This window comes from Candidatus Omnitrophota bacterium (assembly GCA_041653595.1).
Lineage (GTDB): Bacteria > Omnitrophota > Gorgyraeia > Pluralincolimonadales > Pluralincolimonadaceae > Pluralincolimonas.
In genome coordinates, this window is sequence record JBAZFB010000004.1 from 1 (window position 1) to 57,671 (window position 57,671).

At 54.0% G+C, this 57,671-nt stretch carries 39 protein-coding genes (1 of these 39 running past the window's edge); all 39 read left to right on the top strand.

Going from position 1 to position 57,671, the window contains the following annotated elements:
* The first annotated feature begins 778 nt into the window (after positions 1 to 778).
* Positions 779 to 2,809, top strand: coding sequence for a beta-galactosidase (locus WC317_02540; protein ID MFA5339010.1), 2,031 nt, complete (start codon positions 779 to 781; stop codon positions 2,807 to 2,809).
* Positions 2,810 to 2,947: 138 nt separating this feature from the next.
* Positions 2,948 to 4,051: a GntR family transcriptional regulator gene (locus WC317_02545; protein MFA5339011.1), complete on the top strand. Its 1,104-nt coding sequence runs from the start codon at positions 2,948 to 2,950 to the stop codon at positions 4,049 to 4,051.
* Positions 4,052 to 4,068: 17 nt separating this feature from the next.
* Positions 4,069 to 4,647 carry a hypothetical protein gene (locus WC317_02550; protein MFA5339012.1) on the top strand — a complete coding sequence of 193 codons (579 nt, stop codon included), beginning with the start codon at positions 4,069 to 4,071 and terminating at the stop codon, positions 4,645 to 4,647.
* A gap of 22 nt (positions 4,648 to 4,669) precedes the next feature.
* Positions 4,670 to 5,245 (top strand): hypothetical protein, encoded by a 576-nt coding sequence (locus WC317_02555; GenBank protein ID MFA5339013.1) that lies wholly within the window; start codon positions 4,670 to 4,672, stop codon positions 5,243 to 5,245.
* Positions 5,246 to 5,280: 35 nt separating this feature from the next.
* Positions 5,281 to 8,304, top strand: a complete 3,024-nt coding sequence (locus tag WC317_02560) for a sugar-binding protein (GenBank protein ID MFA5339014.1) — start codon at positions 5,281 to 5,283, stop codon at positions 8,302 to 8,304.
* A 15-nt stretch (positions 8,305 to 8,319) separates the two neighbouring features.
* Positions 8,320 to 9,870 carry a discoidin domain-containing protein gene (locus WC317_02565; GenBank protein MFA5339015.1) on the top strand — a complete coding sequence of 517 codons (1,551 nt, stop codon included), beginning with the start codon at positions 8,320 to 8,322 and terminating at the stop codon, positions 9,868 to 9,870.
* A gap of 24 nt (positions 9,871 to 9,894) precedes the next feature.
* On the top strand, positions 9,895 to 10,476 hold the full coding sequence (locus WC317_02570) for a glycan-binding surface protein (protein ID MFA5339016.1): 582 nt from the start codon (positions 9,895 to 9,897) through the stop codon (positions 10,474 to 10,476).
* A 72-nt stretch (positions 10,477 to 10,548) separates the two neighbouring features.
* A complete protein-coding gene (locus tag WC317_02575) occupies positions 10,549 to 11,229 on the top strand; it encodes a hypothetical protein (GenBank protein MFA5339017.1) in 681 nt (226 codons plus the stop codon).
* On the top strand, positions 11,230 to 11,727 hold the full coding sequence (locus WC317_02580; GenBank protein ID MFA5339018.1) for a hypothetical protein: 498 nt from the start codon (positions 11,230 to 11,232) through the stop codon (positions 11,725 to 11,727). It begins immediately after the preceding gene.
* 13 nt (positions 11,728 to 11,740) lie between these two features.
* Complete coding sequence (locus WC317_02585; protein MFA5339019.1) at positions 11,741 to 12,670, top strand: glycoside hydrolase family 130 protein; 930 nt, start codon at positions 11,741 to 11,743, stop codon at positions 12,668 to 12,670.
* A 14-nt stretch (positions 12,671 to 12,684) separates the two neighbouring features.
* The gene (locus tag WC317_02590) at positions 12,685 to 13,560 is read left to right on the top strand and encodes an ROK family protein (protein ID MFA5339020.1); all 876 of its coding nucleotides are present in this window, start codon (positions 12,685 to 12,687) and stop codon (positions 13,558 to 13,560) included.
* The gene (locus WC317_02595) at positions 13,557 to 16,397 is read left to right on the top strand and encodes a DUF5060 domain-containing protein (GenBank protein MFA5339021.1); all 2,841 of its coding nucleotides are present in this window, start codon (positions 13,557 to 13,559) and stop codon (positions 16,395 to 16,397) included. Before WC317_02590 ends, WC317_02595 begins: the two co-directional genes overlap by 4 nt.
* A 476-nt stretch (positions 16,398 to 16,873) precedes the next feature.
* The gene (locus WC317_02600; GenBank protein ID MFA5339022.1) at positions 16,874 to 17,359 is read left to right on the top strand and encodes a PEP-CTERM sorting domain-containing protein; all 486 of its coding nucleotides are present in this window, start codon (positions 16,874 to 16,876) and stop codon (positions 17,357 to 17,359) included.
* A gap of 56 nt (positions 17,360 to 17,415) precedes the next feature.
* Positions 17,416 to 19,845 carry a LamG-like jellyroll fold domain-containing protein gene (locus WC317_02605; GenBank protein ID MFA5339023.1) on the top strand — a complete coding sequence of 810 codons (2,430 nt, stop codon included), beginning with the start codon at positions 17,416 to 17,418 and terminating at the stop codon, positions 19,843 to 19,845.
* On the top strand, positions 19,846 to 20,925 hold the full coding sequence (locus WC317_02610) for a hypothetical protein (protein ID MFA5339024.1): 1,080 nt from the start codon (positions 19,846 to 19,848) through the stop codon (positions 20,923 to 20,925). It begins immediately after the preceding gene.
* Positions 20,926 to 20,966: 41 nt separating this feature from the next.
* On the top strand, positions 20,967 to 22,211 hold the full coding sequence (locus WC317_02615; GenBank protein ID MFA5339025.1) for an extracellular solute-binding protein: 1,245 nt from the start codon (positions 20,967 to 20,969) through the stop codon (positions 22,209 to 22,211).
* Positions 22,208 to 23,110 (top strand): sugar ABC transporter permease, encoded by a 903-nt coding sequence (locus WC317_02620; protein MFA5339026.1) that lies wholly within the window; start codon positions 22,208 to 22,210, stop codon positions 23,108 to 23,110. Before WC317_02615 ends, WC317_02620 begins: the two co-directional genes overlap by 4 nt.
* A gap of 1 nt (position 23,111) precedes the next feature.
* Positions 23,112 to 23,996, top strand: a complete 885-nt coding sequence (locus WC317_02625; GenBank protein MFA5339027.1) for a carbohydrate ABC transporter permease — start codon at positions 23,112 to 23,114, stop codon at positions 23,994 to 23,996.
* A gap of 3 nt (positions 23,997 to 23,999) precedes the next feature.
* Positions 24,000 to 26,126: a DUF5060 domain-containing protein gene (locus WC317_02630; GenBank protein MFA5339028.1), complete on the top strand. Its 2,127-nt coding sequence runs from the start codon at positions 24,000 to 24,002 to the stop codon at positions 26,124 to 26,126.
* 68 nt (positions 26,127 to 26,194) lie between these two features.
* On the top strand, positions 26,195 to 27,220 hold the full coding sequence (locus WC317_02635; GenBank protein ID MFA5339029.1) for a LacI family DNA-binding transcriptional regulator: 1,026 nt from the start codon (positions 26,195 to 26,197) through the stop codon (positions 27,218 to 27,220).
* Positions 27,214 to 31,767 (top strand): glycoside hydrolase family 2 TIM barrel-domain containing protein, encoded by a 4,554-nt coding sequence (locus WC317_02640; GenBank protein MFA5339030.1) that lies wholly within the window; start codon positions 27,214 to 27,216, stop codon positions 31,765 to 31,767. The genes WC317_02635 and WC317_02640 overlap by 7 nt, the downstream gene beginning before the upstream one ends.
* Before the next feature lie 49 nt (positions 31,768 to 31,816).
* A complete protein-coding gene (locus WC317_02645) occupies positions 31,817 to 32,722 on the top strand; it encodes a glucodextranase DOMON-like domain-containing protein (GenBank protein MFA5339031.1) in 906 nt (301 codons plus the stop codon).
* A gap of 33 nt (positions 32,723 to 32,755) precedes the next feature.
* The gene (locus WC317_02650; protein ID MFA5339032.1) at positions 32,756 to 33,775 is read left to right on the top strand and encodes a glucodextranase DOMON-like domain-containing protein; all 1,020 of its coding nucleotides are present in this window, start codon (positions 32,756 to 32,758) and stop codon (positions 33,773 to 33,775) included.
* Positions 33,711 to 34,676, top strand: coding sequence for a glucodextranase DOMON-like domain-containing protein (locus WC317_02655; GenBank protein ID MFA5339033.1), 966 nt, complete (start codon positions 33,711 to 33,713; stop codon positions 34,674 to 34,676). Before WC317_02650 ends, WC317_02655 begins: the two co-directional genes overlap by 65 nt.
* A 66-nt stretch (positions 34,677 to 34,742) precedes the next feature.
* Positions 34,743 to 35,768 carry a LacI family DNA-binding transcriptional regulator gene (locus tag WC317_02660; protein ID MFA5339034.1) on the top strand — a complete coding sequence of 342 codons (1,026 nt, stop codon included), beginning with the start codon at positions 34,743 to 34,745 and terminating at the stop codon, positions 35,766 to 35,768.
* Complete coding sequence (locus tag WC317_02665) at positions 35,765 to 39,055, top strand: hypothetical protein (GenBank protein ID MFA5339035.1); 3,291 nt, start codon at positions 35,765 to 35,767, stop codon at positions 39,053 to 39,055. The genes WC317_02660 and WC317_02665 overlap by 4 nt, the downstream gene beginning before the upstream one ends.
* 13 nt (positions 39,056 to 39,068) lie before the next feature.
* Complete coding sequence (locus tag WC317_02670; GenBank protein ID MFA5339036.1) at positions 39,069 to 41,843, top strand: beta-galactosidase; 2,775 nt, start codon at positions 39,069 to 39,071, stop codon at positions 41,841 to 41,843.
* A gap of 121 nt (positions 41,844 to 41,964) precedes the next feature.
* Positions 41,965 to 46,548, top strand: a complete 4,584-nt coding sequence (gene gltB, locus WC317_02675; protein MFA5339037.1) for a glutamate synthase large subunit — start codon at positions 41,965 to 41,967, stop codon at positions 46,546 to 46,548.
* Positions 46,541 to 47,980, top strand: coding sequence for a glutamate synthase subunit beta (locus WC317_02680; GenBank protein ID MFA5339038.1), 1,440 nt, complete (start codon positions 46,541 to 46,543; stop codon positions 47,978 to 47,980). Before gltB ends, WC317_02680 begins: the two co-directional genes overlap by 8 nt.
* A 117-nt stretch (positions 47,981 to 48,097) precedes the next feature.
* Complete coding sequence (locus WC317_02685) at positions 48,098 to 49,924, top strand: proton-conducting transporter membrane subunit (GenBank protein ID MFA5339039.1); 1,827 nt, start codon at positions 48,098 to 48,100, stop codon at positions 49,922 to 49,924.
* Between the two features lies 1 nt (position 49,925).
* Positions 49,926 to 50,801, top strand: a complete 876-nt coding sequence (locus WC317_02690; protein MFA5339040.1) for an NADH-quinone oxidoreductase subunit H — start codon at positions 49,926 to 49,928, stop codon at positions 50,799 to 50,801.
* A 7-nt stretch (positions 50,802 to 50,808) separates the two neighbouring features.
* Entirely contained in the window at positions 50,809 to 51,423 is a 615-nt protein-coding gene (locus WC317_02695; GenBank protein ID MFA5339041.1) for a hydrogenase, read from the top strand.
* A gap of 3 nt (positions 51,424 to 51,426) precedes the next feature.
* Complete coding sequence (locus tag WC317_02700) at positions 51,427 to 52,827, top strand: hydrogenase 4 subunit F (GenBank protein ID MFA5339042.1); 1,401 nt, start codon at positions 51,427 to 51,429, stop codon at positions 52,825 to 52,827.
* Positions 52,824 to 54,353, top strand: a complete 1,530-nt coding sequence (locus tag WC317_02705) for an NADH-quinone oxidoreductase subunit C (GenBank protein ID MFA5339043.1) — start codon at positions 52,824 to 52,826, stop codon at positions 54,351 to 54,353. The genes WC317_02700 and WC317_02705 overlap by 4 nt, the downstream gene beginning before the upstream one ends.
* Positions 54,350 to 54,856, top strand: a complete 507-nt coding sequence (locus WC317_02710; protein ID MFA5339044.1) for an NADH-quinone oxidoreductase subunit B family protein — start codon at positions 54,350 to 54,352, stop codon at positions 54,854 to 54,856. The genes WC317_02705 and WC317_02710 overlap by 4 nt, the downstream gene beginning before the upstream one ends.
* 18 nt (positions 54,857 to 54,874) lie before the next feature.
* Positions 54,875 to 55,489, top strand: a complete 615-nt coding sequence (locus WC317_02715; GenBank protein ID MFA5339045.1) for a nitroreductase family protein — start codon at positions 54,875 to 54,877, stop codon at positions 55,487 to 55,489.
* Positions 55,486 to 55,908: a pyridoxamine 5'-phosphate oxidase family protein gene (locus WC317_02720; GenBank protein MFA5339046.1), complete on the top strand. Its 423-nt coding sequence runs from the start codon at positions 55,486 to 55,488 to the stop codon at positions 55,906 to 55,908. The genes WC317_02715 and WC317_02720 overlap by 4 nt, the downstream gene beginning before the upstream one ends.
* A gap of 5 nt (positions 55,909 to 55,913) precedes the next feature.
* Positions 55,914 to 56,873: a tRNA dihydrouridine synthase DusB gene (gene dusB, locus WC317_02725; protein MFA5339047.1), complete on the top strand. Its 960-nt coding sequence runs from the start codon at positions 55,914 to 55,916 to the stop codon at positions 56,871 to 56,873.
* Positions 56,874 to 56,893: 20 nt separating this feature from the next.
* Positions 56,894 to 57,671: the 5' portion of an ATP-dependent 6-phosphofructokinase gene (locus WC317_02730; GenBank protein ID MFA5339048.1), read on the top strand. 314 nt of this gene lie beyond the right edge of the window; 778 of the gene's 1,092 nt are visible here — the first part of the coding sequence; it begins with the start codon at positions 56,894 to 56,896; its stop codon lies off the right edge, out of view.

The window sequence follows — 57,671 nt, forward strand, 5'->3', positions numbered from 1 at the left end:
CTTATATCGAGGCGAAACAAGAGATCAAGTTTATCGAGATATATTATAAGGAAAAAGACGAAGTAGATTGTAACAAGGAGAGGATTAAGAAGTATTTTACATAAAAAGAAGAGGACGGAATAAAATAAAAGGTTTGAGACCCCCTTATCCCGCCCTCCATACTAGGTATCTGCCCTAGTATTACTGGCAATAGTCTATAATAGGGAGGTGAAGTAGTCAACAACTTTGTCGGTTTCCCTGCAGAAATTCAGTAGAAAGGAGAAAACAAACAAATGGCAAAGTACAACAGAAACTCAGGGAAGCCCTGGACGCAAGGGGAAGTATCCCAGCTTAAAAGCTTGGCGCATCAAAATACCCCTACGCGAGTAATTAGTTTAAAATTAGGGCGTACCCCAGATGCTGTATATAAGCGGGCAAGCGATGAGAGTATATCGCTCGATCCGACTAACCAGTCGCCGTATAATCGTAGATCGAAATAGGGTAACGCATCTCCGGAAAACAAAATGTCCACCTCATAGAGGTGGACATTTTGTATCATCTTACAACTAAAGACGTTAGGCAATTTAGAGCCAAAAATGACCGGACAAAACGGACATAATTTGAGCCATTTTGTCTGTTCGGACACCGGAAATCACCGAGGGATTGTATCTCTGAGTCCAAAATTCCTTGCCATTATACAGTATTGTGGCTATAATACGCCTGTATAAATAAGAGAGGTATTCCCGTACCGATACGGGAAAGGGCTACCAAATTAATCCCTCCAAAGGCGGTTTTTACGATGAAAAAGACAGTTGAAATAAAAGACGGGATCTTGTATATAGACAAGAGGCCCGTTTTTTTTAACTCGGCCGATTATCCGTATTACCGCGACGACCCGGAGAATTGGGACGACAGGCTGAAGAAGATAAAGATGACGGGCATCGACGTCGTTAGCTTCTATGTCCCGTGGCGCCACCATATGACCGGACCAGGCGGGGGATATGCCGTAGATTTTGACGGGAAGACGCGGCCAAACCGCAATGTAAAATTATTTGCGAAGCTGTGCGCGAAAAACAAACTGTGGATGGTCGTCAAGCCCGGCCCTTTCATCCATGCCGAAACAAATTACGGAGGACTTCCGGATTGGGTCTGTCCGGCGGAAGACCCGGAGATCGAGCCGTTCACGGACAGCAAAGGCAACCAGCTCAGGTGGCCGCCGCACAGCGGGAAAATACTGCCGGCCCCGCTTTCGGGTAAATTTAAGGGCATGGTCAGGGAATGGTTCGGTTCGGTGGACAGGAACATCATAAAAGATAATGTTTACCCAAAGGGAAATATTATAGCGGTCCAGGTCTGCAACGAAGGGCTTTATTCCGACTTCCCTGGTTTGATCACGGATTATGACTATTCTCCTTCGGCTTTGTCGCTTTTCCGTAAATTTACGAAGGAGAAAGACCCGCAGGTCCCGAGGGACGTCTCGGCGCTCAAGACCAGGTCTGACCTGAAGGAGTATCTCAGGTGGGGCGAATGGCAATCGGAATATATGGGATCGGTGTACAGGGAATACTCGTCTTTCATTAAAAGCAAGGCGCCTTTTGTGATAAACCTGAGCCCTCCCATAGACGGTAAAAGGCTGGACCATTGGCTTACCCGCGCCATTCCCGAGAAATGGAAAAATATAAATTACGGATTTACAAACTGGCTAAAGCCGGTTTCGGAAGACAGCGTTTCCTTTGAGCGCTATAGCCTGCTGGCGAAGAGGAAGAGGGGGATAAATTTTGAGGAGAATTGGGGCTTCTCCAAGCTTTATGACACGCGTTTCCAATATCCGGTGGTATGCGTCTTCGAGACCCTCCTGGCTGTCGCCAACGGGGCGACGGGTTTTAATGTCTATACCGCCGTCAATACCGGCAGATGGGATGACCTGATCGACCGCGTGCATGAGAGGCCGTATCCGGATTCGTCCCCTATTAAAGAGGACGGCACGCTGACGAAGAAATATGACGTATTGGCCTTGTTGGCGGGCTTCTTTAAGGAGAACGCCGTTGATCTCCTGGAGGCCGGACCCTGCCGCGGTATCGCCTGGGGTTTCTATCCGGCTTATTCGTATCTAGCGGCATGGGATATCCCCGATGACTGCCTGAAAGGGCTGGGGCTTGGCCGGTTTAAATGCGGCTTCGGCGGATTGGACGAATTCCAGAGGCTTCTGCGCGGGAAAAATATAGACTTCCAGATAGCGAATATCAAGTCGGCCGCGCCGAAGGAACTTAATAGCTATAAAAATATCGTATTGTGCGGCGGCTCCTTTATGGACAGGAAGACGCAGCGGAAGTTATTGAAATACGCCTCTTCGGGAGGCAGGCTGATATTTACCGGGGAGGTCCCGTCGCTCGACGAGAATTTCAAGAAATATGACATCCTGAAGGAAAAAGCGGTATTAGCGCGGGCGATGGACGGCGTTTTGGACGCGATAGTAAGCCCGGACAGGAGATTGGAGGCCGAAGGCCCGGACCTCCAGGTTTGGGCTTATGAAAACCGCAAGAAAGCCATCCAATTCTTCTTTATATTAGACTTGTCCGCGGAGCCGGGGATAAAAGAGTTCAGGTATTCGGGGAAAAACTTGAAGGTATCCTTACCCGGGAAGTCCGCGGCGATAGTTAAGGTTAAAGATTCAAGACTCGATGCGGTCTTTGTAAAAGGCGTGAACGAAATGACCGGGAATTCTGTCGTCCCCTGCGTCTCTTTCGGAAAAGATGAATTGAAAGCCGGCGAAGAGTGCGACCTCTCGGCATCGCGCAGGGGGGATAAATGGCAGGTAAAGACCGCCTGACCCTTCAGGCCGCAATTTATTCCCTCAAAATCACATTTTAGCCCCTTGACAACCACGGGTTATGATATATAATATAACCGAGTATACCAAGGTATATCTAAAATCACCTTAACCTCCCGCAAAAAGAGGGCAATAAATATGAAAGATGCCGTAGAGAAAAATTCGCCGGTCCCTTTATATAAGCAGCTTAAGCGGGTCATTGAAAACCAGATAAAGAGCGGCGATAAGAAACCCGGCGAACTCATCTCTTCCGAGAAGGAATTCTGCCAGCAATTCAGCGTGAGCCAGATAACGGTCCGCAAGGCGATGTTCGAGCTGGTGAACGAAGGCGTGCTCTACAGGATCCCGGGAAAGGGAACGTTCGTCTCCGGCCCGGAGCAGGGCTCGAGGGGCGGGTCAAAACTGAAGACCGACAACATCGGATTTGTGATATCGCGCGAACATCACCCTATATTTTCCAACACCTTCTATTCGTATGTCTTCGCCGGAGTGGAAGAAGAGGCGCGCTCCCACGGCTATAACCTTATCTACCAGGTCCTCGACGAAAAATTGATGTTCGACCCCTCCACATTCAAGTTGATAGAGGAAAGAAAGGTCGACGGCCTGATCCTCGTAGGCGAGATGTCCCACAGTTTCATTTCAAACCTTAAAGCGAAAGATATCCCGATAGTCCTGCTCGACCATTATATCGAGAATTCATCGCTAGACTCCATCGTGACGGATAACACGAAAGGCACGGCGGATATGATCAAATATCTTGCGGACCTCGGACACAAGGAGATAGGCTTCCTCGGCGCCACGCTCGAGCACGGCTCTTTTATGGAGAGGTTCGAGGGATACAAGGCCGCGATGAAAAAGCACCGCCTGGAGCTCAACGAGGATTTCGTCCAGACCGGCCTCCTCTGGAACGGATACGGCATCATGGAGAAGATGTTCAGGCTCAAGAAGCTCCCCACCGCTATTTTCGCCTGCAACGACCTGATAGCTATCCGCGCGATGGCTGCGATACAGGACAAGGGGATGAAGATACCCGACGAGATAAGCATTGCCGGTTTCGACGATATAGATATGAGCCAGCAGATACACCCCCCGCTTACCACAGTGCGGGTGGAGAAGGAAGAGATGGGAAAGATCGGCGTCAAAAGGCTTATACAGAGGATGAAGAACAGCAACAAGCGCGCCGAGAAGATCACCGTCCCGACCGAGCTGGTCGTAAGGAAGTCCTGCAAGGCGTTGAAATGAAAAAGGGAGGCGGAAAAGTGAGATACGTCAGCTTGGCCCTGGTATTGTTTTTCACGTTAGTCGCCGCCGCCCCGGTTAAGGCGCACGCGGCAGAGGTCTTATGGGAAAGTTTTGAGGGGGACAATTACTGGGAGCCGGTCGATTGGGAGAACACGGCGCAGGTGAACCTTTCGGTGAGCCCGGATAAACCCTCCGAAGGGAAACAGTCGCTCAAAGTCATAATAAGGGAAGAGGCGACCGACTGGAAGAACAAGGTCAGTTTCTCCAGGGAAGATCCGGTCGACCTCTCGAAAGACAATAGCATAGCCATGGATATATTCAACGAAAAGACCGCTGACCTGGAAGTGGCCGTTGGTTTCATGACAGGCGAAGACTGGGCATATTATGAGTCCGGCAAAAAACCCGTGAAGACCGGCTGGAATAGGGACATAAGCTTCGATCTATCGGCTTCAGATTTTAAGGACAAGGCCAGCGATTGGAAATATGCGGTATCGTTGGCGGACAGGGATAACGTCGGGAAGGTCTTCATACTTCTGTATCGTCCGGCCAGGATGTCCGCCGATACGGTATATATTGATAATATCAGGATAAAATAAAATTTAACAAAAGGAGGACCGGATGAAATACGCATTGCTGTTATCGGTGATCGCAGCGCTGGTATTTACGGGCGTCAGCGCCGGAATTGCCGGCGCCGAAGATAAGCCGTTCGATAATTTTGAGAGCCTGCCGGTGAACTGGGCGTCGCCGGGTTGGGAGAACATCGGGGGCGTGGACCTGGAGTTAAGCACCGAAAAGGCCTCTGAAGGGAAGCAGTCGCTCAAGCTGACGGCCCAGGATGAGCCGCAGGAGTGGAAGAACAGGTTTGTCATCGCCAGGGAAGCGGGCCTCGACCTCTCCGGCTCGAATATGGTCTTGGATATATATACCGACGTGGCTACGGGAATGGGTGTCCAGGTCGGGTTCGATTCGGCCGGGGATTATTACGAGTCGGAGAAGAAGATATTGAGCCAGGGATGGAACAAGGATATCACCTTCGACTTAGGCGCCAAGGATTTCAAGTGCAAGGCGAGCGAGTGGAAGAGCACGGTGCCGTTGGCCGACAGGAGCGACATAACAAAGGTCTTTATCCTCATAACCCATCCGAAGAAGGCGAAGAACGCGACGGTGTATGTGGATAATATAAGGTTCAAATAGAGCTTAATCCTATGTCAAAGACAGGGAGCCCTGTTATGAAAAAAATAATTGCGGCATCGATCTTTGCTCTCTCGGCGGCACTCGCTGCGCTCGCTGTAAATGTCGCTTTCGCGCAGCCGGACCTGCTCTGGGAAAGCTTTGAGAAGGAAAAATTATCCTGGACGCCCATCCCCTGGGATAACGCCCATGAGGTGGGGCTTTCGAGGGTCAGGGACAACGCTACCGAAGGCAGCCGCGCTTTGCGGATGGATATCAAGGAGGACGTAAGCAAGAGCAAGAACAAGGCCGGGATATTCCACGAAGAGAATCTCGATCTCTCCAAGCATAACCTCGTCCTCGATATCTATGTCCAGTCCTCCGAGGCGGCGTCGGCGGCCGTCGGTTTCGAGACCGGCAACGGCTGGACTTATTACGAATCGACGCCGGTCAAATTGAAGAAAGGCTGGAACAAAGATATCGTCTTCGTGTTGGACAAGGCGAATTTCGAGTGCAAGAGGAGCAAATGGAATTACAACGCGAACCTTGCCAACCGCGATGATATAAGGAAGGTCGTCATACTTATCTACGACACCGTCATGTTCGAGGCTGAGACGATATATATAGACAACATAAGGTTCAGGCCGACGCGTAAGCTGGTCATGCCTTTTTCTTTTTGGGCGACAGCCTTTGCGGAAGAGGCGAAAGGGGAAACGAAAGAAGGGACGAAGATAATAGCGGTCAACGCGAGCGCCCCGGAGATACCCAAATACGACAAGTTTGAGCTTACGGTAGACCTGAAAGCCGCTTTTAAGAACCCGTTTGACCCGGAAGAGGCGGACTTAAGCGCCGCTTTCACGAGCCCGGGCGGCGAGACGTTCATAGTCCCGGGATTCCTCTACTCGGCGAAGTTCGGCGCGGATAATAATTACGTTGAGCCGGTCTGGAAGATCAGGTTTACCCCTATGCGGGAGGGGGAGTGGAGATATACCGTTCGCCTGAAGACCCCGGCAGGCGAAGACAAGACAGGGGCGGCATCCTTTAAATGCGCGGCGTCCCCGCTGAAGGGCTTCGTCCGCGTAAGCAAAAAGGATCCCATATATTTCGAATACGATAACGGAGAGTTCTATTACCCGTTGGGCGAGAACGTATGCTGGGCAAGCCTGCCGGGCTACAAAAAATATTTCACCGAGATGAAGAAAGCCGGCGACAACTGGTCCAGGGTATGGATGTGCAACTGGGAGGTAGGCATCGAGTGGGCCAAAGGCAAAGATTACCGCGGGTTGGGTGAGTACAGCCTGAAGAAGGCGGAGAAATTGGACGGGATAATCAATTTGGCCAAAGAGAACGGCATTTTTTTTCAGCTGGTCCTCAACCACCATGGGCAGTTGAGCACAAAGGTCAATCCCCAGTGGAACGAGAATCCTTATAACATAAAGAACGGGGGGCCCTGCGGCAAGCCGCAGGATTTCTTTACGAATGCGTCGGCTAAAAAATATTTCAAGAACAGGATGCGTTATATAGTCGCGCGGTGGGGTTACAGCCCGAATATCATGGCGTGGGAGCTCTGGAACGAGCTCACTTTCATAGACGACCTTAACCTGGATACGGACGCGGCGTGGCATAAAGAGATGGCCTCATATATAAAAGATACAGATCCCAATAAGCACCTGATAACCACAAGCTATGCCGGCACGTTCCACGATTACGGTTTTAACAAGAAACTCTGGGAGTTGCCGGAGATAGACTATACGCAGTTCCATATGTATACGCATGAGATCGTCTCGGCGAACATGGGCGCTTACAGGCTCATGAGCCAGTTCAAAAAGCCGTATTTCATGGCTGAGATAGGGACCGATTCCTCCGACGACGTGGACGCGAAGGACCTCGACGGCGCGTATATCCACGCCGCGATCTGGTCCGAGTATATGCTCGCCTGCGGAGGGAACGCCATGCCGTGGTGGTGGGATAAATATATCCATCCGAAGAAACTGTATTACCACTGGGCCGCGCTTTCGGCGTTCGATAAGGGCGAGGACAGGAGGGGAAAGGATTATAAGACGTCAACGGCGAGGGTCCTGGCCGAGACGGAAGGGCTTAATTCGCCGGTATACGCGATCGGGCTCCTGAATGATATAGAAGGGGCTGTCTGGGTATTCGATCCCAAGTGGACTAAATTCGAGCCGAACCATCCGGAGCCGCCTTTCATAAAGGACGCGCTTGTCAGGATAAACGGCCTGGCCGCGGCAAAATATAAAATAGAATTTTGGGACACATGGAAGGGGCAGATCGTCGAGACAAGGGAAGTGAAGTCCGACGCTGACGGGATAGACGTAAAGCTGCCGCCTTTCAGGAGGGATATTGCGTTTAAGATAAAGCCGGTCGAGCCGGTCATCAGGGGCAACAGAGGCGGGACTAAGGCCGCGCTCGTCTCGACCACCCCGATGCCGATAGGATTTACCCGCAAAGAGGTCGTGGCCAAGAAAGCCGCGGGGCCGATAACCATAGACGGAGACCTCTCCGATTGGAAGCTTCCGAAGTTCGGTAAGGACCAGGTCGCTTATCTCGCGAAGGGTTCAGCCAAATTTTATCTCCTTTATGACGGCGAGAACCTGTATTTCGCCGCGGACGTAAAAGATGACGCGGTTATCGGTAACCAGCGCGGGGTGGATATCTGGCGCGACGATGCCGTGGAATTCTGGCTCGACGCCAAGGGCGATGCCGATATATTCAATAACATGCCGTTCAATCCCGGGTGCTACCAGATAGATTTCGCGCCGCTCACTAAGGACGGCGGGCCGGGCGTTTATGTCTACAGGAACATAAACACGAGGCCGGTCGCCGACGCGATAAAGGCCGCTTCCAGAATATCCAAGGGGACAGAGGATAGCGGATATGTGATCGAGGCGGCCATCCCTATACAAGCGATAACCGGGCTCGAGATGAAAGACGGTAAGGTCCTCGGGGTCAATTTCTCGCTCTCGGACAAGGATTCCGCGAGCGGCGAATGGAAACATATGATATGGTCGGGGCAAAAAGAAGACGACGCCACGCAGTGGGGTAAACTGAAGGTCAGGAACTGACTTACGGGAAATCAAATGATATATAAAAAATTCGCATCAGTCATATTTTTGTCTCTTGCCTCCCTGTTATTTACGGGCGGCCAGGATGCCTTGGCCGGCGAAAAGTGCGAGGATCCGGTCTACCTGAAACCGGCCTCAGCCGTCGCGTCGTCTTTCGACGATTCCGAGTGGGCTCCTGAGCCGAACCCGATGGCCGTAGGCGACGGGGATTTCAATACGCGCTGGTCGCCGGTGCTCGGCAGGGACGGGGAATGGATATTTTACGATTTCGGGAAACCCAAAACTTTTACGAAGACCGTTATCTGCTGGGAGCGCGCTTACTCCCCGGAATACGAACTCCTTGTCTCGGACGACGCGAAGCAATGGAAGCCGGTGATGGTCCTCAAGAACAGGCGCGGCGGCACCGATACTATCGGCATACCGCAGACCACGGCGCGCTATCTTAAACTTGTCGGCCTCAAGAGGTCGAATCCAGAATGGGGAATCTCGATATGGGAATGGGAGGTCTACGGCCCGAAAGAGCTTAACCCGGAGGATAAACCGATAGAACAGGTATTCCCGGACCGCAAGCTGCGCGAAGTGATAAAGCTTTCCATGGAAGCGCCGGCCGCTTCACCTGGCCCGGTCACAGCCGCCGAATTCCAGAAAGGCGTAAACTATGCTTCCTATAATGAGAGTGACCTGGCTGCAAAAGAATCCGACACTATGCTGGAATACCTGAAGACGATAAACGTGACCCATGTCTGTTTTATCGTTACATGGTACCAGGATACGCTAGAGTCGATGAAGATCTATCCGGAGAGTCCTGAAGGCGGCAGGACGCCGGTAGATGAGGCGTTGACCCACGCGATAAACAAGGCGCATTCCCTGGGATTCAAGGTGATGCTCAAGCCGCACATAGATATCCAGACCGGCGAATTCCGCGGAGATATCCCGGGCGAAGAAGAGTGGTTCAGGAATTATGAGGAATTTATCCTCAAGTACGCCAAGATGGCCGAAAAATACAACGTTGAAATTTTTTGTATAGGCACAGAGCTTGCCGGGACGCCGATGAAGTGGGAGCCGCAATGGAGGAAGATAATAAAGTCGGTCAGGGGGAATTATAAAGGCCCCATAACTTACGCGGCCAACTGGAACGAATATAAGGAAGTTCCTTTCTGGAACGACCTGGATTTTATCGGCATAGACGCTTATTTCCCCCTTACCTCGAAAGCCAATCCGGCGAAGGCGGAGTTGGCCGGGGCATGGGAGAAGGAAGCAAGGAGCATGGAGGATTTTTTCAGGAAAAAGGGCATAAATAAACCGGTAATATTTACAGAAGCCGGATATACCAGCGCCGAGGGGACGGGCAAGACCCCGTGGACGGTGCCATCAAAGGTCGAGAGCCAAAAAGAGCAAGCTGACTGTCTGGACGCGATGATGACGGTCATGACAAAACGGGTGTGGTTCAAAGGCCTTTACTGGTGGTGCGTGTTCCCGCAGGATATTGAAAGTCCGCTCGGATACACGATCAAGGGCAAGTCGGCCGAAAAGGTTTTGGCCGGCTGGTATAAGACGGCAAAGTAAAAGCAGGGAAAGGAGGAAGTTGAAATGAAAAGGTTGGCAGTGGTTCTTTTTGCGGTTTTGATGTTGACATCTTCCGGCGTATGCAACGCGGCAGAGACCGTGATCTTCGGTTTTGAGAAGGATACGGACGGCTGGCGCATACCCGATTGGGCGCTTGAAAAAGAGGATAGCGTCGCGAGAGAGATATCGGTATCTTCCGATTGGGCTTCCGAAGGGAAGAAATCACTCGCCGTATCCAGCGAGTTCCTGGACAAGAAATGGTCAGGCGCGTATGTCGAGATCGAGGATTACTACGATTGGTCCCCTTACGGCAAGATATCAGCCGATGTCTATATCCCGAAGGATGCTCCTGCCGGACTTAAGGGCAAGATAATCCTTACTGTCGGCGAGGACTGGAAGTGGGTCGAAATGGGAAAGACGATCCCGCTTACTCCGGGACAGGTCACGACAATAACGGCAGATCTCAAGCCGGGCAGCAAGGACTGGAAGAACACGGTCGTCGATGACAGCTTCAGGAAAGACGTCAGGAAACTCGGCGTCAGGGTCGAAGACAACAGGACCGCCTGGAAAGGCAAGATATACATCGACAACATCAGGGTGGAATAATACGGCATTACCGGGGCGTCGTCAATGCGGCGCCCCGGTAGTACTTAAATCCTAGTCTAAGGAGATAACGACATGTCTTTACGCAATAAGATGTTCATCATCGTACTTATAATTCTCGCTTTTTTGGCGGGATACTTATTCAGCCTGAGGGGCGCTAAAAAACCCGAGGGCCAGGCGAAACCCGAGGCCACGGCCGAGGTGATAACCCCGGGGCAAACGGCTCCTTCGCCTCTTACGGCGGCGCCGATAGTTGCGCCGATTGTCCCCGAAGAGCATAAAAAGATAGAGAGGCCTTCTTTTCCGCAATTCCAAAAAGGCATAACGTATGTGACGTGGGACAGGGTCGCATACGGCAAGGGTTTTTCCGACTTATCGATGTCAAAGCTTTCGTCATTAGGGTGCCGATATATAGCCATAGTAACGACGTGGTACCAGACAGATTATAACAGTACTGAGATAAGGCCCGGGGCCTATACGCCTACCGATGAAGGGCTCGCGCATGCCATTGGACAGGCCCATAATTTAGGCCTCAAGGTGATGCTCAAGCCCCACCTCGACCTGGTCAAGGGAGGATATTGGCGCGGAGAGATACAGTTCAATAATGACGCGGACTGGGAGGCGTGGTTCAAGAGTTACGGGAATTTCATCGCCCATTACGCCGCTTTGGCGGAAAAAGAGAACGTCGAATTATTATGCATAGGCGTGGAGCTGACGACCCCGGCCACATATAAAGGCGAACTTTGGGACAAATAGGTGATAAGCGAGGTCAGGAAAGTCTTTACCGGCCCGATAACATACGCGGCCAACTGGAACGAGGAATACCAGAATATCACGTTCTGGGATAAGCTCGATTATGCCGGCCTCGACGCATACTTTCCGCTTTCCGATAAAGAGAAACCCACGCTTGACGACCTCCGCGAAGGTTGGAAAAAATATATCCCGGAGATCGAGGCGTGGCAGAAGAAGATAAACAAGCCCGTGATCCTTACCGAGGTCGGATATAAGAGTTCGACCGGCGCGGCCAAGACGCCGTGGGAGCACCAGCTCGGCAGGGAGGTCGACCTCCAGCTCCAGAGCGACTGCTATACCTCCATGCTCGAGGCCTTTTGGGACAAACCGTGGTTTTACGGGATGTATTGGTGGTATTGGGGCACGAACGAGAGGATGGGCGGGAGCACGGACCGCGGGTTCAATATCCAGAATAAACCGGCATCTGATATAGTCAAACTGTGGTATTCTAAAACGAAATAAGGAGGGACAATAAATGAGATTCGTATGCAAGAAGTATGAGAAGAACCCGATCTTGACAAAAGAGGATGTCCCTTACCCGTGTGACGCGGCCTACAATGCCGGCGCGGCGAAATACAACGGCAAATACTACCTCCTATTCAGGGCCCTGCGCCTGAACGGTAACTGCGAATTCGGTTTGGCGGTGAGCGACGACGGTTATAACTTCACCGTGCGCCCGAAGCCGGTCATGGTCCCTGCGACGACCGGGCCGTTCGCGTTCTACGAACAGAAAGGCATAGAGGACCCGAGGATCACGAAGATCGGCGACACTTATTATTTCTTCTACAGCTGCTATTCGGGCATTGGCATGAGGATAGGGCTTGCCAAGACAAAGAACTTCGAGAAATTCGAGCGCGTGGCGATGACAACGACTATCGACTACCGCAACTCGGTCCTATTCCCCGAGAAGATAAACGGCAAGTACTGCCGTTTTGAGCGGCCGAACGTCGGGCGCCAGGGCATCTGGATCTCTTATTCACCCGACCTCATACACTGGGGCGAGCAGGAGCTTATAATGCTTCCCTACGGCAACCATATCTGGGAGGACCACAAGATAGGCGCCGGGGCGCCGCCGATCAAGACGAAGAAGGGATGGCTCAGCATCTATCACGGCGTGACCTGGACGATGGACGGGATGACATACAGGCTGGGCGTCGCGATGCATGACCTCAAGAACCCGGCAAAAGTTCTCGGAATCGCGGACCAGTTCATAATCAGCCCTGACGAGATATTCGAAAGGGTCGGTTACGTACATAATGTAGTCTTTACCTGCGGCGCGATCCCTGAGCCTGACGGCACGGTCAAGATCTATTACGGCGGCGCGGATACGGTCATGTGCGTCGCGACGGCTAAGATAGACGACCTGGTCGATATCGCCTTGAAAGGGAAGAGGAAACCGCTATAAGCAATTATCTCGGCATAGACATAGGCGGGACGAATATCCGCTTCGGCATCATAGACGGGCGCGGTAAAGTCATCGCGAGATACCGCATGCCGACGCTCAAAGAGCAGGGAAAGGATGAGGTGATCCGGCGCCTGCTCGATGCCGCGGCCGGTCTTATCGAAAAGTCCGGCGTTAAAGTGAAAGCTATCGGGGCCGGTTGCCCCGGCCCGCTGGACAGTAAGAAAGGCATAATCCTTTCTCCGCCGAACCTGCCGGATTGGCGGAGGGTGCCGTTAAAAAAGATCATTGAAAGAAAATTCCGCCTGCCCGTGTCAGTCGAGAACGACGCGAATTGCGCCGGGCTCGGTGAAGCGGTGCGCGGCGCCGGCCGCAAAGCCTCAAGCATGGTCCTGTTGACGCTCGGCACCGGGATAGGGAGCGCCATCGTCCTCGATGGGAAATTATGGACCGGAAAAGGCGGGTTCGCCTCTGAACTGGGGCATGTATCTATAGATATTAACGGCCCGAAATGCGGCTGCGGCAACCGGGGCTGCTTAGAGATGTATGCCTCGGCCACGGCTGTAGTCCGGCGGATGAAAAAAGCCGATATGACGGCCGAGCAGATCTATGACGCGGCAAGAAAAGGGGATAAGCTTGCGCGCAAGATCGTCGATGAAACAGCCGTATACCTTGGCGCCGCGATAGCCAACATAATAAACGCGCTCGATCCGGAAGTGATAGTTTTGGCCGGAGGGATGGCAAATGCAGGAAAGATATTTTTCAATAAGATAGGTAAAGCCGCGAAGGAAAGGGCTTTAAAGGAAGCAAGCAAAGGGGTCAGGATAGTGCCCGCGGAACTCGGTGATGACGCGGGAATAATCGGCGTAGCCTGGAGGGCGAAAAAGCCATGAAAAAGTCATTGTTCGTAATGTTTATCCTGTCTGTTCTGGCGGTCGTCAATTGCGTCTACGCCGCCGAGACCGAGACCGTCGTGTGGGACGGCCTGGAATCCAAGAACCTCTGGAGCATAGCCCCATGGGGCGATGCCGCGAAACTGACCGTCACCCCGGAGGACAAGACCGAAGGCGAGAAATGCTTCAAGGTAGAGTTCGGGCCGGAGGGGAAGCAGAACCCGCCCAAGGGAGTTGTCCTCGAAAGGGAACAGTCGGCTATCGACCTGGATTCGACGAAGAAGCTCGTGGTCGATATCTACAACGACGGCCCGCCCTTCGAGCTGGCCCTTGTCCTGTATACCGATGAATTCATCGAGAGCGCGACCGAGACGATAAAGAAGGGGCTGAACAAGGACATAACTTTCAAGGTCCACGAGAAAAATTTCAAATCGCCGACCAGCAACTGGCAGTATAATTACGCTCCCAGGGCAGGCACGATCGCGTGGCGGATAATGTTCGTGATCTATTCGGAAGATGTCGAGGCGAAGGCGAACGTCTATTTCGACAATATCCGCGTCGAGAGGACGCCGAGGCTGGCGAGCGAGCAGAAGGTGATCCCTGTCGCCGAATATAAAGCTCCGAAGATCCTTTCTGTAAAAGGCGAGAAGGAGAGCGTCGAGCAGTTCGAGAAATTCGAGATAACCGTCGATTTCGACGGGACATACCAGTATCCGTATAATCCGGAGAACATAGACCTGAGCGCGGTATTCACCTCGCCTGGCGGAAAGAAGATCACCATGCCCGGGTTCCTTTATTCCGGAAAGGTCGACGGCGTAAATATTTCGGACGCGGTCTGGAAGATAAGGTTCACCCCGGACAGGGCCGGTAAATGGGAATACTATGTGAGCGTGACCAACCCGAAAGGGACGGCTAAGTCCGACAGCCTGACTTTTGAATGCGCGGCCCCGGCCACACCGAAAAAAGGATTTGTCCGCATAAGCAAGAAGGACCCGCTCTATTTCGAGTTCGACAACGGCGATTATTATTACCCGATAGGCCAGAACGTGGCGTGGGCGCCGTCGGTGAACGCGTTCGATCGTTATTTCTCCAGGATGAGCGAGAACATGTACAACTGGACGCGCGTCTGGATGTCGAGCTGGCAGTGCGCCATAGAATGGCTCGACGTCGGAGATTTCCACGGCCTTAATAATTACAACCTCAAGAACGCGAAATTACTGGATGATATCACCGACCTGACGAAGAAATACAACCTGTATTTCCAGCTCGTATTGAACCAGCACGGGCAGCTCAGCACAAAGGTCGACCCGGAGTGGCTCAATAACCCCTACAACGTGAAGAACGGCGGGCCATGCAAGGAGCCGAAAGATTTCCTTACGAACCCGGAAGCCAGGAAGCTCTATAAGATGCGCGTGCGTTATATCGTGGCGCGCTGGGGATACTCCACGAACATCCTCGCGTGGGAGCCGTGGAACGAGCTTACGCTCATGGACAATTACGACGCGAAACTCGACATCCCGTGGCAGAGGGAGATGGGCCAGTACATTAATTCGATCGACCCCTACAGGCACATGGTAACCACCAGCTATTTCGGCAACTTCCCGAAGGAGATCTGGAAGCAGCCCGAGATATCCTACGGCCAGATACATATGTATACGCCGGAGATAGTCACGACCCTCGACGGGCTCTATACGATAATGAAGGATTATAAGAAGGCGTATTTCGTCGGCGAGTACGGCGGCAGCAATTTAAGCGGCATCGATATACAAGACCCGAATGCCACGGTCCACCACAACGGCATCTGGGCCGCCTATACCACAGTATCATCCGGCGACGCGATGCCGTGGCAATGGGACGATTATATCGAGCCGAATAACTTTTATTTCCACTGGCTCTCGCTCGCAAAATTCAACGAGGGCGAAGACAGGCGCGGCCAAAGCTACCGGTACAGCCGCGGGACGCTCGAGTTCGATGACGGGACGATACTTAACGCCCAGGGCATAATGAATAACAAGAGGGCGCTTATCTGGGTATATGACCTGCTGAGGACGAAATTCAACCAGGGCGCGTTCAGGCCTCTTGATATCAAAGGCGCCGTATTGACGGTCGCCGGGATGGACAAGGGAGATTATAAAGTCGAGTTCTGGGACACATATAGCGGGAAAGTCACCGGGACGGTCGATGCCGCGTGCAAAGGCTCGAAGATAGAGATACCCTTGCCCGAGATAACCCGGGATATGGCCCTAAAGGTGATATCCCTGGATGCCAAGGCCCGTCCCAGGCCTGCAAAGGTCTACATAGCTTCGAAATTGCTGAAGAAGGATGTGCCGTTGGAGATGCGCGATATCTGGGAAGGTTTTGAGAAACAGGGCGATTGGGTCTGCGCGGACTGGGGCGATAAAGGGAAGGTTTCGCTCGCCAAAGACAGGCTCACCGAAGGCAAGACTTCGATCAAAGTGGTATTCGACAAGGCGGGCAAGAGGACCGATGGGAAAGGCCTGTGCCTCCAGAATACCAAGCTTGACCTCGACCTGTCAAAGGCCAAAAAGATGATATTCGATGTTTATCTCGACGCGCCGAACTCCATAGAGGTAGCGGCCGTCCTTAACAGCAAGGGCTTCTGCGAGAGCGTCAGGAAGCAGCTGGTTCCCGGCTGGAACAGGAACATCACGTTCGATCTTACGGCTAATACTTTCAAGAAACAATCGACCAAGTGGCAACACAAGGGCGCCATCGACAGGGAAGAGCCGATGAAAGAAATGATGTTCATGTTCTACCCGTGGGACGTGGATTCCGGCGCTATCTACGTAGACAATGTGGGATTTTTGAACGACTAGGGATCTCAGACGCAGGATAACAAAATTTTACATCAAAAAAGCAATAATATATTCTTGACAAAGAGTGCTTAAGGTGATATATTTCCTTTGATAGTTATACCAGAGTATACTTGCCTTGTTATTCAATAATCATTTAATCCTTGTAGAAACATCTTTGTTTCCAATTAAATAGTATACTAGGATATACTAATCAAAGGAAAGGGGGTTGGTAAATGGTCAAAAGCTTAATAGCGGTAAAGGAAGAGATCAGCCAAACAATTTCAACATTTCAAAAAGAAGGAGGTGAAACAATAATGATGAAGTACATGGTAGTGATTGCAGCGATGTTATTGGTAAGCGGTTCGGCGTTCGGTACAACTTTGTATGACTTCGAGTCAGGCACGCAGGATTGGTCAGCTCAGACTTATGTAGACAGCCAGGCTATATCCGCCGTTGCGCAATCCAGCGCCCAGGCAAAATCCGGTTCATCTTCATTGATGGGAACGACTCACTTGGTTGCGACGAACCCGGCCGATGCTAATTACAGCAAGGGTGAGGTCAAGATCGAAAGAGGCGCATCTAACGCGCTTAATCTGCAAGGAGTACTGGCTTCTGTGTCGGTCTTCGGACCTACCGGCGCGAAGGGAGGGAATCCTTCGTCCCCCAACGGATGGCAGATGTTCTTTAAAGACACTTCCTGGAAGTCGTGGTACGGTCCGTGGAGTGATTTGACGGAGAATACCTGGCAGACGTTATCGGTAACGCCAGGTTCTACGGTCCCGGCTTTTGTCGATTCGGGTTTTGACCCCACGCAGATCATGGTCATGGGCGTCAAGATCGGTACCGGTGGTTCGGCCACAGGGACCTATGACGGTCCCGTCTATGTCGACGACTACACCGTGGTCCCTGAACCGGCGAGCATGCTTCTTCTCGGCAGCGGTCTGATTGGCATCTTTGGTTTCGCGAGAAAGAAGAAAGCGTAGTAAAAATTCGACAGTAGAGGTACAATAAGAAAAATAATAAAGGGGGTATTAAAGCTATGAGGAAAGTTCAAAAGGACTTGCTCCCTCACCCGAAAATAGCTTTAAGCACCCCCTTTTTTATCTCCGGGAGGAACAATAGGGGCGTCGCCCTTATCCTCACGGTAGGGGTGTTGGCCCTTATCCTGCTCGTCGGCACTTCCTTTGCCATCAACATGATAGCGGACCTCAAGTCGGCGAAAAACTTCAGGAATGCCGCGGAAGCGAAATATCTCGCCGAGGCCGGGATAAACAGGGCGATCTCCGAACTCCTCTACGGCACCGAAGGATTTGTAAGCGACGCGGTCGACTCGTCGGATGAGCTTTGGGCGCAGAGCCCAGCTTATAATACGCCGGTAGGTAACGGCGGTTATAGGGTAGATAAAATATATGATTGCGCGGGCCAGATATGCATAAACGACGCAAATCCTAACCTAAGCGTTATACTGGAGAACCTGGTCGCTTCCCTTGGCGCGCCCCTGTCCGCCGGCGATGGCGCGGCGATAGTCACTAATCGTCCCGCTGCCGGTTATACCACAAAGGAAACAATAATAGAAGCCCTTCCCGGAGCGGCGCTTGCCGACAAAAAGGCAAAATACAATAAGATAAAGGACCATATAACCTTACAGGCATTTATAGATTACGATGTAATAAGCCCCGCGTCGCCTTATCCCGCGGCGCCCAGGGCGCCGGTAAACGTGAATACCGCATCAAGGGAGGTATTGATCGCGGTCCTGACGGGGATAAGCGACGGCACGAATACTATGACTTCCGCGAAGGCCGCTGCCCTCACCGACCATCTTATAAATAACCGCCCTTACGGGACCTACGACCAGTTGTGGGGCATGCTCTTGTCCGCAGAGACGCTCGGTTATATCGCCGCCGGCGACGCTGCTGCCGTCATGGCGAACGCCAACCCGAACACGGACCTGATGCGCGCGAACCCCAATTATTCATGGCGGTATAAGCATGTATCGAGGTATGATCCCGCCAATCCCGACATCCAGGCCTATTACGACGCGAATGGCGTCCCCCTCACGGTAGATAAGACCGCGCTCTCGGTTTATACGACGGAATTCTGCTTCAACTCCGGCGGATATTATGAGATCAACGCGACCGGGTTCATAAATGACGCGTCAGGGAACCAGGTGGCATCTAAAAGCCTGCAGGCGGTCGTAAAACTTTTCGATATCTGGAAACAGACTACCCAGGCCCAGTTCGCGCAGGGCACGATAAGTAATACCGAGCTCTATCCGGAGTACGACCAGGCCTCTTCCGGCGTATCTCCCGCCGCCTATGACGGGCAGGTAATGCTCACGACAAGGAAAGAAGCAGCCCCTTCCGGAACACCGCATTTCAAGATCGATTACGCAGATAAGGCCAATCATCTGAACGCCGACAGCGCGGGGGGAAACGCTGCCAGGCAGACGAGCGGCGTCACAGGCCCTATCCCGAGGGAGGCCGGCATACTTGCTAATCCTGCGGGCAATCTTATGCCTGACGGGGTATTTTATCCCCGCGATGGACAGACTATAGATTGGTTTTATCCAGAAAACAATATAGAGGCGAGCAGGGGCTCTATAGAGATATGGTTTAAGCCGAATTTCTATGAAAGATGGGTGACGTTTCCTACCTATGATTCGGGTAAGATATTTGAAACGCAGACCAGATCTTTTTGGGATGCCGACGGCAATGAATGGAAATGGTCCAATTCTTCCATTGATATGTATATGGCCAGGGGTTCCGGCGAGACCTCGTGTAAAGTCGTCGTCAGGGTCCACGGGAAAGACGGCCTGGAGCATAATTTTTCTTATTGGCTTTGGGGCGTCAGCAGTTCCTGGGGGGCGGGGACGTGGCACCACCTGGCTTTTGTGTGGGACTTTAATACCGCGGAACAGCATATGTATATAGACGGGATCAGCCAATATGATAATTCGCTGGCCATCCAGCCATACGGGTTTACCGGATTTCAGGGCCTGCAGTTCGGCTGCGATACGAACGCGAACGAGCCTCCGAACGGCACTATGGATGAGATACGCGTATTCCCGACGATGTTAAATGCATCCGACATCGGCAACGATTGCGCTGCCGGAAGATACTACGATGTGGGGGACGCCTCTTTTACGTCTTCTTCGCATGCGGCGGGCGCGGTAAGACTTGGGACTATATCATGGACCGAACACGTCTCGGACATGAACGGCAACCCTATTATCCCGGGTGCGGACATAACTTTTGACGTTTTTGACGGCGCGAATTGGCTAGGCAACAGCTCATCCAGGTCTAACCCGGCGGGCAATCCGCTCAATGTCGTTACCGGCGGCACGGGTGATATCAGGTATAACGCCTATTTCCTGGAATCCGGGGACGGCCTCCTTGATTCGCCGGTCCTGGACGATGTGACGATAACTTATCAAAAACGCGCGAAGATATTATACTGGAGAAATATATAAATGAAAAAGGGAATATGTTTCATCTCTCTTATATTTGCTCTGTCATTGGCGTGCCGGGCCTCATTCGCGGACACGGTGACGCTCAATAACGGCCGCTCGCTCGAAGGAGAGATACTCGAAGAGAACGGCGCGACCATGACTTTAAGGACGAAAATAGGAAAGGTAATTTTCAAACGCGCCGATGTCGCCTCGGAGAAACGCACGGAGCTGCCCGAGGGATTCTTCGGCGCGAGGGCGGAGGAGAAGCCCCGGGTCACGGTAAATCCGGTGCCGCTCAAGGCCGAGGGTTACGGCGAGGCGAATTCCGGGAAATTTAATTTGAACGTTTCGGCCGAGATGAAAAGTTCTTACAACGGCGACGCTATTCTCGTTAAGTATAAGACAAACCTTCCGCAGAAGACCGTCCTCTTCCTGCAGGTCAGGGCGCTCAACCAGGTTATCGTCACGCGCAAGCATGCGGTGGAAGGGCAGTCATTTGCGATAAGGTTCGGCCCGTTCAAGGAGAAGAGATTCTCGCCGGGCATCTATGTAGTCGAGGTCTCCTGCATAGCCTCAAGGCAGGAGAGCGAAGAGATAAAGAAGAAACTCGAAGGCGTTGGCGATATCGTCGCGACCGCGGAGATCCGCGTAGGGTCTCCGGACGAGGCAGAGGGGGCTACCGGCAAGCGCAGGAAGGAGTTGGCGGCCGAACTTAAGGAACTGGACAGCCTTTACAATAAGCTGAGCCTGGAATACGAATCCCAAAAGAAGAAATTCAACAAAGAGAGATGGGAATCGTTTACGAACGACTTTGAGGGCACGATAGAGAAGATAAAGGATGCGGACCTGGCGTACCGGAAGGTCGCGATAGTCATGGACTACCCGGCGCAGGAGAACGCCAAGATATCTATCGCGGATATTTTAAGGAAGCTCCGGATCCGTTATGCGGAAAGTCTATACAAGGCGAACAACCTCGAGTTCAAGGTCCCTCCGTCGGATGACGGCAGGGGAGCGGAAGCGCTCGACGTCAACACGAAGAGCCTTCTTGCCTCTGCCCGTAGTTTTGTAGAGAAATCGGAAAAAAAGACGGAGCAAAAGTAACTATTTCTTGACTTTTTATCACAATAGAGAATAATAAGGCTATGCGCGGAATAGAACGCGGAAGTGCTATATGGTGTCTTTTTTTATTTTTTGCGGCCCTCATTTTATCCTGCCTTTCCGGCTGCGCGAAGAAATCTTCCGAGAAAGAGATACTCATGTGGCTCGTCGGTTCCGAGAAGCAGGCCCAGAAGATAACCGAGCTCGGGCGGGATTTTTATAAAGAGACCGGAGTCAAAGTGAGATGCGAGGCGCTCTCGTGGGGAGAGGCCCATTCGAAATACCTGACCTCGGTCGTAGGGGAAGTCACCCCCGACATCGGGACGATGGGGCTTACCTGGGGGACCGAATTCGGCAACCTGGGCGCGATGGTCGACCTCCAGAAGGCTTTTCCTGCGGACCTCAAGGATATAGAGGACAACATCTTTCCCGGCCTCGCGGAATCCATAAGATATAAAAACAGCGTCTATGCCGTCCCGTTCGATATAAGCGAATATGTAATGTATTACAGGATCGACATAGTCGGAAGGCCGCCGCGGGACTGGAAAGAACTGGCTTCCCTTCTGGCCGATCTCAACCGCGACGGCAAGTCGATGATAATCGACTGGGGCGGCCTCGGATGGATAGGATACAGCCCGTTCCTGTGGCAGGCGGGCGGGGATTTTTATAATAAGGAGAAGACGGCCGCCACGCTCGATACCGCGGCCGCGGAAACCGGGATGGAATTCTTTACCGGCCTATATAAGAGATACGGCGTGCCGAAAGAGGAGAAACCCGTAGAGCAAGGATTTAAGATGGGCGACTACCCGATATTCATCTCCGGGAACTGGAAGATGAAGAGCCTTGCGGACGTTGCCCCGGAGATAAACGGTAAATGGGGCATATCGCCGCTCCCGGCCGGGCCCACAGGAAAGAGGACCGGGTTCATCGGCGGCAGGGTTATGGGAGTCTTCTCCCAGTCCAAATTAAAGGATGAGTCGTGGGAGTTCATCAAGTATCTCTCCCGCCCGGCGGTCCAGCTGAAATTATACGAGGCGACCCTCGAGTCGCACGATACCTATCTTCCCCCGAACATAAAGACGTGGGATATCCTCCCGATGGATGCGGCGTTCAAGGAACCGCTTAAGGCGCAGGCGATGGACTCGAAAGGGCCGCCGTCATTATTGGGCTGGGATGACAGCACGAGGTTCATAGATACGGCCATACAACTTATCGTCCTGAAGGGCAAGGACGTGAAGGCCGCTTTAGCCGGCGCGAACGACGAGTTGAACAGGAGGCTCAGGAAGTGAAGTCGGTAGCCAAGGAATTGAACAAGCAGAAATGGGCGTATATCTTCATCGGGCCGTCCTTTATCATCTTCGCCGTATTTCTCATAATACCGGTCTTCGCGTCGCTTTACTGGAGCCTGACCGAATACAATATCCTCCAGCCGCCCAAATTTGTCGGCCTGCAGAATTATATAAATATAATATTCCACGACCCGCGTTTCTGGAAGGCGATGGTAAACACCGCGATCTATGTGGCCGGCACGGTCCCGACGAGCATAGCTATCTCGCTGCTTCTCGCCGTGGCCATCGACCAGAACATCCGTTTCAAGAACTGGTTCAAGACCTTCTTCTTCATCCCGAGTATCACTTCGATTATAGCGATCTCGGTCATCTGGAAGTGGCTTTACGCGAGCGGGAAATACGGCCTCTTTAACCACGCCCTTTCGTCGATCGGGATAGCGCCGGTAAACTGGCTCGGAGTGGATTGGACGCTTCCCTCGATAATAATCATGAGCGTCTGGGGCGGTCTCGGGTATAACATGATACTCTTCATCGCCGGGCTGCAAGGCATCCCCCAGGTCTTCTATGAGGCGGCCGAGGTCGACGGGGCGAGCGAATGGGACAAGTTCCGCAACATCACGCTTCCGCTCCTGGCGCCGACGATGGTCTTTGTCACCATAATGTCGATCATAAGCGCGTTCCAGGTCTTCGACGCGGTATATATCATGACCTACAGTTCGGAGGGGGCGGTGGGCGGGGCGCTCGACTGCGCGCTGACGATAGTCGCGTATCTCTACGATACCGGCTTCCAGAGGTTCGCGATGGGCTACGCCTCGGCGCTGGCGTACCTGATATTCTTCGTCCTCTTCATCGTAACGGTGATAAACATGAGACTGGTCGAGAAAAAGATAGAGTATTGATATGGACATAAACGGGATAAAAGAGCTGGAGAGAAGAGGCACCGTCAGGGTCGCGAGCAAGAAGAAGCAGCAGCGGACCGCCAACCTCCTCATTTATACTTTCCTGATAGCCGGCTCATTCATAATGATCGTGCCGTTCGTGTGGATGATAGTCACGTCATTCAAACCGCTCGACGAGATAAATACCTATCCGCCGAGCTTCTTTATCCGCAAGCCGACGATCGCGGCATACCTTGAACTCTTCAGGATAATACCGATGGGCAGGTATTTCCTCAACAGCCTTTTTGCCACGACGGCGATCACGCTGGCCAACATATTCTTCTGTTCCCTGGCCGGCTACGCCTTCGCCAAGCACAGGTTCTTCGGCAGGGACAAGCTCTTCCTCCTGCTTGTGGGTTCGATGATGATACCCTGGCAGGTGAACCTGATACCGAGTTTCGTCATAGTGAAGAAGTTCGGGTGGCTTAACTCGTTTTACGGGTTGATAATCCCGGCGATGTCCGGCGCGTTCGGGATATTCCTGATGAGGCAGTTCATAATGAACATCCCGGATGACCTGATAGACGCGGCTAAGATAGACGGCTGTTCCGAGTTCACTATATACCGCAGGGTGATCTTGCCGCTCATACAGCCGGCGCTCGCCTCGCTGGCGATATTTACCTTTATGGCCCAATGGAACAATTTCGTCTGGCCGCTCGTGATAATATATTCCTCGAAGATGAGGACGATACCGCTCGCGCTCTCTGTCCTGAACGGGCAGTTCGGGACGAATTTCGCGATGGTCATGGCCGGCGCCGTGGTCGCCACGGCCCCCGTATTGATAGTATTTATAGCCTTCCAGAAATATTTCGTAAAGGGTATAGCGCTTACCGGCCTGAAGGCGTGACGCATGAAAAATCCCCTCCCCGTCGTCCTGGCGTGCGTTTTTGTATTGGCCGCGGCCGAAGCCCACGCCTATAAGCCGGCCGCGATAAATTCGGCCATCGCTTCTTCCGAAAAAGTGGGCATGTACGGCCTGTTCGAACTTACGGTTGACCTGAGCGCCGAATACGAAAACCCGTTTGATCCCTCCCAGGTCGACCTCTCCTGCATCTTCAAATCACCGTCCGCCAAGGAAATAAAAATCCCGGGATTCCTTTACTCATCGTCAGGGAAGAGGCCGGTCTGGAAGATACGTTTCTCCCCGAATGAAGAGGGAGAGTGGGCCTATTGCGCGGCAGTCGCAGACAGGCGGTCTTCTGCCAGGTCGCCGGCCGGAAGGTTCATGTGCGTCCCGTCCGGCGCGAGCGGACCGGTGAGGGTAAGCAAGATCGATCCCTGTTATTTTGAGACCTCCGACGGAAAATTCTTCTTCCCTGTCGGCATGAACGTCGCGTGGCTCGGTGGGGATACGCTGTATAATTACGACGGCTATTATAAGAAGATAAGCGGCAACGGCGGGAACTGGTCGCGGCTGTGGCTGTGTTCCTGGGGCCTCGGGCTTGAATGGAAGAAGGACAAGTCGTACGGCGGCCTCGGGAAATACAATCTCAGGAACGCGGACAGGATAGATAAGATACTGGGGATGGCCGAAAAATACGGCATGCGCGTCCAGCTTACGATAAATATCCACGGCCAGTTTAGCACTTCATCAAATTCTGAGTGGGGCGTAAACCCATATAACGCCAAGAACGGCGGGCCATGCAAGTCCCCGCCGGATTTTTTTACGAACGAGGACGCAACAAAGCTCTTCAAGAACCAGCTCCGTTATATAATCGCCAGGTGGGGATACAGCCCGGCGATATTCTCGTGGGAGCTTTGGAACGAGATTGACCTGACCGACGGTTTCGACGAGGCCCGCGCCGGCGAATGGCACAAGGAGATGGCGGATTATATAAAGGGCGCGGACCCGCTCGGCCATATGATAACCACGAGTTTCTCAAAGCCGCTGGATTACTCGCTCTGGCGCGCGCCATACATCAGCTATACGCAGATCCACCAGTACAGCGACGTTATGATAGACGAGATAGTCTTCCGCGCGAAGGAGTTCCGGGAGAGGTACGGAAAGCCGGTCCTTATCGCTGAAGTAGCCAGCACCGCGAAGGAAGGGACAATAGAGCGCAGGCAGGATCCCCAGGGGATAAGGTTACATAACGCGCTCTGGTCTTCGGCCGCCTCGCCTGCAGCCGGGACCGCGATGTATTGGTGGTGGGACAGCTATATCAAGCCGCGAAACCTTTTCTACGAGCTTAGGGCGGTCTCCGGGTTTACCGCCGGCGATGACAGGCGCGGTAAAAAGTTCACGGATATCGATTACAGGATAATTTACCCCAAGGATACCTATAATACGCTCACTTTCACGCCTTATCTCGACTGGCAGGCCTCGACCGCCTCGGAATTCATCGTGGGGAACGACGGGCGCGTCTCGGATATCGACAAACTTTCGAGGTTTTTCCAGGGCTCGGCGCACACGGACATGAAGGTCACTCCGGTATTCGCCGTAGATTATCCCGAGGACGGCTCGTTCACCCTTAATATCGACATGGTATCCGAGGGCGGGGCCAAAGCTGCCATCTGGCTTGACGACCGGATGGTCCTGGAACATATCTATAAGCCGCTCCCGAGTTATAAGCATCTCGATGACAGTTTCGAGGTCGGCGTGAGCAAGGGGAAGCACCGCATAAAGATAACCAATGACGGGCCCGATTGGTTCAGGGTCAGGAACATCTGCCTGAGCGGCTATTCCAACCCGCTCCAGGTGGTAGGTATCCGGTCCGGCGATTCGGCGTATCTTTGGTTCAAAAACAGGGATGACACGGTCGATAACCGCAGGAAAGGCGTCAGGTATACCTGGATAGAGATACCCAGGGTCGTCATAACCGGTTTGAAGGACGGGGATTACGCAGTCGAATATTTCGATACCATCGCCGGCGGCGTGATCCGGAGCGAGAAAACCGGGTGCCGGAACGGCAGCCTCGAGCTGGTCATACCAACCTTTACCACCGATCTGGGCTGCAAGGTCAAACTCTCCAGATAAGATGTTATCGGTCACATTGACAAAAGGCCGTTCGTATGGTAACCTTTCTTTTAGAGGTATGCTAATCAATGAAACGTTTCGATAAATCCAGTATAACGATAAAAGACGTGGCAAAACGGGCGGGGGTCGCTCACTCAACCGTCTCTCTTGTTATGAACGACCGTGAACACGTGTCGCCGAAGCTGCGCGAACGTATCCTTAAGATCGCCAAAGAGATGGGCTATATGCCCAACCTGGTCGCGCGCAGCCTTATCAGCAAGAAATCGTCCACCGTAGGGGTGGTATTCCCCGAGAACCCGCATTTCTTCACCATAACGTACTTCCTTATGATAATAGAGGGCATACAGAACGCCTGTAAGAAATACGACAGGGCGCTCATGTTCTTCAGCCTCGACCAGACCAAAGGCGAGTCGTATTACCAGATATCCCGCAAATGGCTTATCGACCTCATGGTCATCCTGAACGTCGATTACACAAGAGATATCTCCAAAGACATCCGCGACCTAAAAGACAACGGCATAGCCTTCTCTTTAGTGACAAAATATAACGGCAAAGAAAAGGTCAACTCGGTCTGCGTCGATAATTTCGAGGGCGTGAGATTGGCCCTGGAATATCTGGCCTCGCAAGGCCACAAGCGCGTCGGGTTCATAAGCGGCAACCCGAACTCGGCAGACGGCCCCGAAAGGCTGCAGGCGTTCAAGGTCCTATCCAAAAAGATGGGCTTTGACCAGGACGAGGAGCTTATCGTCTACGGCGATTTCACGTTCGAGAGCGGCGAGAGGGAGGTCCCGAAGCTCCTGGGGCTCAAGAAACGCCCCACCGCGATATTCGCGGCGAGCGATTATATGGCCATCGGCGCGATGCGCGTCATGAAAGCGCAGGGTATCTCTATACCCAAAGACATGGCGTTGATGGGGTTCGATAATACCCTCGAGGTCGCTTATGTCGAACCCCCGCTGACGACGATAAGGCAGCCTCTCCAGGAGATGGGAGAGAAGGCGGTCGACCTCGCAGTCCGCTCCATGAACGACGAGAATTTTGAACCCCAGATGGCAGTGATAAAACCCGAACTCATCAAGAGGCAATCATGCTGAAAAAAACCTTCCCGTATTTTGCGATAGCGGTCTTCCTGACGTGCGCGTTCGCGCCTGCGCAGGTGTATCCCGCCCAGGACGCGGGACCCGGGGTCCAGCCCCCCACATTCGAGGTAAAAGAGATAGACGGCCTGTATCTCCCGTTCCAGAACGGGATACCTTTCCCGTCATGGGAGAGGCAGGACCGCCCTTACATTGAATTGGACGGCTCATGGAGGTCCGAACGGCAGGGCGTCGACCACAAACTTACGCTTTACAAGAGGACGCCGGAGACCTTAAAACTCCTCGAAGAAGAGAGCGCCGGCAGGTATAAGGCCGATTACGACGACAGCGCGTGGAAAGAGAAGCCTGTCCCGGGCGTCGAGGACCCGGCCCCTGACAGGTATATGGACGGGGCATGGTACAGGAGGCATTTCACAGTCCCGGCCGACGCGTCCGGCAAGTACGTTAAGCTCATGTTCGAGGCCGCGAATTATTTTACGGATGTGTGGATCAACGGCAAATGGATAGGCTGCCATGAAGGCGGCTATACGCCGTTCGCGTTCGATATAAGCCAATACCTTAACTATGGGCAGGATAATGTCATAGCCGTCCGCGTAGATAATATCCCGTGGCTCCCCAACGGAGACGCCTCGTCCGAAGCGCTCAGTACCAACGACCATAACATAGTCCCTTACGTTACAGGCGACTGGTGGAATTACGGCGGGATAACAAGGAGCGTATATATAGAGATATCTCCGCCGGTCTCTATTGTCCGCGCCGACATAAAACCGAAACTGGTCAACGAGAAAGATTCCGAACTGACGATAGATGTGACCGTTTATAACCGGAGCGATGCCGAATTCGATTCATCCCTTGCCCTCAAGATCGTCCAGGCCAATGTGAAGGACGACAACTTAGAGGAAGCGTCTGTAAAGAAGATAGCTACAGGCAGGACCGTCTCCCTGGAAGGCGAAACCTCCAAACAGGTAACGTTGAAGGCGGGCGAGGCGAAGGTGTTCAGGTTCTCGCTGAAATCGGGCGGGCTCAAACCCTGGTCGCCGGAGTCGCCTAACCTTTACGTGTTACGGGTAACCCTCGGGGACAGGAAAGCAAGATCGGGCGAGCTCTACACCCAGTTCGGCGTCAGGGAGGTAAGCGTAGATAAAGCCAACGCTAAACTGCTCCTGAACGGCAAAGAGATATTCCTCCGCGGTATCGCGCGCCATGAAGTATTTTACGGAGAGCCCGGCCCGCTGGTTTACGGCCCGGCCGCGGTCACGGCGGATTTCAAGTACATAAAGGACGCCAACGCGAATTTCGTCAGGACGGCCCATTATCCCAACCAGCAGCAGACCTACACTATCGCCGACAGGATGGGGCTTCTCGTATGGGAGGAGATACCCATGTTCTGGTTCACCGGGCCGGAGTTCCTCATCCAGAAAAACGTCCGGGGCATCGGAAGGCAAATGTGGTTCGAGATGATATACCGCGATTATAACAGGCCGTCGGTCATAATCTGGGGCGCGTGCAACGAATGCAGCTGGCAGGGGGAGAGGGCCGCTTTTATAAAAGACCTGCGGGAGAACGCTTATAAGGTCGACGGGACCCGGCTTGTAGCGCAGTCAGCCTCGGGAAGCGATCCTACCGACGCCACCCAGAAGGAATGCGATATCATAGGGTTTACGACTTATTACGGTATATTCTACGGCAACTCGTATTTTGCCGATACGAAAGAAGCGCTCAGGAAGACCCATGAAGCTTTTCCGGACAAACCGGTCATATCCACCGAATACGGCGTCTGGGCCCGTTACGGGGACCTTGCCCAGGAAGCGTCGCAGGTCGAAGTGGCGAAAGATACCTTCAAGGCTTTCAGGGACTTCCCGTTCGTCGCCGGCGCGACATGGTGGACGATCGCGGATTGGCACACGATGATCAACGAGCCGGAGGTTATGGGCACTATGACGATCGACAGGAAATTCCAGAAGCCGGTATATTTCCAGCTGCAGCGGCAATATGCCTCGCTTTTAGGCGACCTGGCGGTCGAGCTTAAAGAACCGAAGGAAGAAGCGGTCTTGCAGGGAAAAGCCGGTATATCGGCCGAGATAAAAGGGGAAGAAAAGCCCGAGGCGGTGGAACTGATGGTAGAAGGGAAACTCTTGGGCCGGCTATACCAGAAGAAAGACCTTTACCGGATGGAATTGGACACGTCAAAACTTCCGGAAGGCAAACATATGCTTATCGTCCGCGCGACCGGCAAGAAGAGTTATTATGTCTCCGGTTTCGTCCGGGTCATCGTAGATAATATAGACGAACTTCCTGCGGTCACTGTCAATCTCAAAGATAACGACGCAGTTATAGGCAAAGTCTCGCTGAAGGCCGTCGCGGCCGACGACAGGGGCATCGCCTCGGTCACTTATTCCGTCGACGGGGGAGAGCCCAAGCAGATGGAAGGCATAGGCGAGGGAAACTACCAGGCGGTATGGGACGCCTCGCAGCTTCCCGACGGCTCTACTCATGATATTAAATTCATAGTGACGGACACGGGCAGCCAGACCTCCGGGGCAACGGCCAAAGTAACTATCGATAATAAGCCGGGCAAGTATGCGGAGTTGCCGTTCGACCACGACTGGATCTCATGGAACACAAGCCGCAATGACGGGACCGGCTATGACTTCCCGGCGGAGGAACTGCCGGACTCGAATTCCGAGTTCATATTCAACGGCGCGGAAAAGGTAAAGTTCAAATTCGGCGACAAGGCCGACGGCCAAAAGAACACCGTCGAATGCGGCAGGCAAAAGATAGCTTTCCCGCCCGGGTATTATACGAAAGTATATATTCTTGGCAGCATGCATGACGGCGGTTCGAAACAGACGTTCGTCCTGAACTACACCGACGGGACATCGGCGAAGATCGTGACAGGTTTTTCAGACTGGTGGGGCGGCAATCCCATCTACGGCGAAGAAGCAGCCGTAGTGACGACGTACCATCATGAATCGGCCGGCGACAGGAAGCCCGGCGTGGCGCTTTATATGCAGACGCTCGAGCCGGACAAGAGCAAGATCCTCTCTTCGATCACCCTGCCCGCGGACAAGAGATTGAATATATTCGCGATCACCCTTGAGGGGGAGGCCTCTAACATTCCCTTGCCCGAGCCCGCTATAAGTAAGCCCGGGCCCAACTCATCGGTGGGCGGCGCCGTAAAGATCGCGGCGGAGGACAAGCAGGAAAATATAGCGAAGATCGATTATTCCGTGGACGGGGGAGAGTGGATGCCGATGTCGCCTTCGGCCGCAGGGACTTATACCGCCGAATGGGACACGTCAAAAGTGCCGGGGATAAATCATACGATAAGCGTAAAGGCGACCGATAAGATCGGGCAGATAAATATAAAAAGCATAGACGTGAGGGTCGTAAATAAGGTCACCATAGTATTCCCGTTCGACGGCGCCAGCATATATAAAATGGCTACTCTTATGGTCGAGCCGAGGGCCAACACGGAAGTCGATAAACTGGAGTATTCAATCGATAACGGCCGGTTTATCGAGATGACGCCGAATATGGGGCTCTACACGGCCGAGTGGAAGATAGACGAGGGGTATAAGCCCGGCTCAAGCCATACGCTGATGGTCAGGGAGAACGAGAAAGGCGGCGGGGTCACGATAGACACGGTCAAGGTAACGGCCGATACCGTCAAGATAATGATAGCGGAGCCGGTCAAGGGCCATACGATAAAGGTCGACAAGAACATAAGGGACTGGGTAGGCACCGCGCCGGCCCAGGAGAATACGGCGACTATCAGCGGAGGCGAATATATCTGGGAAGACGCCAAAGGCGACGATACCGGAAACGGGCATTACACTTATCCGACTAATAAAGCGCTGACTAAAGGCGCCGACCTTAGGGAATTCAGGGCCACATGGGACAACGAGAACCTGTACCTGATGATAAAATGCGACCGGCCCGGGGATTTCTGGACGCCTTACAGGATAATAGGCATAGACCAGGACGGCGCTAAAGGCGGCAAGGGCGGCACGCAGGTCCTTGCCCAGGGCGACGGGGACCAGGATACCGGCTGTTACGGTAATCTTAAGGTCTCGCCGGATTTGGCGTGCGAATATGTGATAGGGATATTCAATTCCTACAAGGGCCGGATCTGGGACGCGAAGGGGAGAACTATCGCCCGCAAAGAAGGAGATAGCAACGATACGCAGGGGTTCATGATCGACGACGCCAACTGGAACTCGGTCGAGGTCGCTATTCCTTTGAAACTCATCGGCGGAAGCCCTGCGGGCCATACGTGGAGGTTCGTTGTGGGGACCGGCCAGCAGGACAACGGAATTTTCAGGAAAGTGGATAAGGACGTGTCCGAGTGGCACGGCGGCGGGGGCGAGGCGAACAGCTCGAACCCGTACACTTACGACCTGGCAAGCCCGGACAGGAAGACGCAGGAATATGAGTTGAACAGCTACAAGAAGGACGGGGACTCTTCGGACCCGTCGACGTTCGCGGTAATAAACAGATCTTATCTTGCGGTCACTTTCAGCGACGAGGCAAAGTCCCCGTAAAGGGGGAGCGAAAAAGTAATTAAACCGGTACAAAAAGGAGGGCGGTAAAATGGGTAAAGTGGCGGTGCTGTTAGCGGTCGGATTGGTCTTTTCGTCTGTCTGTTTCGCCGAGGATGCGGTCACAGGGCATACTATCGCGGTCGACAAAAATATAAAGGACTGGACCGGCGTTGCTCCGGAGCAGGAGAACTCGGCAGCGGTAAGTAACGGCGAGTATATCTGGAAGGATGCCGCCGGCGACGATACGGGAAACGGGAAATACACTTATCCTTTGGATAAAGCGCTCAAGAAGGGCGCGGACCTGAAGGAGTTCAGGGTCACGTTCGACAAGGAGAACCTTTATATCCTGATCAAGACCGACAGGCCCGGAGACTGGTGGACCGGCTACAAGGTAATAGGGATACACAAGGAAGGCGTAGAGGGCGGCACGCAGGTCCTGGCCCAGGGCGATCCCGACGAATTAAATTTTGATTCGGGCACTTTCGCCAACCTGAAGGCCGCGCCGGCGTTATCCTGCCAGTATGTGGTGGCGGTCTCCTCGACTTACAAAGGCCGTATCTATGACGAGAAAGGCAAGATGATAGCGCGCAAAGAAGCGCAACCGGATGATACAGCCGGGTTCAAGGTTGACGATTTCAACTGGAACGCGGTAGAGATAGCGATCCCGTTAAGCCTCATCGGCGGAAGCCCGGCGGGCCAGACATGGAAGTTCATTGTGGCAGTCGGACAGCAGGATAACGATATTGCCCGTAAGGTACTTGTCGAACAGAGCCAGTATAACGGCGGCGGCGGGGCCGAGAACGGCGAAAATCCGAGCGCATATGACCTCGCAGGCGCCGATAAGGCTACGCAGGAGAAAGATCTCGGAAGTTATGATCCTAACGCGTCAGAGGGTGACCTGAAAGGGTTAGCGACGATCGAGAAGTCGTTCTTGACCGTTAATTTCGCGAAATAAGCCCGGCTCATCGTAAACAGGAAGGGCAGACATATGAAAAGAGTCCCCTACTTTCTTTTTTATATGTTCGTAGCGATGAGCGCCATCTTTTTTATGGATCAACGGATGGCAGGCGCTTTTTCCGGCCATCCGGTCCTTGTCGGCGGCGCGACCAACGATTGGATCGGGACGGCGCCGTCCGAACCCAACAGCTGGACGATAAGCGGCGGGGAATATATATGGAAGGACGGCGTGGGCGATGATACCGGTAACGGCAGTTATACCTATCCTCTCCAGAAGGCCCTGAAAGGCGGATGCGACCTAAGGGAGTTCAGGCTTACCTACGACGACAAGAACCTCTACTTATTGATAAAATGCGACCGGCCCGGGGATTTCTGGCCCCCTTTAAGGATAATAGGGATACATAAAGAGGGAATGGTGGGCGGAATGACCGTCCTGGCGCAGGGCGATGCGAATGAACCGAATTTTGATAAAGGAGTTTCCGCCAACCTGAAGGTCGCGCCCGAGTTAGCCTGCCAATACGTGATCGCTATATCATCCTCCGCATATAAGGGCCGGATATGGGATGCCGAAGGAAAACTTGTTGCCCGGAAAGAGGGCGAAAAGAACGATACTCCCGGTTTTAAAGTGGAAGGCGTAAATTGGAATCATGTCGAAGCCGCGATACCGCTGGAGCTGATAGGCGGCAGTCCGGCGGGACAGGTGTGGAAGGTCATTATCGCCATAGGCCAGCAGGATTTTGATGTCGCGCGCAAGATAGACGTGGACGCGAGCGAATGGAACGGCGGCGGCGGCGCGCCGAACAATTCCAATCCGTATATCTATGACCTGGCCGGCGCCGATAAAGAGACGCAGGAGAAAGAATTGGGAAGCTATAACCTTAATGCGCCGTTCGGGGATCCCGACGGATTCGCCGTTATAGCGAAATCATTCCTGAAAATCGATTTCAGCAATGAGGGTCCCGGTAAATTATCAAGGAGGGGTGAAAATGGCACGGAAACCGGTTTTTTATCTGGCGTTGGCGTCTTTTTTCCTGCTCTGCTCTCACGCTGAGGCGGCAGACAGGTACGGGCCTTTTTCCGGCCATTCGATAAAAGTGGACGGTTCGCTGGCCGACTGGGTTGGTGTAGCCCCGTCCAGCCCTAATACCGGCGCGATAAGCGGCGGCGAGTTCATCTGGAAGGACGCTTCAGGCGACGATACCGGAAACGGCAGCTATACCTATCCAAAGAATGCCGCCTTCGCAAGAGCCGCCGACCTGGAGGAATTCAGGGTAACGTGGGACAAGAAGAATGTTTATTTCCTGGTCAAGACGGCCATGCCCGGAGAATGGTGGGCCCCTTACCGCGTCATAGCCATAGATACGGACGGCGCCGGCGGAGGAGGGAAAGGGATGCAGGTCATACAGCAGGGCTATATTAATGCCGAGTCCGCCGATTCCGGCACGTTCGGAGAGTTGAAGGTCGACGATGCGACCGCGGCGAATTATGTAATAGCCATAGCGGGCACATACAAGGGGCGCATCTGGGACGAGAAGGGCAACCTTATCGCAAAGGCCGCCGGTGAAAGCACGGATACCCGCGGTTTCAAGATAAAGGATGCCAATGCTTGCGCAATCGAGATCCAGGTGCCGCAGAAGATAATCGGGGATCCTGCCGGGAAGATATGGAGATTCATCGTGGCCTGCGGCCTCGAAGACAAGGAGCGCGCCAGGGAGGTCTATAAGGTTGCCGACGAATGGCATGGCGGCGGAGGGGAATCCACGACAGCCGAAGACGGCGTAGACCCGGATTTTTATGACCTGGCCGGCCTCGAAAAGACCACGCAGGAGACGGAGCTTTCGAGCTACGGCTCCAACAAGGCGCCGGGAGACCCCTCGGGTTTCGCGGAGATAAAAAGGTCTTATCTGCAGGTAAAGTTCGCGCCGTATCCGAACGCGAAGAACCCGAAATAACCGCCGGTTTTTTTCCCCTTGACGGGGAGAATTTTTTACGGTATTATATGTTATCGGTAACATAAGATGAAGAAAGTCACCTTTAAAGAGATCTCCAGGATAGTCGGCGTGTCCCCGATGCACGTGTCGAGGGCCCTCGCAGGGCACCCTTACGTAAAGGAGGAGCTGCGCCGCGAGATATCCAAGGTAGCCAAGAAGCTCAACTACAGCATCAATCCCTTCGGCCGCGGCCTGTCCAAGAATATCCAGATGAAGGCCCGGATGATATGCGTCCTGACCAAATACGGGAACTTCTTCCGGACCGAGTATTTCGTCAACCTGATAGACGCGATCAGCAGCAATTGCAGGGCGAAGGGATACGACGTGATAATGGCGAGCCTCACGGACGATGAAAGCGGAAACATAAAGAGGCTCAAGAACCTGGTCAGTTATTATAAGGCGGGCATAATAGAGGGGTTCGTCTTCATCGCGCCGGACCTCGACGCCGCGGAAGGCTTTTTCCTGCGCGCGGAAAAGGTCAATTTTGTCTGCGCCGGCAGCAGGATAGAAGCGGCTACGAAATATGTCGACGTCGATAATTTCAGGGCGGGCTCCGAGGTCGGCGGCTATCTTATCCGGCTGGGCCACAGGAGGATAGCTTTTGTGAAAGGCCTCGAGAAGAGGCGCGATAGCCGGGAGAGGCAGCAGGGTTTCTTGAATGCCCTGACGGCAAGCGGGATCGCGCCGGACGAAGGCCTATTCATTTCCGGCGATTACAGTATTCCCGGCGGGAAGAAGGCGACAGCGGAATTGTTTTCGCGCAAGAAGAAGCCGGACGCGATATTTTATGCTAACGACCTTATGGCCTACGGCGGCCTCGAATTTTTCAAGGAAAAAAAGATAAGGGTCCCTCGCGAGATCTCTATCGTGGGTTTTGACGACCTCGCTGCGTCGTCTCGGACCGAGCCCCCGCTTACGACCGTGAGGCAACCTTATAAGGAGATGGGAGAGGCGGTCATGGAGGCCGTATCCCACCCGGAATTCGCTTCAAGGATGATAACGGCGAAATTAATAATAAGGAAGAGCTGCGACAAGCCAAGGAGAATTGGATGAGGACTACCGCGGGATACAGGATCGGTAACGACAACGAATTCATAATTGAAAATTACAACTATTCCAAGGCCTTTTCGAGTTTCCTGCCCGGCATAGCCGGCGTCGACGGCATCCCGATGTGGGTCTTTTACGTGAACAGGAACCAGGCGGTATGCAGCCTCGGCATAGAGAGCAAGGACCGCGCGATGATGGAATTTCTGCCCGCGAATTTCGCCTACCAGCTGGTCGGGACGCAGGGCTTCAGGACCTTTATCAAGATAATTGGCAAAAACGGTTTTACGCTGTATGAGCCGTTCAGGGTATACGAGAAAGAAGAGGGGTATATCCCGTCCCAGGTGATGGCTATTACCCCTTATTCCGTGACGCTAAGGGAGGTCCACGAGAAGCTGGGCATGAGCGTCGAGGTCAGGTATTGCAACGTCGTCCAGGAGCCGTTCCCCGGCCTCATAAGGCAGGTGGAGATAAAGAATATCTCCGGGAGGGCCGTGAAGATCGAGCTCCTCGACGGGATGCCGCAGGTGATACCCTTCGGGATGGACGATTCCAGCCTGAAGAAGATGAAATACCTCGTCAAATCCTTCAGTTACGCGGAAAACCTCGGGGAAAAGATACCTTATTTCCATATCAGGACGACCCATGAGGACGGCCCTGAGGTGGCCATGGTAAAGAGAGGCCATTATTACGCGTGCGTCAGGGTGGAGGGAGGCAAGGCTGAGTTGAAACGGCCCCTTATAGATGCCTCGCAGATCTTCGGAATTAGGAAGGACATGATCCTCCCCTCGCGCTTTAACGTGAGGTCGAAATTCATTTATGATACTAAGGGCGAACTGACCAGCGGGGAGTTCTCTTCGGCCATGTGCCATGAGGATGCGGCACTCAAGCCTTCGGAGACGCTCACTTTATACTGCGTCTGCGGCACCCTGGATTCTGTCGGCGGCACGAAAGAGGTGGCGCGCGCCCTCACCGCGGATTTCGCGGAGACGCAGCTCAAGAAAAACCGGACCGTCATCGAATCGATCATGGGCTCTTCCCTGGTCATAAGCGAAGACGAGAAGTTTGACAGGTATTCCGCCCAAAATTTCCTCGACAACGTGCTGCGCGGAGGCTTCCCCCTGACGGTAACGAAAGACAGGAGCAAAGTCTTCTATGTCTATTCCAGGAAGCACGGCGACCTGGAGAGGGATTATAACCAGTTCTACACTTCCCCGACCCTTTATTCCCAGGGCGATTCCAATTACAGGGACGTCAACCAGAACAGGCGAAACGACACGTTCTTCAATCCCGACGTCGGGATGTCCAACATTATCAACTTCATAAACTTCATACAGATGGACGGGTTCAATCCGCAAGGCGTGGACGGAGTGACATTCATATATAAGGGAGACAAAAAACTTCTCATAAGCCTTTTCGGATCCGGCGCGGAAAAGATGGAGGAGTTTTTCAGGAAGCCTTTCGCCCCGGGCGACATCTTCAAGTTCGCCGGATCCAATTCTATCAAGGCCGCCGTATCGAACGGGGAGATGCTCTCGAAGATACTCGAGCGCTCGGACGCCGGGCAGAATTCGCGGCATATCGACGGTTTCTGGAGCGACCACTGGTCCTATAATATGGACCTCATCGACAGTTTCCTGGCCGTCTATCCGGACAGGAGGAAGGAGCTATTCTCCGGGCGCAGGGATTTCACGTTCCACGACAGCCCTTACGTCGTCCTGCCGAGGCAGGATAAATACGTCTTGTGGGACGGAAAACCGGTCCAGTTGGGCGCGGTAAAGGTCGACGAGGAGAAGAGGAAGATGATCGCCGGCAGGAGATCGGAGAAGACGCTCGTCCGCAAAGTAAACGGCAAAGGAGATGTTTACAGGACCGACCTCATCACGAAACTCCTTATAATCGCGGTCAATAAGATAAATTCCATCGGGCCGGACGGCTGCGGCATCGAGATGGAGACGGATAAGCCGAACTGGTGCGACGCGCTTAACGGACTTCCGGGGCTCTTCGGGTCGTCCTCGAACGAGACATTTGAACTGAAGAGGCTGATAACCATGATCTCGAAGAACCTTGGCGGCAAGGCCCTCGAGCTTCCCGAGGAAGCCGTCGAGGCGATCAGGGATTCTAAAGACGCGCTAAACGGTTATCTCGGCGGGAGACTGGACGATCTCGGCATATGGGACAAACTGACCGCGATAAAAGAAAATTTCAGGAGAAAGACGAGATGCGGGATAATCGGCAGGCTCATCCCGGTCCCGGCAGACGAAATATCCGGCTACCTTGCGCTCGCGGCAAAGAGGGTCCAGGCGGCCATAAACAAAAGTTTTGACGAGAAGACCGGACTTTATTCCGGGTATTTTATCAATGTCCCGGCCGAATACGAACAGATCACGGTCACGGACAGCGCCGGCAGGGAGGTCCCGAAGGCCAACCACAAGGGCCTGCCGTGCATCAGGGTGATGAAATTCAACTCCCGGACGCTGCCGTTATTCCTGGAGGCGCAGGTCCACGCGCTGAAGGCGGAAGAGGACAGATCTGTCGCCGCGAGGCTGCACTACAACCTCATGAAGAGCGGCCTGGTCGACAAAAAATTGAAGATGTTCTCGGTCAATGCCTCGCTTGAAAAGGAGCCGTATGAGATAGGCAGGACCAAGACGTTCAATCCGGGCTGGCTCGAGAACCAGTCGATCTGGCTTCACATGGAATATAAATACTTGCTCGAGTTATTGAAGGCCGGGCTTTACAAAGATTATTACGCGAATTTCAAGGACGTCCTCGTGCCGTTCCTGAGGCCAGAGGTCTACGGAAGGAGCATCTTCGAGAACTCGTCTTTCATCGCGGGCAGCGTCCATCCGGACAAGAAAGTCCACGGACAGGGGTTTTACGCGAGGCTCTCCGGCTCGACCGCAGAATTCGTCCATATGTGGCTTATAATGATGACCGGAGGAAGGCCGTTTTCGCTCGACGCAAACGGCAAACTGGTCTTCAGCCTCTCCCCGGTCCTTAAGGGCGGGATGTTCCTGAAAAAAGACCGCAAGGCGGAGCACTATTCTCCCGAAGGAAAATTGCAGAAAGAGACCGTCAAGAAAGGCACATTGAAATTCATGCTGCTTGGCAGCATACCCGTGACTTATATCAATCCCCGGCGGAAGGATATATTCGGGGGCGGCAAAGGGGCTAAGTACGCGCTGACGCTCGAGGACGGCGCGGTGAAGGAATTCACCGGCAGCGTCCCGGAACCGTATTCGGCCCTTGTCAGGGAAAGAAAAATAAAAGAGATAAAGATGTATCTTGATTAAACAGGAGGTTTCGGTGGAGGAGAAGGTGATCTCTTTCGACAGGAAGAGCATGATCATTAACGGGAAACGCATCATGCTCTACGGAGGGGAATTCCATTACTTCCGCGTGCCGCACGAACTTTGGGAGGACAGGCTCCGTAAGATGAAGGCGGCGGGGCTTAACCTCGTCGCGACATATATACCCTGGAATTTCCATGAGATGAAGGAGGGTGAGTTCGTCTGGGAAGGCGACCGCGACCTCGAGAAGTTCGTGACGCTGACGGAAAAATACGGGTTTTACCTCGCGATAAAGCCGGGGCCGTATATCTGCGCGGAATGGGATTTCGGCGGGTTCCCTGACTGGCTCCTCGGAAAGGACGTGAAACTGCGCGAAGACGACCCGGAGTACCTCAGGCTTATCGGCAGGTATTATAAGGAGATCGCCGGGATCCTGCGGCCGCACCTGGTCACAAAAGGCGGCAATATAATCCTATTCCAGATAGAGAACGAATATGACCACCTGATCGCATTTACCGGCATAAAGAGATACAAGGACGGCGCCCTGCGATACCACCTCAAGCTTTTGAAGATGGCTCGCGAGGCGGGCATAGACGTGCCGGCGTTCACGGTGGAAGGGAGTTTCCTGAGGAAGAGCGAAATAATCGACGCGAGGACCTATTACCCGAATATCCCGTGGATATGGCTCTGGGAGTTCGACGATTTCGATAAGGCGATCGAGGCGTCGGTCGCCCAACAGCCGAAGAAGCCGCTGATGATAATGGAACTCGAGACCGGCTGGTTCGCGCAGTTCGGGAAGCCGCTGTACCAGATAGAGCCGGAGGTCACGAGGGCCATATTAAGGACGGTCATCGCCGAGGGCGCATCCGTCATGAACCATTTCCTGTTCGTCGGCGGCACGACGTTCCCTTACTGGAACTGCAAGGGCGACTACGGCGGGATAGGCACCTGCACGACATATGACTTCGGCCATTCGCCGCTCAGGGAATGGGGCGAGGTCTCGCCGACGAAATACCATATGGCCCGCAACACCGCGCAGTTCCTCGATTCATTCGAGGACGTGCTCTTCGGTTCCGAAAAGATAGGTGGAGCGGCGAAGTTTATCGACAGCGGGAATACCGTGGCGCTCGTGGACCTGAGAAAGGGCACGGTCAAACCCGACTTCTCCGGGACTTTCGAGAACGTCAAGGTCACCGAGAGGGCGGGGAAGAGAGGCGGATTCCTGATGGTCCGCAACCTTACCGACGATACGCTCAGGACGCAGATCGAATATCTATCTCCGGCCGGGAAGAAAACCGAAAAGCTGCCCTTTTCCGGAGACCTTAAGCTCGCTCCCAGGTCCTCATTCCTTTTCCCCATAGATGTCCCTATCGGCGATAAAGGAGTGGTCATCAAGCACTCTACCTGCGAACTTCTTTTGAAGAAAGAGATAGGGAGGAACGCGTTTGTCTTCCTCACCGGAAGACCCGAATTTAGGGGAGAGACCTATATCAAGTGCGGTCCCGTAAAGCCTGCCGTCATCGAAGGCGATTTCGATGTAAAAGGGGTAAAGGACGGCTATATCATCGGGAACGAGAACTCAGGGCTCCGGATAATAAAAATTGAAGGGGTATTCTTCGTTTTTCTCGACGACAAGACGGCCGCTAAAGTATGGGACGGCGAAGAGACGGTCGCGATAAGCGATTACTACTACATCGAGGACCTTATTGCCGACGGGCGGTCGATCGAGATAAACGCGCAGGTCAAGAACGGATGCAACCAGCTTACAAGGATATTTACCGCGGTCAGGCCCGGATACGTAACGATCAACAAGGAAAAGGCGCCTTTTAAATATGACAAAAAGACCGGGTCGGTGATCTTCAAATACGATTGCGCGGTGGAGGAGCTTCCGAGGATAACATGGCTCGACTCTCCGCGGTTCATCTCCGACGTCGACGAGAAAGAGCCCGGTTTCGACGACTCGTCTTGGAAGACGATAACCATGCCCAAAGCGCTTGAGCAGGCCGGCCTGCTCAAGCACGGTTTCATCTGGTACAGGCAGGAGTTCGGGCTTAAGGGGAGGCCGGCGGAATGCCGGGCAAGGATAATAACCAATGACATGGACAGGTTCTATGTCTATATCAACGGGGAATTCATCTGGCGCGGGATAGGCAGTCCCGACCTTGATATCTCCGGGGCGGCCAGGAAAGGGAAGAACCTCCTCGCGGTCAGGTATGAGAACGCCTACCATACCAAGGCGCATCCCCACGAAGGGCCGATAAAAAAACTCAGCGGCATAATGCGGCCGGTAAAGATCAGCGGCAGGGCGCAGGGAAAGTCCTTCAATATTGTCCTTAATAAATTGCTGGTCCGCGAGAATGCGGGCGGCCTCTTGAAGGGCTATCATGAACCTGAGATCGATGAAAACGGCTGGAAGGTCTCGCCTCCCGCTAAGAAATACGTATTCGCGAAAGAGATGGGAGAGCTTGTCTGGTACAGGCGGAGGTTCAAGTTCCTGCCGCGCAAGGGCGGCACCTGCGCGCTCAAGCTCACGATAGACCACGCCTTCGAGAGGTGCGTCATATACCTGAACGGAAGGGCGCTCGGCAAATACGAGTCGGTCGGTCCGCAGAATGATTTTTATATCCCCGAGCCGTTCCTGCGCGCGGAGAATACTCTGGCTATCCTCGTCGAGGGGCCGGGTTTCCATCCCGTCAAGGGATCGGGGTTCGTCCCGCCGGTCCTTAAAGACCCCAGGATAGGTTTCTACTATGCGGCCAAAAAGGTGAGCGCGAGGGTATCGGCCTATTGACAAGGGTCAGGATTGTGCTATAATTAAATAGAGCCTAAAATGAATTAGGAAGAGACGAAGGCGTCTTTCATATAAATGAAAGGCGCCTTTTTCGTCTTCTGTAGTACAACTGATTACGCAAATGAATAAAAAAGCAGGGAATAAAATGGCATTTGAGCGCCTGCCCGAGAAACAGGGGCTTTACGACCCGCGGTTCGAGCACGACAGCTGCGGCGTGGGATTCGTTTGCGATATCAAAGGCCGCAAGTCGCATGATATCGTGGCCAAAGGGATCCTCGCTTTGGAGCATTTGATGCACCGCGGCGCCACCGGCTCCGACCCGAAGACAGGCGACGGCGCGGGCATCCTGATACAGGTGCCGCACGAGTTCCTGCTGAAGGAATGTTCGAAGGCGGGTATCCGCCTGCCCAATGCCGGCGATTACGGCATCGGCCTTGTCTTTTTGCCGGCCGACGGCAAAGAGAGGAAATTCTGCGAAGATAATTTCAAGAAGATCTCCGAGGAGGAAGGGCTTATATTCCTCGGCTGGCGCGAAGTCCCGGTCGATAATTCGGCCATCGGAAAGACCGCAAAGGAATCCCAACCTATCATAAAGCAGGTATTTGTCGGGCGTTCCGCTGACATCGCCGGCGAACTTGCTTTTGAAAGGAAGCTGTATATCGCCAGGAAAAGGGTCGAAAACCTTGTCCGCGGCTCGACCATAAGGCAAAAAGCTTTCTTTTATATTTCCGGCCTGTCGTCGCGCACGTTGAGCTATAAGGGGCTCCTGATGTCGACGCAGCTAAAAGATTTTTTCCCTGACCTGAAAGACCGTGCGCTGGAGAGCTCATTTACGCTTTTCCACGCGCGCTACAGCACGAACACATTCCCGGCCTGGGACCTCTCGCAGCCGTTCCGTTTCCTCGCGCATAACGGCGAGATAAATACCCTGCGCGGCAATATCAACTGGATGAAGGCGCGGCAGGGCTTGCTCGAGAGCGGCGTATTAGGCAAGGATATAACGAAACTCTTCCCGGTCATAGTCCCGGGCGGCAGCGACTCGGCTTCGCTGGATAATATGCTGGAACTGCTGGTCCTGGGCGGCCGCTCGCTTCCTCACGCGATGATGATGCTCATCCCCGAGGCATGGCAGGGTAACGACCAGATCGGCGAGGAGAGAAAGCGCTTTTATGAATATCACGCCTGCCTTATGGAGCCGTGGGACGGCCCGGCGGCCATAGCTTTCACCGACGGAAAATTTATCGGCGCAACGCTCGACCGAAACGGCCTCAGGCCCGCGCGTTACGTTATCACGAAGAACGGCCTCGTCGTGATGGCCTCCGAAGCCGGCGTCCTCGATATCCCGCCCGCAGAGGTCGCGGTCAACGGCAGGCTCCAGCCCGGCAGGATGTTCCTGATCGATACCCATGCCGGGCGCATAATCGGCGACGAGGAGCTTAAATCGTCGATATCAAACCTAAAGCCGTACGGCAGGTGGCTCGATGAGAATATGGAGAAACTCGAGGACGTGCCTTTCCCGCGTTCCTTTAAGGTCTGGCACGAGAAGGACCTGGCCCCGGCCCTCAAGGCGTTCGGTTATTCCAAGGAAGACCTCCGCAGGATAATCAAGCCCATGGCAGGGGACGGCAACGAGCCTACCGGCTCGATGGGCGACGATACCCCGCTTGCGGTCCTTTCGACCAGGCCCAGGATGCTCTACGATTATTTCAAACAGTTATTCGCGCAGGTCACCAACCCGCCCATCGACCCGATACGCGAAGAGCTCGTCATGACCCTTAACACGTATCTTGGCAGCGAGAAGAACCTGCTCGACGAGACCCCGGGCCATTGTCACAGGCTCAAAGTCAATAATCCCATCCTGTCGAATATGGACATCGAGAGGATCCGCCATATCCGCAACGGGACATTTAAGGCTAAGACTATTTCGACGCTCTTCGAGGCGAAAAAAGGAAAAGCAGCGTTCAAAAAGTCGCTGGATAGGATATGCGCCGAAGCCGACAAGGCCGTCAAGAGCGGCTGCACCTTTATCATATTAAGCGACAGGGGAGTCGACGGTAAGTTTGCGGCGCTCCCGGCGCTCCTTGCGTGCGGCGCCGTCCACCATCACCTTGTCCGCAAAGAGACGCGTACACAGGCGAGCATAATAATCGAGAGCGGCGAACCGCGGGAGGTCGCGCATTTCGCGCTTCTCTTCGGGTACGGCGCGGGCTGTATTAATCCCTATCTGGCCTACGAGACGATAGAGAAGATGATCAGGGAGAAGGACCTTGTCATCGCTTTCCCTGACCCGGAACTCGCGGCCAGCTCCGCGCGCAAGAACTATACCGACGCGGTAAACCACGGGCTCCTGAAGATCCTGTCGAAGATGGGCATATCGACGCTGCAGAGCTACCGCGGCGCGCAGATATTCGAGGCCGTCGGGTTGAGCGGCGGCCTTATCGAAAAATGTTTTACCGGCACGGCCTCGCGCATCGAGGGCATAGGACTCGACGAGATAGCGCAGGAGGTCATAAAGAGGCACGGCGAGGCGTTCCCGGAGACGGAATCCGGCCCGGCTCACCTTCCCAACGGCGGCCTTTACCAGTGGAGGCGCGACGGCGAGTTCCATCTCTGGAATCCCGAGTCCATCGCCGCGCTCCAGGATGCCACCCGTTTTGAGGACCCGGAGCTGTATAAAAAATTTGCCGCGCTTATAAACGACCAGGAGAAGAACCTCTGCACTTTGCGCGGCCTTATGAAATTCAAGCCCGGCGCGAAACCAATCCCGCTTGACGAGGTCGAGCCGGTATCTGAGATAGTAAAACGTTTCGTGACAGGCGCGATGAGTTTCGGTTCGATAAGCAGGGGCGCGCACGAGACGATGGCCATAGCCATGAACCGCCTCGGCGGAAAATCAAATTCCGGCGAAGGCGGCGAGGACCCGGCGCGTTACGCGCCGCTGCCTAACGGCGACAGCCTCCGTTCCGCGACGAAGCAGGTCGCATCCGGCAGGTTCGGCGTCACGATAAACTACCTGACCAACGCCGATGAATTGCAGATAAAGATCGCCCAGGGCGCGAAACCCGGAGAGGGCGGGCAGCTGCCCGGCCATAAGGTGAGCCCGGTCATCGCGAAGGTCCGCCATTCGACGCCCGGAGTCACGCTTATATCGCCGCCGCCGCACCATGATATCTATTCGATCGAAGACTTAGCGCAGCTTATCTTCGACTTAAAGAACGCGAACCCGCGCGCGCGGATAAGCGTAAAACTTGTTTCAGAAATGGGAGTGGGCACTATCGCGGCCGGCGTCGCCAAAGGCCATGCCGATATGATACTCGTATCCGGCGGTGACGGCGGGACCGGCGCGTCGCCTTTGAGCTCGATAAAGCACGCGGGCCTGCCGTGGGAGCTCGGGCTTTCCGAGACGCACCAGACGCTGGTCTTAAACGACCTGAGGAGCCGCGTGCGCCTGCAGACCGACGGGCAGATGAGGACCGGCCGCGACGTCGTTATAGCGGCGCTCCTGGGCGCCGAGGAATACGGTTTCGCGACCGCAGCGCTCATCACTTTAGGCTGCGTCATGCTCAGGCACTGCCATTTGAACAATTGCTCGGTCGGCGTTGCCACGCAGGATGAGGACCTCAGTAAGAGGTTCGCCGGCAAGCCCGAATATCTCCAGAGATATTTTTATTTTGTCGCCGAAGAAGTCCGCGGCATCATGGCGGAACTCGGGGCGCGCAAGCTCGACGAGCTTATAGGCCGCACCGAGCTCATCGAGATGAATACCGGCATATTGAATTGGAAGGCCAGGAACGTCGACCTTTCGAGGATATTATATAAACCGCAGGTTCCTTCTTATGTCGGAACGCGCTGCGGTAAGAAACAGGACCACGGCCTCGACAAGGTAATGGACCTTAAGCTTATCGAAAGCGCGAAGCCGGCGCTCGATAATAAGGACCACGTCAAGGCCGACCTTTCCATAAAGAATACGGACAGGGCGGTAGGCGCAATGTTAAGCGGCGAGATAGCGCGCCGTTACGGGGAGAAGGGCCTTCCGGACGATACGATACATTATAAATTTACCGGGACCGCCGGCCAGAGTTTCGGCGCGTTCCTGTCCAGGGGCGTAGTCTTCGAGGTCGAGGGCGAGGCCAACGACTACGTCGGCAAAGGTCTTTCCGGCGGGCGTATCATTGTCTATCCTCCGAAGGCGTCGGCTTTCGAGGCCCCGGAAAACATCATCATAGGCAATACCACTTTCTACGGCGCCACTTCAGGCGAGGCGTATATCTGCGGCGTCGCCGGCGAAAGGTTCTGCATACGCAACTCCGGGATCTACGCCGTCATCGAGGGTGTGGGCGACCACGGATGCGAATATATGACCGGCGGGCGCGTCGTCATCCTCGGGAAGACCGGGCGCAACTTCGCGGCCGGGATGTCCGGAGGCATCGCGTACGTCTACGACGAAGACCGGGAATTCAAGACGAGGTGCAACATGGGGATGATCGCGTTCGAAGCCCTCGACGGGGAGGATACGGCGACCATACAGAAGCTCCTCTCTAACCATATCAGGTATACGCATAGCGCCAAGGCGAAGGCCGTTCTTGATGATTTTGACAACGAGATAAGGCATTTCATCAAGGTCATGCCGGTGGAATACAAGCGCGCCCTTGAAGGCAGGCTCATGAGGAAGGACGTGCTCTTCGAAGAGGTAAGCGATGGTTGATACAAAGAGATTCCTGAAAATAAAACGGGAGGCCTCATCTTACCGCGAGGTATGCGAGCGCGTAAAGGATTACAGAGAGGTGGCTGTCCTGCGCCCGGAGGAGAAGTCGAAAGACCAGAGCTCTCGCTGCATGGACTGCGGAGTGCCGTTCTGCCATTGGGGCTGCCCGATCGGGAATTATATACCGGAGTGGAACGACCTGATGTTTCGCGGCCAATGGAAAAAGGCAATAGACGTCCTGGGCGCGACGAATAACCTGCCCGAGATAACCGGCAGGATCTGCCCGGCACCGTGCGAATACGCGTGCGTCCTCGGGATAAACGATGACCCTGTCACTATACGGGAAGACGAGCTCGATATTATAGAATATGCTTTCAAAGAGGGAGGGCTCAAGCCCAACCCGCCGAAAAAACGCACCGGCAAGAAAGTCGCCGTCATAGGTTCCGGACCGTCAGGCCTTGCCTGCGCCGACCAGTTGAATAAAGCCGGGCATAAAGTCACGGTATTCGAGAAGGACGACAAGATAGGCGGAATACTGCGCTACGGCATACCCGATTTCAAGCTCGACAAATCCGTCCTCGACAGGCGCATAAAGATATGGAAGAAAGAGGGGATAGAATTCAAGACATCCGCTGATGTAGGCGCCGATTATAAAACGTCCAAACTGAAGAAGGATTTCGACGTGATCGTGCTTGCCGGCGGGAGCCGCTTCCCGCGCGACCTCAAGATACCCGGCCGCGAGCTGGGCGGAATACATTTCGCGATGGATTTCCTCGTCCAGTCGAATAATAGGGTTTCCGGAATCAAGGTACCTTCCGGAAAGCTCATCGACGCGAAGGGTAAGAAGGTTGTCGTTATCGGCGGCGGTGACACAGGCGCTGACTGCGTAGGCACCGCGCACAGGCAGGGCGCGTCATGCATCGTCCAGATAGAGCTCTTGTCCCAGCCTCCGGAATGCCGCACAAAGGATTTTCCGTGGCCGAAATATCCGATGCTTTTGAAGACAACTACGAGTCATCAGGAGGGCGGCGAACGCTATTGGTCGGTCTCGACCAAGAAGTTTGAGGGCGCCGGCGGAAAGGTCAAGAAACTTTCCTGCGTAAAGGTCGAGATAGGCCGTGACGATAAAGGCTGCATGATGATAAAAGACGTCCCGGGAAGCGGATTTGAGATAGAAGCGGACCTTGTCGTCCTCGCGCTCGGGTTTATGCACCCCGAGAAAGGGCTCATCTCACAGCTCGGCGTCGAGCTCGACCCGCGCGGGAACGTAAAGACCGACGAGCATTATCTTACCTCGGTAAAAGATGTCTTCGCCGCAGGCGATATGAGGAGGGGCCAGTCGCTCATCGTCTGGGCCATCTCCGAAGGCCGCCGCGCCGCCCACTCCATCGACAAATACCTCATGGGCTCCACCCGCCTGCCGGCCATTTGAGCCGTCTTGACAATCCCCGCATTTTGCCGTAAAATACCACCTACAACAGTCAAGTAATACTGCAGCGAAGAACCGAAGCTCCTGCCAGCATTACCTCTAACTAACAAAAAAACGTAAATGGAATATCTCAAAATAGGTCTTACATTACTATTTGACCCGCTGTCTTTGTTTTTCCTGGCGGTCATAGCGCTCGTCTCGGTGCCGTCGGCGGTCTACGCGATAGGCTACTTAAAAGGGGACCATTCACGCGGCGGGACGCTCCTCGCGTGGTCGCTTATGGCCGCGTTCGTCCTGTCTATGGCGCTCGTAGTCACGGCCGGCAATGCCTTTCTTTTCCTCGTCGCATGGGAGCTGATGTCGCTCCTTTCGTATTTCCTCGTCGTCTTCGACCACAAGCATGAAAAATCAGTGAAGGCAGGCACTATCTACATAGTCATGACCCACATCGGGACGGCATTTATTACCGCGGCCTTCCTTATTATTTTCAAGTACGCCGGGTCGTTCGAATTTTCCGCGTTCAAACAGGCCTGCCTCTCGATGCCCGGTAACATAAAAGATATCGTTTTTATCTTCTTATTGATAGGGTTCGGTACGAAGGCGGGGATCGTGCCGCTTCACATCTGGCTTCCTTACGCGCATCCCCAGGCGCCCAGCCACATCTCAAGCATAATGTCCGGTGTTATGATAAAGACGGCCATCTACGGGATGGTCAGGTTCATCATCTTTATCCTCGGCGTCAATTCGTTGTGGTGGGGCAACCTCGTGCTGGTCGTCGCGATAGTTTCGTGCCTCGTTGGCGTCATTTATGCGCTTATGGAACATGACCTGAAGAAGCTCCTGGCCTATCACAGCGTCGAGAATATCGGGATCATCCTTCTCGGCGTCGGCGCCTCGATGGTTTTTATTAAAATGGGAAATCCGGTCCTTGCCGTATTCGCGCTCTGCGCCGGCCTGTATCATTTGGTTAACCACGCTGTATTTAAAGGCCTTTTATTTTTGGGCGCGGGCGCAGTCTATAAAGCTACCGGGACGCGCAATATGGAAGACCTCGGCGGGCTGATAAAGCTGATGCCGTGGACCGCGGCGACATTCCTTGTCGGCGCGATGGCGATATCGGCGCTGCCTCCGTTGAGCGGGTTCGTGAGCGAGTGGCTTACCCTCCAGGCGTTCTTTTTTGGCGCGCTCGCTTCGGCGGGAAGCTATAAGATATTCTTAAGCGTATGCGCGGCGATGCTCGCCCTGACAGGCGGCCTTGCCGCCTCGTGTTTCGTGAAGGCCTTCGGCATTACGTTCCTGGCGATGCCGAGGAGCGACCGCGCGAGGGAGGCAAAAGAGGTATCGCTTTCGATGAAATCAGCCCTTGTAGCCATGTCCATATTTACGGTCATCCTTGGGCTTGCGGCTTCGGTGATGATCAAGATATTGGTCGTCGTCTCGGGCTGCGCGACAGGCATCGAAACCTCCGGCATGAGCTTTACCCTGAATAATTTCACGCTCGCGCCGCAGCCTGGAACATATCTTTCGGTCCCGCTCATAACCCTTGCGCTTATATTCGCAGCCGGCGCCGGCTTGGCCCTCGTCCGTACCGGACGCAAGCGCGTTTGCGAGGGAAAGACATGGGGCTGCGGCTATTACGACCTGGACTCAAGGACAGAATATACCGCGACCGCCTTTTCAAAGCCGTTCCGGATAGCGTTCAGTTTCTTTTTACGGCCGTACAGCAAGACAGAGAAGATAAGGGAATCGTTCTATCACGTAAAATCATTCAAGTACGAGGTCTTTACCACCCCTGTCTTCAGGCGTTATATATACGAGCCTGCGCTTAACCTTATCGTCAAGACGGCGCACGCGATGAAGCGTATACAGCCGGGCAGCATCCACGTCTATATCGCCTATATTTTTGTCACGATACTGGCGCTTGTTATTTTTATGGGGAGGCCCTGACATGAAAACCGCGCTTATCTTCATCCAGGTCGCGATGCTCATCGTTTTATCGCCTCTCGTTAGCGGCATAATAAGGAAGATAAAGAATAATATCAGGATGCGCAAAGGCGCCGGCATATTCCAGCCGTATTATAACCTTGCTAAGCTTTTCGCGAAGGAAGAGGTCGTATCGGATACTACGTCGTGGATATTCAGGGCCGCGCCGTTTGTCGTCCTTGCCTCATCCGTGTGCGCGTTGTCGCTCGTGCCTGTATTCTCGCCGGCGCTTTCGTTCTCCAATATGGGCGATTTCCTCTCCTTAATATTTATTTTGGCGCTCGGCAGGTTCTTTATCGCCCTCGCCGGACTCGACGCGGGGAGCGCGTTCGGCGGAATGGGCTCATCGCGGGAGATGTTCATATCGACATTCGTGGAGCCCGTGGCCTTGCTGTCGATCTTCGCGGTCTCGCTCAACGCGGGTTCGACGAACCTGGCGTCGGTCAGCGCGCCTGCCGTTCTGCGGTTGTCATCCATCATCGCGGCGCTCTCGCTTTTTATAGTGACTATCGCCGAGACCTCGCGCATCCCGGTCGATAACCGGGAGACCCACCTGGAATTGACGATGATACACGAGGCGATGGTCCTGGAATATTCAGGCAGGCCGCTCGCCCTTATAGAATTGGCCTCGCACATAAAGCAGATATTGTTCTTTTCCCTGATAGCCGCGGTCGTCATCCCGTGGGGCGATTTCGCCCTCAAGATGGCGGCGATCATCATAGCGGTGAGCCTGATAGAGGTATCGGTGGCTAAGATGAGGCTGTTCAGGGCCGTGGATTTCCTGAGCTTCGCGTTCGTCCTCTCGATAATGGCGGTCATCGTCTCCGCGGCGGGGTACTGATATGTTCATGAATATATCCTTATTCGCGATACTCATGATGGCCTTCGCCATGGTCGCGGCGAAACGGGTGACCGCCCTGATAAACGGTTTCCGCGCCCAGTCGCTATTCCTGTTCCTTTTTATGTTAGTGCTGGCGCGCAGGGCCGATTCGACGGAATTATATATAGTCGCCGCGCTCCTCTTCCTGATAAAAGTCATATTGATACCGCGCATGCTGCACAGGGTGGTAAAAAGGATAAAAGTGAGCGAAGATCTCGGGCTTTCCGCGAACCCGACCGTCTCGATCTTCGCAGCCATCGTGCTGGCTTACCTGGCGTACGCGTTCACCGGGATGATAGCCGGTGTTCCGGCGTTCTTCGTCTCTATCTCGATAACGCTCATCGGCTTATTTATCATGATATTCAGGATGAAGGCGCTGGCCCAGATAGCCGGCCTGCTCATAATGGAGAACGGGATGTTCCTCGCCGCAGCCAGTGTCTCCGGCGGGATGCCGTTCATAGTCGAAATAGCGATATTCTTCGATGTCTTCCTCGCGGTGATAATACTCGGTATTTTCGTCTATAAGATAAACAGCCTGTTCACGCATATAGACGTGGACAAGCTCACTGAGCTGAAAGGTTGACGAATGAATAGGATAAAGGCATTGGGCGTCATCAACGCGGTATTGCATCTCGCGATATCGGCCGCTTCTGTATTCCTTGCCTCGTATGTGCTAAAGGAAGGTCCGGTCAGCGGTTTTGATTTCTTCTATATCGACGCGCTGAGCGCTTTCTTTATCCTTACGATATCCGTAGTTAACCTTGCTGCGGCGCTTTATTCGATAGGCTATATGGAGAAGGATGTCGAGGCGGGGACGATAAAGGAGAGGAAGGCGGGCGCCTATTACGGGCTCTTTAATCTCTTCGCGTTCACTATGTATTTCGTGACGGTCGTGAATAACCTCGGCATGCTCTGGGTCGCGATCGAGATGACGACCCTCGTTTCCGCGTTCCTGGTGGGTTTCTACAACAACAAGAGATCCATCGAGGCGGCCTGGAAATATATAATAATATGCTCGGTAGGCATAACGCTTGCCCTTTTGGGGACGATATTATTTTATTATACCGCCTCGCGCGACGGGGGGATATCGAGCCTGAACTGGACCGACATGATGGACGCGGCGGGAAAGCTCGACCCGAAGGTGTTGAAGGTCGCGTTCCTTTTCATCCTTGTCGGATACGGGACCAAGGCCGGCCTCGCGCCCATGCATACCTGGCTCCCTGACGCGCACAGCCAGGCGCCGGCGCCGATAAGCGCGCTCCTCTCCGGCGTGCTCCTTAAGACGGCTATCTACGCGATAATCAGGTTCACTTCCATAATAAATATCTGCATCGGCACGTCATATTCGGACGGGCTGCTTATCTTCTTCGGGCTCCTTTCACTCGGCGTATCCGCGGCGTTCGTGATCGTCCAAAAGGACATCAAGCGCCTGTTCGCGTACAGCAGCGTCGAGCATATCGGCGTCATAACTTTCGGCCTGGGCATGGGCGGCGCGCTCGGGCTTTTCGGCGCGCTCTTCCACGTATTCAATCACGCGGTGACGAAATCACTCATGTTCTTCAGCGCCGGCAATGTGGTGAAAAAATATAAGACGAGCGAGATGGGCGCGATAAGGGGAGTGCTAAACGCCATGCCTTTTACCGGCATCATGCTGATAATAGGCGCGTTCGCCCTGACGGGTTCCCCGCCGTTCTCGGTATTTTTCAGCGAAGTGATGATACTCATCTCGGGTTTCGGGCAGGGGCTTTATCTCCAGTCGGCGCTCTTCCTGCTCTTTTTGGCGATAATATTCGGCGCGGTCATACACCATATAAGTAAAATAGCCTTCGGAAAGAAGCCGCAGGATATGCCGGTCTCCGGCGAACCCTTGAGCGGGAAGATGGCGTTCGTACTCCTGCTGTTATTCATATGCGCGCTCGGGTTCAAGCTGCCCGCGCTTTTCAGCGGGCTTATTACTTCGGCGATAGAGATAATAAGAGGGGCATGATGGGCTTCAGGGATGAATTATATATAGACGTAAAACCGGAAGAGTTCAGGAGCAAGTGCCTGGAACTCCACAAAAAACTTTCTTCTCCTGTGATGATGTATTTCGCGGTCGACGAGAGGAAAGAGAAGGGATCATTTGCGGTCTATTGCGCCTTCCTCGACGCGGCGGATAAGAGGTGGGCATTTGTCAGGATGTACCTGCCCCAGGACGGACCCGCATTCGAGTCGGTCTCAAAAGACATATTTTCCGCGTCCCTCTTCGAAAGGGAGATAAGGGAGATGTTCGGGATCGAGCCGCGGGGGAATCCCGACCTGAGAAGGCTCAATCTCCACGAGGAGGTCTGGCCCGAGGGATTTTATCCCCTGCGCAAGGATTTTACCCCTCCGGAGCGCGCGCGGAAAGCCGAGGGTTCGTACAAATTCAGGAAAGTCGAAGGAGAAGGCATCTTCGAGGTGCCGGTCGGCCCGGTCCATGCCGGGATAATCGGCCCGGGCCATTTCAGGTTCAGCGCGGCCGGTGAACCGATAATAAATCTTGAGGCGAGGCTCGGGTTTACCCATCGCGGGGTCGAGAAGATCTTTGAAGGTATGCCTTCGGCCGGGTCGGCTGAGGCTGTTTGTTTTTCCGAGCGCGTCTCAGGCGATTCCGCGTTCGCTTACAGCACGGCATATTGCTCGGCAGTAGAGAAGATATACGGTATACGCGTCCCGGAACGGGCGCAGTACATAAGGGCGATATTCCTCGAGCTTGAGAGGATGTATAACCACGCGAACGATATCGGGGGAATGGCCCTCGACGTGGGTTTCAGTTTCCCGAACGCGTTCGCCTCGGTAGTAAAAGAAAAGATCCTTGCCCTCAACGAGAAGATGTCCGGCAGCAGGTACCTCAAAGGCGTAAATACCGTAGGCGGAGTGAACAGGGACCTGAGCGGGTCCGAGAGGATGGCCCTGGCGGATTCGCTTGCCGGGATATCTAAGGACCTCGAAGAGCTCAAGGCCATGCTCAAATCAAGCATATCCTTCATGGACAGGGTCGATAAGACAGGCATATTAAAGAAGAAGACCGCCGCAGACCTCGGCATAGTCGGCCTCGCGGCGCGCGCGTCGGGCATCCCGATGGACCTGAGGAATACTTTTCCCGGCGTTTACGCCGCCGCGAATTTCAACCTCATAAAAGAGGAAGAGGGCGATGTCCTCGCCCGCCTTAACCTGCGCCTGCGGGAAGCCTCCGAATCGGCGCGCCTCATAAAAGAATTTGTCAGGATCATGAACCAGGGCGACACATCGCCCGCGAAGAAGATCGAACCGGCGGCGGGCTGCGGGATCGGCCATGCCGAAGGCTGGCGGGGCCCGGTCCTCTTCTGGATAAAGACAGGCGCCTCAGGCCGGATAGAGAGATGCAAGATAGTCGACCCGTCTTTCCATAACTGGCAGGGGTTGTGTTTCGCGGTCCTGGGGAATATCATCCCCGATTTCCCTCTGTGCAATAAGAGCTTCGACCTATCGTATCCGGGGAATGACCTATGAAAAATATATTTAAGAACAGAATGATCAAGGGGATGGTCACCATCCCGGTAGGGAAAGACGCCGATGAGGCCGATAAGCTCGGCGTAGAATTAAAAGCGCGGATACAAAAGAGGTTCGGCAGGTCTTTCCATATACGGGAGGTCGATACCGGTTCATGCAACGGCTGCGAATCCGAGATAATCGCGACCACGAACCCCATTTATGATATCCAGCGGTTCGGTATCGACTTTGTCGCGTCCCCGCGCCATGCCGACGCGCTGCTCGTGACCGGACCGGTATCGAAGAATATGGCGCTGGCGCTGCGCAGGACCTACGATGCGATGGCCGAGCCGAAATTCGTCATAACCCTGGGCGATTGCGCCCTCGACGGCGGCGCGTTCAAGGATTCATATTACGTCGCCGGCGGGGTAAAAGAGATACTTCCCGTAGACCTGCATATCCCCGGCTGCCCGCCGTCGCCTCTTGCCATAATAAAATCACTCTTGGACTTTCTAAGCGCATAGAGTATAATCGTTGGTGATATGGAAGACCGCCATTCGGACGATACTCTAAAAGTTATCAATCGCCGGCACAGCGTCAGGCAATTCCTGGAGAGGCCGGTCGACGATTCCCTTATTAAGGCGGTGCTCGACGCCGCGAATAAGGCGCCGTCGGCGCATAACCAGCAGTCGTGGCGTTTCATCGTCGTGCGCGGCGAGAAAAAGCAGCAGCTGGCCCAGCTCGTTGTGGATAAGTCCCCGGGATTCCCGAAGCCGTCCTCTTCCATACTCCGTATGGCGGCGAGGAGCATAAGCAACGCTCCGGTCGTCATCGCGGTCATGAACACGGGCACGCTGATAAGCCGCGGGACAGAACTGTTCAAGATAGAAAAAGACAAGGCGAAGGATTTTTTCCGGACGATGGAGATACAAAGCTCTTCCGCGGCGGTCGAGAACCTGCTTATCGCCGCGACCTCCCTCGGCCTCGGCAGCGTATGGCTCGGGATATTGTTCTTGATAAAAGATGAGATCCTGTCGTTCTTCGGTGAGGCAAAAGGGGAATTTATGGCGGTCATCCCAGTCGGTTATCCGGCCAAAGAACAGGAAGGCCCCAAGAAAAAATCGCTGGAATATGTCGTGAGGTATATTGAAAAATGACAAAAGAAGATATTATCAAGTTCATCAACGCGAATCTCGTCTGCCATCTCGCCACAACCGAAGGGGACCAGCCCCACGTCAGGGGCATGATGGCGTACCGGGCGGACGAGAAAGGGATAATATTCCACACCGGTAATTTGAAAGACCTGTTCAAGCAGGTCTGCGACAACCCCCTGGTCGAGGCCTGTTTCTTCGATCCCAATACCAACACGCAGGTCAGGGTGAAGGGCAAGGCCGTCATAATATACGACGATAACCTGAAGAGGGAGATCGTCGCGGCAAGGCCGTTTTTGAAACCCTGGGTCGAGGAGCTCGGCCTCGATCTGATAGTGACCTTCAGGATAACGGATTGCCGCGCCTGCGTCTGGACGTTCGGGACGAATTTTGCGCCCAAGGAATACGTCAAGATCTCCGACTGATACTTATGCTGACGATCGGAAAGCTCAACCTGAAGTCCAGCCTCATCCTCGCCCCTATGGCGGGCATAACCGACCTGCCGTACCGCATGCTCAACCGCAAGTTCGGCGCCGAGCTCGCATTTACCGAGATGGTCAACGCGCGCTCGTTAAGCTACAGCAATGTCAAGGCGCTCGAGATGCTCGGATCGGCGAAAGGCGACAGGCCGCTCGGCATCCAGCTCGTCGGGAACGAGCCCGAATATCTTAACCGCGCGGTAGAAAAACTCCATAAATACAGGTTCGATATCCTCGATTTCAACGCAGCCTGCCCGGAGAGAAAGGTCACCGCAAAGGGAGAGGGCGCCGCCCTTCTTAAAGACCTGAAAAAATTAAAACGCCTCCTTAAGATACTCGTCAGGGAATCGAAATGGCCGGTCACGGTCAAGCTTCGCTCCGGTTGGGACAAGAATAGCGTAAACGCCGCGGATGCGGCTTTGCATGCCGAGGACGCGGGCGTGGCCGCAATATTCATCCACGGCAGGACGCGCAACCAGCTCTACGGCGGCCAGGCCGATTACGGCATAATAAGGAAGGTAAAAGGCGCCGTCAGGGTCCCGGTCATCGGAAGCGGCGACGTCTTGTCAGGGCCGCTCGCGAAGAAGATGTTCGATGAGACCGGCTGCGACGCGATACTCCTTGCGCGCGGCGCGCTGGGGAACCCATGGCTGTTCAAAGAGGTAGAGGCTTATCTTAAGGATGGCTCTGTGCCGGAAAGGCCGTCAAAAGAGGTCATAATAAAGACGATGGTTAGTCATCTCAATGCCTCGGTCAAATGCTTCGGCGCGAAGAGGAGCATCCCGTTCTTCCGGAAATTCTTCTGCTGGTATACCAAGGGGCTCGATAACGTCCGCCCGCTGCGCGTAAAAGCATGCGCCGCTGAGACAAAGAAAGAAATGCTTGATATAATAAACGAAATTAACATATAATCTAATAAGGAAGGGCTAATATGAGACCAAAAAGGATAGCGATACTTACCGGCGGCGGGGACTGCCCGGGCCTGAACGCGGTCATACGCGCCGTGGCTAAAAAAGCCATGGGCGAGGGGCGCGAGGTCGTGGGGATCAAGGACGGTTACAAGGGCCTCGTTGAAAACAATTTCAAGAAACTCGATAATTCCGATGTCTCGGGTATCCTCACCCTGGGAGGCACGATACTCGGCACGTCCAATATCGCCAACCCTTACCGTTACGCCATAGAAGGCAAGGGCTGCAAGGTCACCTTCAAGGATTACCACAAGAGAGCCATAAATAATTTTAAGAACTCGAAAGCCGACGCGCTGGTGGCTATCGGCGGGGACGGGACGCTAAGCATAGCCTATCGGCTTTATGAAGACGGCATCCCGGTAATCGGTGTCCCTAAGACGATAGATAACGATATCCTCGGCACCGACATCACGTTCGGTTTCGATACGGCCGTATGGGTGGCGACCGAAGGCATAGACAGGATACACACGACCGCGCAATCGCATCATCGCGCGATGATAATAGAGGTCATGGGGCGGACCGCGGGCTGGATAGCCCTGCACTCCGGGGTTGCCGGCGGCGGCGATATCATACTCATCCCCGAGATCCCCTACGATATCAATGTGGTCGTCAAAAAGATAAAAGATAGGCACCGCAGGGGAAAGAGGTTCAGCATAATAGTGATATCCGAAGGCGCGAAGCCGAAGGGCGGGGATGTTGTAGTAAAGAGGGTGGTAAAGGAGAGTTTCGAGTCGGTCAGGC

Bases quoted from the DNA above. Each gene is read 5' to 3' on its own strand.
- WC317_02540 (MFA5339010.1), top strand. From the start codon at position 779: ATGAAAAAGACAGTTGAAATAAAAGACGGGATCTTGTATATAGACAAG.
- WC317_02545 (MFA5339011.1), top strand. From the start codon at position 2,948: ATGAAAGATGCCGTAGAGAAAAATTCGCCGGTCCCTTTATATAAGCAG.
- WC317_02555 (MFA5339013.1), top strand. From the start codon at position 4,670: ATGAAATACGCATTGCTGTTATCGGTGATCGCAGCGCTGGTATTTACG.
- WC317_02560 (MFA5339014.1), top strand. From the start codon at position 5,281: ATGAAAAAAATAATTGCGGCATCGATCTTTGCTCTCTCGGCGGCACTC.
- WC317_02565 (MFA5339015.1), top strand. From the start codon at position 8,320: ATGATATATAAAAAATTCGCATCAGTCATATTTTTGTCTCTTGCCTCC.
- WC317_02570 (MFA5339016.1), top strand. From the start codon at position 9,895: ATGAAAAGGTTGGCAGTGGTTCTTTTTGCGGTTTTGATGTTGACATCT.
- WC317_02575 (MFA5339017.1), top strand. From the start codon at position 10,549: ATGTCTTTACGCAATAAGATGTTCATCATCGTACTTATAATTCTCGCT.
- WC317_02585 (MFA5339019.1), top strand. From the start codon at position 11,741: ATGAGATTCGTATGCAAGAAGTATGAGAAGAACCCGATCTTGACAAAA.
- WC317_02595 (MFA5339021.1), top strand. From the start codon at position 13,557: ATGAAAAAGTCATTGTTCGTAATGTTTATCCTGTCTGTTCTGGCGGTC.
- WC317_02600 (MFA5339022.1), top strand. From the start codon at position 16,874: ATGGGAACGACTCACTTGGTTGCGACGAACCCGGCCGATGCTAATTAC.
- WC317_02605 (MFA5339023.1), top strand. From the start codon at position 17,416: ATGAGGAAAGTTCAAAAGGACTTGCTCCCTCACCCGAAAATAGCTTTA.
- WC317_02610 (MFA5339024.1), top strand. From the start codon at position 19,846: ATGAAAAAGGGAATATGTTTCATCTCTCTTATATTTGCTCTGTCATTG.
- WC317_02615 (MFA5339025.1), top strand. From the start codon at position 20,967: ATGCGCGGAATAGAACGCGGAAGTGCTATATGGTGTCTTTTTTTATTT.
- WC317_02625 (MFA5339027.1), top strand. From the start codon at position 23,112: ATGGACATAAACGGGATAAAAGAGCTGGAGAGAAGAGGCACCGTCAGG.
- WC317_02630 (MFA5339028.1), top strand. From the start codon at position 24,000: ATGAAAAATCCCCTCCCCGTCGTCCTGGCGTGCGTTTTTGTATTGGCC.
- WC317_02635 (MFA5339029.1), top strand. From the start codon at position 26,195: ATGAAACGTTTCGATAAATCCAGTATAACGATAAAAGACGTGGCAAAA.
- WC317_02640 (MFA5339030.1), top strand. From the start codon at position 27,214: ATGCTGAAAAAAACCTTCCCGTATTTTGCGATAGCGGTCTTCCTGACG.
- WC317_02645 (MFA5339031.1), top strand. From the start codon at position 31,817: ATGGGTAAAGTGGCGGTGCTGTTAGCGGTCGGATTGGTCTTTTCGTCT.
- WC317_02650 (MFA5339032.1), top strand. From the start codon at position 32,756: ATGAAAAGAGTCCCCTACTTTCTTTTTTATATGTTCGTAGCGATGAGC.
- WC317_02655 (MFA5339033.1), top strand. From the start codon at position 33,711: ATGGCACGGAAACCGGTTTTTTATCTGGCGTTGGCGTCTTTTTTCCTG.
- WC317_02660 (MFA5339034.1), top strand. From the start codon at position 34,743: ATGAAGAAAGTCACCTTTAAAGAGATCTCCAGGATAGTCGGCGTGTCC.
- WC317_02665 (MFA5339035.1), top strand. From the start codon at position 35,765: ATGAGGACTACCGCGGGATACAGGATCGGTAACGACAACGAATTCATA.
- gltB (MFA5339037.1), top strand. From the start codon at position 41,965: ATGAATAAAAAAGCAGGGAATAAAATGGCATTTGAGCGCCTGCCCGAG.
- WC317_02680 (MFA5339038.1), top strand. From the start codon at position 46,541: ATGGTTGATACAAAGAGATTCCTGAAAATAAAACGGGAGGCCTCATCT.
- WC317_02685 (MFA5339039.1), top strand. From the start codon at position 48,098: ATGGAATATCTCAAAATAGGTCTTACATTACTATTTGACCCGCTGTCT.
- WC317_02690 (MFA5339040.1), top strand. From the start codon at position 49,926: ATGAAAACCGCGCTTATCTTCATCCAGGTCGCGATGCTCATCGTTTTA.
- WC317_02695 (MFA5339041.1), top strand. From the start codon at position 50,809: ATGAATATATCCTTATTCGCGATACTCATGATGGCCTTCGCCATGGTC.
- WC317_02700 (MFA5339042.1), top strand. From the start codon at position 51,427: ATGAATAGGATAAAGGCATTGGGCGTCATCAACGCGGTATTGCATCTC.
- WC317_02705 (MFA5339043.1), top strand. From the start codon at position 52,824: ATGATGGGCTTCAGGGATGAATTATATATAGACGTAAAACCGGAAGAG.
- WC317_02710 (MFA5339044.1), top strand. From the start codon at position 54,350: ATGAAAAATATATTTAAGAACAGAATGATCAAGGGGATGGTCACCATC.
- WC317_02715 (MFA5339045.1), top strand. From the start codon at position 54,875: ATGGAAGACCGCCATTCGGACGATACTCTAAAAGTTATCAATCGCCGG.
- WC317_02720 (MFA5339046.1), top strand. From the start codon at position 55,486: ATGACAAAAGAAGATATTATCAAGTTCATCAACGCGAATCTCGTCTGC.
- dusB (MFA5339047.1), top strand. From the start codon at position 55,914: ATGCTGACGATCGGAAAGCTCAACCTGAAGTCCAGCCTCATCCTCGCC.